Raw genomic sequence first — 57081 nt, forward strand, 5'->3', positions numbered from 1 at the left:
GTCGGCGCCACCGCCGCCGCATTACTGCTCGACCGGATCACACAAGGCAAAGGAGAGGAGCCGCGCCGTGTCATTATTCCGACGACGTTTAATCCGCAGGCGTCGTGCATGCCGCCCAGAACATTTCCAGCAAAGGTGTGAAACGCTTTTGCACCTAGCAGGGATTACGATGCCCGGCTGACGGGCCGAAGCAAGGCCAGACTATTCATTGTTGATCGCTGCTGTGCCCGGTCTCGGGCGCAGAGGAGGAGTATTGCGCGCATTTTGGCCACCGATGCGGAATGCGCGCGCAAGGGAGAGAAGACAATGCCAAAGCAAGTGCGTTTATTTTCGGAATTCAGTCTGCGCAGCCTGACGCTGAAAAACCGCGTCGTGATTTCACCGATGGGCACCTATTCGGCTGAAAACGGCCAGCTTCAGCCTTTCCATCACACCCATTATGCGAATTTCGCCATGGGCGGGGCGGGGCTGGTGATGGTCGAGCAGACCTCGATCACCCGGCGCGGGCGGGTCACGAACGGCGATCCGGGTCTTTGGGAGGATGGCCAGATCGCCGGTTTGCGGGCATTGGTCAGCCATATCAAATCCTATGGCGCAAAAGCCGGTATCCAGCTCAATCATGGCGGACGCAAGTCGAGCATGCAGCGCGCCACGCGCGGCAATGGCCCGCTGACGGATCGCGATCTGGCAATGGGCGAGGAACGCTGGACGCCGCTTGCGCCTTCGGCCTTGCCGCTGGGTGAAGGCTGGCTGACCCCTGAAGCCGCAACGCGGGACCATATTGACGGGCTGCGGCAGGCTTTCGTTGACGCAGCACGCCGGGCAATGCTCGCCGGTTTCGACCTGATCGAAATTCATATGGCGCATGGCTATCTGTTGCAGAATTTTCTCTCGCCGCTCGCCAATCATCGCGATGATGAATATGGCGGCAGTCTTGAAAACCGCATGCGACTGCCGCTCGAAGTCGTGCGCGCGGTACGCGAGGTCATTCCGCAGTCCATGCCGCTTCTGGCACGCATTTCAGCGACCGACTGGATCGAGGGCGGCTGGACCATCGATGACAGCCTCGTGCTTTCGCGCGCATTGGCGCAGGCGGGGGTCGATCTCATCGACTGTTCATCGGGCGGCAATCTGCGCATCGGCGCGACGAATTCCAGCCTTGGCCGCGGACCGGGCTATCAGGTGCCGTTCGCCGAGCAGATTCGTGCTGAAACCGGTATCCCGACCGCGGCTGTCGGCATGATCCGCACACCGGAATTTGCCGAGCGGATATTGCAGGAAGACCGTGCAGACCTGATCTGCCTTGGCCGTCAGGCATTGTTCGATCCCTTCTGGGCGCATCATGCCGCCGAAGCGCTTGGCGTCAATGAAGGCTTTTCCGACTGGCCGCCGCAATATGGCTGGTGGCTCGAAAAATGGGGCCGGGCGCTTGCCGCCAATGGCGAAAAGCCCATGGGACCGGAGGTCTTTGCGCAAACGGGAGATGAAGATCCGGCGCGCAAGCGGGCATCCGTTTGAACGTTTATGCAGCTTCGGGAGAGCCTCATGGGTATTAAATTCTGGCATCAGTCGGTCAATGAACTCAGCCGCATCGATGCCTATAAACGCGGTATCGAAGCCCATGCGAAAGCCTTGTTCGGCGGGGAGGTCGAGGTCCATGTTCAGGGGTTGCCGGAAGGCACCTATGGCGATCAAAGCCCCAGCGACGCGCTCGGCAATGCCTATCTCTATCATCGTGTGCTCGCCCCTATCGTCGAACAGGCGGTGGAGGCCGAAAAGCAGGGTTACGATGCTTTTGTCATGGGGTCTTTCAGCGAGCCTTATCTTCGCGAAATGCGCACGGCGGTCGATATTCCGGTGGTGTCGCTCACCGAAGCGGCACTGCTGACCGGCTGCTCGCTGGGCGGGCAGATCGGCCTGATCTCCAATGCACCCAATGTCGCCTACATGACCTGGCTTTCGGTCGCCAAGCATCATCTGGAGGCGCGGGTTCTCGATGTGACGGCCCTTTCGCCGGGCATGGACGAATATGAACTGATCGCAGCGCGCGACGAACCATCCGCATTGATTGCAGCCTTCACGAAAACGGCGCGCGAGCTGATCGCAAGAGGAGCCGAAGTCATCGTTCCCGCCGAAGGCGTGATGGCGGAAATTCTCGCGCGCGAGGGTTTGAAGACAATCGACAAGGCTACGGTTCTCGATGTCTTTGCCGCCGCGTGGAGCCATGCCCTGACCATGGTGCGGCTGCGCAAGGCGGGCATCGGAACCAGCCGCGCATGGCTTTATAGCCGGGGGTGATCCCGCGCAAAACCGCTACGCGATTTTGCTGGAAATGCTTGACTTTACCGCATTGTCCGGACGCAAAACCGCTGCGCAGTTTTGCTGGAAATGCTTGATGGGAGGAACAAGATGCAGACTGCAAGCCAGATTCTCGGTGATTACCTTGCCGGATTTTCGACGCGCGAACTCGACTACGGCATTCGCGAAAAAGCCCTGATCTGCCTGATCGACACGCTGGGGCTGGCGCTTTCGGCGCGCACGGAGCCAACAAGCCGCGCCGCACTGGCGCTGTCCTGTGCGCTTTCCGCCGACGCGAAGGGCGCGGCCACTGCCTGGGTGTCGGGCACGCGATTATCGGCGAGCGAAGCGGCTTTCGCCAATGGCGTGGCGGCGCATGCGCATTTTCAGGACGATACGGATCACGATTCATGGACGCATCCCGGCTCGCTGGTGCCGCCTGCAATCGTCGCTCTGGGGGAGCGCGAAGGCGCAAGTCTTGAGGAGGTGCTGCGTGCGCTGGTCGCAGGCTATAGCGCCATCAATTGGCTGGGGCGCGGCGAGGTGGTTTCGCGCAAGCTGATCGCGCGCGGTTTTCGCACCAGCCCGACGCTCGGAACCATCGCGGCGGCGGCGGGTTCTGCCGCGCTTCTTGGTCTTGATGCGGCTTGTGCGGGGTCTGCCGTGTCCATCGCGGCCTCGACCACTGGCGGCACATTGGAGCCGGTGCGCGCTGGCGCCGACGAATGGCGCGTGCAAAACGGTCGCGCGGCGCAGGGCGGGCTGATTGCCGCCTGCCTGGCACGCGACGGCGTGATCGGTGCGCCGCTGGCGCTCGATGGTCCCAAGGGCTTCCTTGCAACGCTAGCCGGCCTCGACAGCACGCCCGATGTCTGGGCCACGCCGCCCGATCCGGCCATGATGCACACGATACAGGCCAAGCCCTATGCCACGCTGGGCGACAATATGGCGGCGGCGATGGCTGCACAGAAGCTGCATCTTGACGGGGTTGATCCGACGCAGATCGCTTCCATCAGCGTTACGCTCTGGGAACCGTTCACGGCCTATCCGGGCACCAATTACAAAGGGCCTTATGAACGCATGGTGCAGACGCAGGCAAGCACCGCCTTTGCCGTCAGCGCCATGCTTTCGCGCGGCGACATTACCTATGACATGGGCAACAATCTGCGCGACGACCCGCTGATCCTCGATCTCGTTGCCAAAACGACGGTTGTACCCGATGCGGTCAATGGTCCGCTCGATTCCCAACTGACGCTTACCATGCAGGACGGCAGCGAAATTTCCGCCCATTCCACGCAAATGCCGCGCGAGATTCTCTTCCAGACCGAGGCCCGCTCGCTTGAGGTTTTCGAGCGCAGGCTGTCGGCGCTGGGGGCTGCGCCGGGAGCCGCCCATGCCTTGGGGGCGAGGCTGTTTGCCGGATTGAAAAGCGCCGACAGCCCGGCAATGGCGGATGTTCTGCGCGATATTTTCGCGCTGGTGCGATGAACGGCTGGTATCCGATATGACAACGATCCCGCTTTTGTTCCAGCCTTCCACCTTTCGCGGCGTAACGCTGAAAAACCGCATCGTGGTGTCGCCCATGGGCACTTATTCCGCTGAGGATGGACGCCTTACCCCGTTTCAGTTCGCCCATTACGAGCGCATGGCGATGGGCGGCGCGGGGCTGGTCATCATGGAGCAGACCTTTGTGACCCGCGCTGGCCGCGTCAGCAACGGCGATCCCGGAATCTGGTCCGACAGCCATATCGAACCGATGGCGCGGCTGGTCAGCGAAATGAAGCGCTATGGCGCCAGAACCGCGATCCAGATCAGCCATGGCGGGCGCAAGGGCGGCCAGCAGCGCGCTTTTGAAGGCAATGGGCCGATCAGCGAGCGCAATCTGGCGGCGGGTGACGAGCAGCTTTACCCGATGGGAGCTTCGCCCATTCCGCTTTCGGAAAGCTGGCTCACGCCCGTCGAGATGAATGAAGAGCAGATCGAAGGCATCATCGATGCCTTCGCAGCGGGCGCAAGACGCGCGCTGCTGGCGGGGTTTGATCTGCTCGAACTGCATCTGGCGCATGGCTATCTGCTGCAAAGCTTTCTTTCGCCGCTGGCCAATCAGCGCACCGACCGATGGGGCGGTTCGCTTGAAAACCGGATGCGCCTGCCGCTTGCCGTCGTCGCGCGGCTGCGCGCCCTGATGCCCGATTCCATGCCGCTCTTTGCCCGGCTTTCCGTCACCGACTGGATCGAAGGCGGCTGGACCGAGGATGACAGCGTCATTTTTGCCGCAAGGCTGAAAGAAGCGGGCGTCGATCTGATCGACTGTTCGTCGGGCGGCAATATGCGTGCGGGTGCGACCAATTCCAATCTGGCGCGCGGGCCGGGCTATCAGGTTGCCCTGTCAGAGCGGTTGCGGCGTGAAGTGAATATTGCCACCGCGGCTGTCGGGATGATCCGCAGCCCCGACTATGCCGAGGCGATTTTGCAGGAGAAGAAGGCCGATCTGATCTGTATTGGCCGTCAGATGCTTTTCAATCCTTTCTGGGTGCGCCATGCCGCCTGGCAAATGGGTGTGGAGCGCGACTTTTCCTCATGGCCTGAACCCTATGGCTGGTGGCTCAACAAATGGGCGCAGGCGCTGGCGGTGAATGGTGAAGACCCGCTGGGGCCGGAAGTCTTCCCTGAAACCCTGTGAAAGAACGGGAGAGTGCAATGAACTGGGGTACGGAACTGGCGGCAATATATGACCGCTATGGCGAGCGGATCGGCATTATCGACGCGGAAGGAAGCCACAGCATTGCCGAGGTTATCGATCGCGCCGCAGCCATTGCCGATCGCCTGCGCGCGATGGGGATCGGTCCTGATGACTTCGTGGCGACGGTTTTTCAGAATTCGGCGCTGGCTGCATCGGCAAGTTACGCCGTGTCGCTGGCGGGTGCTGCGGAAGTGCCGATCAACCCTGTCTTGAGCAGCAGCGAGATCAAGCATGCGCTTGGATGCACCGGCGCGCGCGTGGTGCTTGTCGATGGCGCAGCCGATATGGGCCTTGACGCGGACATTCAAATGGAAGATGCGCGCGGTGCTGGCTCCCGGCCATTTGCGGCGGATGGCTGGCCGGATGTCGACCCTGACGCCCCCAGCCGGATTGTTTTTACCAGCGGAACGACAGGGCCCGCCAAGGGCGCGATCCATACGCATCGGGGCCGCTGGAGCGGTTCGCTCATGTTGCGGGCGGCGCTGCCTTTCGAACCCTATGGGCGCAATCAGATATTACTGATGACGCCCTTTTCGCATGGCAGTTCGTTGCTGACTTTCGCCTATCTCGCACAGGGCGCGAGCGTGCGGCTGATGCAGGGCGTTGATCCGGCAAAGATCTTGCCGCTGCTTGCAACCGGCGAAGTGACGGAAATCTTTGCGCCGCCGACCGTTCTGGCCAAGCTGACGGAAGCGGCCAAAAGCCCGGATATGGCGCAATTGCAGCCGCGATTGCGAACGATCCTGACGGGTACGGCACCTTTGACGCCGACGATATATCGTAACGCGGTGGCGTGTTTTGGCGATATTATCCGCGTCACCTATGGCAAGAGCGAAATTTTCAACCCGATCACCGTCCTCGACCCTGCCGAGACTTCCGCGATCTATGCGCAGATGCCGGGTGAGGGGCTTTGTGTCGGCTGGCCTGCAACGGGCGTGGAGATCGAAATCCGCGACGAAGAGGGCAGGATTCTGCCGCGCGGCGCGGTCGGCCAGATATTCCTTCGCAGTCCCCATATGTTTGGCGGCTATATGACCGTCAATGGCTTGAAAATGCTTGAGCCGGGTGAGTTCCACGATACGGGCGACCTTGGATTGCTCGACCAAAGAGGGCGGCTTTATCTCGTGGCGCGCGATTCCGACATGATGAAGAGCGGCGGATACAAGATTGCGCCGGACGAAGTCGAGCGCGCGCTCGCACCCGCTCTTGCGCAAACAGAACTGGTCGTGCTTGGTTTTCCGTCCGAATATTGGGGTGAAATCGTAACTCTCATCGCCCAGCGTCCGCCTGCAGGCTGGCGGGAAATGCTGGAACCCGCGCTGGCGGAGATGACGGCTTATAAACGCCCAAGGCTTTTCGTTGCGATGGACGAATTGCCCCGCAACGCAATCGGCAAGATTTCGCGTGCCGGGTTGCGACGCTGGCTGTCGGATAATTACGAGTTGATCGAAAAGCCCCATCCGAGTTTTTCCGCAAAAAACGGCGGCAAGGAAAGAGCGACTTCATGAGCGGATTTCAGCAGGTTCCAACCATATACCACCGTCCCTTGGGAGAAATGCTCGTAACCGCGCTCTGCGACGGCTACATGGCCTATGAGACCTTCGACATATTCCGCAATCCCGACCATGGGCGGCTTGCGGGATACCTTGCCGCCGAAACGCGTATTTCCCCGCCGGTCGTCTCCATCAACACATTTCTGGTGCGTCATGGGGGGCGGAATATTCTGGTCGATTGCGGATCGGGCGACATCATGGGGCCGACCTGCGGGCGATTGCCGGGATTGCTCGATGAACTGGGCGTTGCGCCTGAAGCGATCAGCGATGTTCTGCTGACGCATATTCACCCCGACCATTCCAACGGCCTCACCGATCCCGTGACCGGACGCAAGCTTTTCCCCAACGCCATGGTTCACGTCCACGAAGCGGAGATCACCCACTGGTTCGATGATGGTGCCAAGGCGCTGGCAACAGAGCGGCAAAAGCGGGTCTATTTCGATGCCGGTCGCATCCAGATCACGCCATATCTCGAAACTGCCGTCCGGCGCTTCGACCGCGAATGCGAGGTATTGCCCGGCATCACGGCCCTGCCGTCAATCGGCCATACGCCGGGACATAGCTGTTACATCCTTCGCTCATGCGGTGAGGCGATGATTATCTGGGGCGATACGGTTCATGTGCCCGAAGTGCAGCTTGCCGATCCCGATGTGGGGATGATCTTCGACACGGATACGCCTGCCGCTGCCGTTTCACGCCGCAGGATATTGCAGCGCTGCGTCGATGAAGACCTGCTGGTGGGCGGGATGCATATTCATTTTCCCGGCTTTGCGCGCATTCGTCCGGGCTATGAAGGCGCTTACCGTTTTGTTCAGGAACAGTGGCTGCATGGCTAAAAATCATTGGCCTGAAAATTCTGGGAACCTAATATGATCCGGGGAGAATTGTAATGCCGACAATGAGAATCTTTGATGCACCGGAACCGGGTGGTCCCGAAGTCCTGCGTTTGATGACTGCTGAGCGTCCAAGCCCCGCATCCCACGAGGTGCTGATCCGCGTCGGCGCTGCCGGGGTAAACCGGCTCGATGCGATGCAGCGCGCAGGCGTCTATCCCTTGCCTGCCGGTGCCAATCCGGTACTCGGTATCGAATGCGGCGGCGAGGTGGTCGAGGTGGGGTCTCAAGTGCGCGGCATAGAACCCGGCATGCGGGTTGCAGCGCTTCTTTCAGGCGGGGGCTATGCCGAATATGCGGTTGCCGACTGGCGGCATGTGGTCGTGGTCCCATCGCAATGGGATGATGTGCGCGCGGCTGCGGTGATCGAGACTTTTTGCACGGCCAATGAAACCCTGTTCGAACTCTCACGCCTTGAGGCGGGCGAGCGGGTATTGATCCATGCAGGCGGCAGTGCGGTCGGCAGTACGGCCATCCGCATGGCGCAGCATATAGGCGCAGAAATTATCACCACGGTCGGGCGCGAGGACAAGGCGCAGCGCCTGCGCGACTGGGGGGTGGATCACGTACTCAACTATCGCGAAGTGGATTTTGCCGAAGCGATCTGCGACATCTATCCCGACGGTATCGATGTGGTGGAGGACTTCGTTGGGCCTGCCTATCTGGCGCGTCATATTTCGCTGCTGCGCTGGCGCGGGCGGCTTGCTTTCGTGGGGCTGCTTAGTGCGGGCAGCGCGGAGATAGATGTCCCTGCCGTCCTCACCAAGATGCTGCAATTGTGCGGCTTTACGCTGCGCCCGCATTCGCCCGAGGAAAAGGCGCAAGTGGTCGAACGTTTTCGCCAGCGCTGGCTGCCGCTTCTGGCAAGCGGTGAGATCGAGCCGGTCATTCACGCGGTGCTGCCGTTTGAAGCGGCGGTGGAGGCCCATCAAATGCTGGAGGCCAGCGACAATTTCGGCAAGATTATCCTGCGGTTCTGACAGAGGGGGGCCAGCCGCGCGCCCGAAGGGCCTATTTTCCGGGTTTGCCGGACAGGTCCTGCGCTGCTTTGAACGCTGCATCCAGACCGGCCCCGACCGCTTTTTCAAAGCCGTTCTCGCGCATGGCGATAATGCCCGCTGCTGTCGTTCCTTTATAATCGACAAAGGATTTCACCGTCTCCTGCGGGGAGGCTCCGTTATGTTCCTGAAGCCGTCCGGCTCCTATCAGAACCTGCTCTGCGGCACGGCGTGCAATATCTTCCGGCACACCTTGCGCCGCCGCGTGGTCGATCATCGCCTGGGCGAGCAGAGCCGGAAATGCCGCTCCCGAGCCGGACATGGCTGTGAAATAATCTATATGTCCCTCGGCGCTTACGGCATCGACGCTGCCGCAGCTTTCGAAAAGACGGCGAACTGTGTCGGCGTCATCGGGTTCGGAGGAAACGAGGAAGTACGGCGTATAGGAAAAACCGATCTCCGCTGCTGCATTGGGCAGCGTACGCGCGACACGGGAACTGCCGGTTTTCTGGCGGATTTCTTCCGCGTCTACCCCGGCCATGACGGAGATGACGAGTTTGCCTGTCGCATCGATGTCGATGGAGTCCCAGTCGGCAGGGCGCACGGAGAGGATGATAATGTCGGAATCCTGGACCAGTTGTCTGTTGTCGGCTGTCCACGCGCAAGGCAGGGCATTTTGCGGCTTTCCGCTTCTGTAGGAGCAAATCAGCCTTTCAGCCGGAACCGTGCCTGAATCGAGCAATGCCCTGGCGATCGCCGTACCCAGCCATCCCGCGCCGCCGATGATGCCTACGCGTCCGATACTTGTCATATTTTCCAGACCTTTCTTATAACGGAATAATTGTTCACACCGGCAAACTGTTGAGGTTCCACAACTAGAGCGGTTCCAGTTAACACGGAATTGGAACCGCGTCTCAAGCCTTTGTTTTATCGCATTATCCCACGCAAAACCGTTTCACACTTTTGCTGGAAATGCTCTAGACGGTACTCGCCCCGCCTGTCGTGCGACGGCGCTGCAGAGCACCTTTCGAGAAACGGTCGAGAAGAATGGCAATCGCCACGATCGACAATCCGGCCCGCAATCCCAGTCCCATTTCCATTCGTGTCAATCCACGCGTGACTTCGGCGCCAAGACCGCCTGCGCCGACCAGTCCGGCGAGAACCACCATTGCGAGCGACAGGAGGATGCACTGGTTGAGCCCGACCAGAAGCGTCGGCGCGGCCAAGGGAATTTCGATCTTGAACAGGATCGCGCGTGGCGACGCTCCGGTGGCGCGGCCCAGTTCCTTGAATTCCTTCGGCACCTGATTGAAAGCAAGCGTCGTCAGCCGCAGCATTGGAGGAATGCCATAGATGATCGTCGCCATGATCGCCGGAACACGGCCCAGGCTGAAAATCATGACAGCGGGAATGAGATAGACCCAGGGGGGGACGGTCTGCATGATGTCCAGCAACGGCCGGAGGGCGGTTTCAAGCCCTCTGTGACGCGAGGCCAGAATGCCAAGGGGAAATGCAATCGCCACGGCGATGACAACGGCTACCGTCACGAGCGCCAATGTCTGCATCGAGGCTGTCCACAGACCGGCGAACAGGCAAAACAGCAGGGCGACCGCCGTTATCGCCGCCACCCGCCAACTGACGAAAACGGCTGCAAGAATGACCGCTGCCATGATTACCGCATAGGCTGGCGGAAACAGCAGAACACGTTCTATGGCCCCCAGCACCGTCTCTATGGATGTCGCCAGTGCATTGAAAAATGGATGGAAATTCTTGTTGAGCCAATCCACGACCGGAGCCAGATATGCGCCCGGCGAAAACCGCAACAGGTCGAAATTCATTTTCCATCTCCCCTCTTGTCGCTGGCTGCGGCCTGCGTGAGCCGGTCCAGCACCATGGTCAGGACGACAATGGCGATCGCGGCATTGATCGAAGTGGCGATGTCGAGCGTGCGAAGGGCGCCATAGATCGTTTCACCAAGCCCTCCCGAGCCGACAATGCCTGCGATAACCACCATGCCGAATGCCATCATGATGCTCTGGTTGATCCCGGCCATGATGCTCGGCATGGCGAATGGAAGCCTGATCTTGAAAAACATTTGCCAGGGGGTGAGGCCGGTGGCCTGACCCAGTTCGATGAATTCGCGCGGTGCCATGCGAAGGCCCAGCGAGGTCAGGCGGATGGCGGGCGGCATGGCGATGATGACGGTTGCCGCAAGCGCGGTCGCAGGCCCATAGCCCAGAAGCGCAATCGCCGGAAGCAGATAGATATAGGGCGGCAGGGTCTGGATCAGGTCGAGGACCGGAGCGAGGAAGCGGTCGAGCGGGCGGGAGAATCCAGCCGTAATGCCGATGGGAATGCCCAGAAGAAGCGCGAGAAGCGTTGCGGTAATCACCATGGCCAGCGTGCTCATGGTCTGCGGCCACAGCCCCATCACCGCGCAAAACAGCAATGCCAGCCCGATAAGAACGCCCGATAAGGCATTGATCAGTCGCCACCCAAGCAGGGCTGCGACAATGCCGATCACATAGCTGGGCGGAAACTGCAACAGCCAGTGCACCCCGTCATAAACCCCTTCGAGCACGCTGCGGAAGAAGTCGAACAGCCAGCCGCCATTCTCGCCAATCCAGCTAAGAGCGTCCTCTGTTCTGCTATCGAAACTATCGGTGATGGCGGCGGTGTCCATTTCACTTCCCCGAACGAATAGATGGTTCAGATATAGGCCCCCGACCGCGCTCAATGGGCGCAGGTCGGCTTATGCTGCAAGAGGTTCCTTGTCCGGCAGACCGGCCACTCCGCGCAAAAGATCATGAATGGTGACGATTCCGATCATGGCGCCGTCCTCGACCACGGCTATCGTATCGCGACCGGATTTTATCGTGAGTTCAATAAGATCACCAATATCGTCCGCAGGCGAAGCCTTGGGGAGTGTGTTTATGTCTCCATGGGGCTGCCTCGGTCTATATTCGGCGATGGGCCGCATGATCGAGCGCGCCTTGACCAGATGAATGCGTGAAATGCCCGCCACGAAATCCGCCACATAATCGTCAGCGGGTCTGGTGACGATTTCTTCGGCTGTTCCCACCTGCACGATGACGCCGTCCTTCATGATCGCGATGCGATCACCCAGCCGGATGGCTTCTTCGAGATCATGAGTGATGAAGACCGATGATTTGCCAAGCGATTTGGCAAGACGGCGGAACTCATCCTGCTGCTGGCGACGGATCAAGGGGTCCAGTGCGCTGAACGGCTCATCCATGAGAATGATTTCGGGATCGGCGGCGAGGGCCCGCGCAAGGCCGACGCGCTGCTGCATGCCGCCGGAGAGTTCGGCGGGAAGCCGCCCCGTCCAGTCGGCAAGACCGACTTTCTCAAGGGCGGCGAGCGCTGTTTTGTTGCGTTCTTCTTTTGCAATGCCCTGCACCTCAAGGCCGAAGGCGGCATTTTCCAGCACGCTCCTGTGAGGAAGGAGCGCCACATTCTGGAACACCATGCCGATATGGCGCGCCCGCATCTGGCGCAGCTCGGCGGCATTGAGCCGGGCGATGTCCTTCCCCTTGATCATGATCTTGCCGAGGCTTGGCTCGATGAGGCGGTTGAGCAGCCGGATCAGCGTAGACTTGCCGCTGCCCGAAAGTCCCATCACGCAGAAGATTTCTCCACGCCGGAGCTGGAAGCTGGCGTCCGAAACGCCGACGACGCAATTATACTCCTGCAAAATCTGCGTTTTCGTCAAACCGCGCTCCGTGACCGCCTTCACGGCGGCAGCGGAATTCGTGCCGAAAACCTTCCAGACGGACTGGCAGTCGACCAGAACCTCGTTCGTGTCGATGTTTGAGGATTTCATCTTCCCTCCACGGGTTTCGCTCGCCACTGGTGTTCCGGGCCGTCCGGCTTCCTGCCGGACGGCCCGGCCATCGGATTACTCGCTTTTGATATTGCTCCAGCGTTTCATGAGATCGCCGTGATTGCCGATCCAGTCGCTGATAGCGTCATCCATTGTCTTGCCGTCGCTGACGGCTGCATTGATGGCGGTTATGTCTGCGAGCGGCACATAGACGCTGGCGAGCAGTTCGCGCGCATGAGGATGGTCCGCGGAAAAGCCGCTCTTGCCGATCCAGTAATAGGACTGCGGTGGCGGGTAGACGCCCTTGGGATCCTTGAGGAACTTGACGTCATATTTCTGCATCATCCAGGATGGTTCCCAGAGCGTGACGGCAACCCACTCATTGCGGTCTATGGCCGATTTCAGCGCGGCGGTCATCGCAGCCGTGCTGCCTTCAACGAGCGGAAGCTTGATGTCATATGCCTTGATGGCCTCGCCGGTTTCCCGCATCAAGCCCGCACCGGGTTCGATGCCGACAATCTTGTTGCCAAACTTGTCGGCATTCTCGTTCAATTGCTCGATAGAATCGATCTCGACATATTTCGGTACGGCGATGCCGTCGAACAGGCCGTGCGAGACAGGCGAGATTTTTTCGAGCTTGTCCTTGTTCTTGTCCCAGTAATCATGGGCGACATAATCGGTCTGCGAGGTGAGGATCTGAATGTCGCCCTTGGAGAGTGCGGCATAGGCGATACCCCATTCCGAGAACGGAACCACCTTCACGGTATAACCGGAATCCTCAAGGACTTTCTTGGTGATGCCGGTGATGGGAAGAAGGTCTTCCCACGACATCGTTCCCATGGTGATCGTCTTTTCCTCCGCCTGGGCAGACAGCATGCTCATGCTGACCACCGCTGCCGTGCAGAAGGTTTTCCAGAAATTCTTCATTGCGCTTCCTCCTCGTGTTGTTCCCTGTATCTAAAGCCTGCACCTATCCCCCGGTTAAGGCTTCATATTGCGCGAGCGATCATCCTTCCCGACCGGCGCGCAATTCCTGCAAACGGATCATCGAATTGATGCCGAGCCATGCGAGAGGCTTCGGCGGAAGCCGCGAAGGCTCCGCATGATCCATATATTCATCGAGCTGGCTGGAGACAGTTCCTGTTGCAAGCTCCGCCGCCATCTTTCCTGCGAGCGTGCTTTTGACCGTGCCAAGACCGTTTTCACAGCAGGCGGAATAAAGTCCTTCTTCCACCTCGCCAAAGGCAGGCACATGGTTAAGGCTGAGACACAGCCTTCCCGCCCAATTATAATCGAACCCTATGCCGGCCAGTCCCGGAAACCGTGCTTCCAGCGAACGGCGTTGTATTTGCGCCATTCTGCCCATGCGCTGGGCCGGGACTGTCAGGGCCGTATCGTAAGTATATCTTGTGCGGATGATGATGCGTGACTGGTCGCCGATGGTGATCTTGCGAAGGGTTGCTCCCATTGCATCGGCGGGAAGCAGCGCCCATTTTTGCTGACCTGAAATCTGGCGCCCGAAATCATCAGCCGGAAAAGGCGCGGTCATCGAGGCGTAGGCGAAGATATGCATCAGGCGCCCGGTATAATGTCCGAAATCCTCGATATGGCCGTTTACGCAAACAATGACCCTGGGCGCGCTGACCGCACCGCGCGGGGTATGAGCCGTCCAGTTTGCTCCTTCGCGTTTGAGCGAAGTGACGGGCGAGCGCTCGAACAGGTCTATCCGGCGTGCCAGACCGGCAGCGAAGTCGCGGATATAATCGGCGGGCTGGATCAGGGCCGCTCCGGGCGTGTAAAGCCCGCCCAGATAATAATCCGAGCCGGTGATGTCGCGCATTTCGGCGGCATCGAGAAAACGATGCGCTTCGCCCGCGCTGCTCAGGGAGTGGCCGAATTTCCGGTTGAGCTGCATGCCGCGCGGTGTGGCGGCTGCGTTGATCTTTCCTGCCGGATCAAAAGTCGCGCGCGACATGCCATATTCTGCGGCGGCGTCGGCTGCAAAGGCGATGGCGGTGCGGTTTTGCGCCATTTCCAGCCGGGTGGCGTCCACGCCCCCGCTTGAATATTCGCTGGAAGAAAGATTGTGCGGGACATCGATCATGAAGCCCGAATTGCGTCCCGACGTGCCTTTGGCGACTTCGCTCGCCTCCAGCATGACAATCCTGTCATCGGGCCTGAGTTGAAGCAGGCGGCGCGCGGCGGAAAGGCCTGCAAAACCCGCGCCGATCACCAGCCAGTCGGCAGTCATGTCGCCCTCAAGGCTCCGGGCGGGAAATGATCGCTCGCTGAGCGCTTCCCAACCCGAAATGCCATTTTCCATGGGCAAACGTTTGACGGCCCCTGAGATCATCGCACGGTCTCATCTACGGAACGTTCGGAGACATCGATCCAGATCGTTTTGAGTTCGCAATAATTGTCGTGGGCGAAGATGGATTTGTCGCGACCGCCAAAGCCGGATTCCTTGTAGCCGCCAAACGGGGCGGTTGCATCGCCTTCGCCAAAACAGTTGACGGTCACGATACCGGCGCGGATTTCACGCGACAGCCTGATCGCGTTGCGCAGGTTTCCGGTATAGACGGATGCTGCCAGGCCGTAATTGGTATCGTTGGCCAGCGCTATCGCTTCCGAGATGGAATTGAAGGTCGTCACTGAAAGGACCGGCCCGAAAATCTCTTCCTGAAACAAGCGGCTTTCAGGCGTAACACCGTCCACCACGGTCGGCTCGATATAGATGTCCTCATGCGTGCCGCCGCCATTGACGATGGAGAGATTTTCGGTCTTCGCCTCATCGAGAAAGGATTTGACCTTCTCGAAATGAGCCTTGCTGACGAGCGCCCCGATGCGGTTTTCCGGGTCGAGCGGGTCGCCGGTCTTCCATTCGCGCATATAGGCGCTGATCCGTTCAAGCAGTGCGTCCTTCACCTTCGCATGCACGACAAGCCGTGACGTCGCCGAACAGTTCTCGCCCATGTTCCAGAATGCGCCATTGACCACCTGCTCGGCGACAAGGTCCAGATCTTCCGCATCATCGAGAACCACCGCCGGATTCTTGCCGCCGCATTCGAGGACGACGCGCTTGAGATTGGAATCGGCTGCATAGCGCAGGAAGTGACGACCGGTCGGCGTCGAGCCGGTAAACGCCACCATATCGACATCCATATGCCGCCCGATCGGCTCGCCGACCTCCTTGCCGCCGCCGGTGACGACGTTGAAGACGCCAGCCGGAATCCCGGCTTCATGCGCCAGTTCAGCGGCGCGCAGCGTGGTCAGCGATGTTTCGAGAGCCGGCTTCACGATGACCGAGCAGCCCGAGGCGAGCGCCGGACCGATTTTCCAGGCGAGCATGAGAAGCGGAAAATTCCACGGCAGCACACAGCCCACGACGCCGACCGGTTCGCGCACGATCATGGTCAGGGCGTCGATGCCGACAGGGGCGGTATGATCATAAAGCTTGTCGATGAGTTCGGCGTGCCAGCGAATGGTGTTAATGGTGTCGGGTATATCGACGGTCTGGCATTCGCGGATCGGCTTGCCGCTATCGAGGCTCTCCATAACGGCAAGCTCATGCCGGTTGCGCTCCAGAAGCCTGGCAAATTTCAGCAGAACGGCCTTGCGTTCGGCGGGCGACTGGTTGCGCCAGCGACCATCCTCGAAGGCGTCACGGGCTTTGATCACTGCGAAATCGACGTCGGAGGAATCACAGGCGGCAATTTCTGCCAGCACTTTCCCGGTCGCCGGATTGATCGTCTTGAAGGTCTTGCCGGAACCGGCAGGGCGGAAAGCGCCGTCGATGAAGGCATTGGCGGGGAGCTGGATATTCGCAGCAAGGGCGCTGTATTCGGCGGCGGTCAAAGGCTCATGCATGATTGGCTCCCGATGTGATCTGGGCGACGGTCCGCTTCAAGGTGGTGATGACAGTCTGGAGGGTCCGCTTTTCCTGCGTGTCGAGCGGGCGCAGCGGCGGGCGCAGTGATCCCGCCTTCAGGCCGGTCAGTTCGCATCCATGCTTGATGGACTGCACGAATTTTCCGCATTCGAGAAAATCCATCAGCGGCAGCATGGCTGTCATGATCGCGCGGCCCTTGTCGAAATTCTTTTCGATCACGCAGGCTTCATAAAGCGCGACATGCTCGCGCGGGACGAAATTGGACCCCGCGCATACCCAGCTGCGCGCACCCCAGGCGAAAAACTCCAGAGCCTGATCGTCCCAGCCGCAGGAGAGCGCGATATGGGGAAACTTTCGCGCCAGCAGATGGAGATTGGCCATATCGCCGGTGCTTTCCTTGATGGCGATAAAGTTCTTCGACTTGCCGACGCGTGCGAAATATTCCTCGCCCATGGCCACGCCCATCCGGGCGGGATAATTATAAAGCATGATCGGAAGATTGGCCGCGCGATCGATCGTCAGCGCATGCACTGCATTTTCTCGTTCCGTGGGCAATGCATAGGGCGGCGATGAGACCAGAAGCGCATCGGCGCCAATCTCTTTTGCATGTCTTGCATATTCGACCGAATCTTCGGTCCGAATAGCGCCGGTTCCGATAATGAGGGGCAGCCGGGTGCCGATCACGTCCTTTGCATAGGCCGCCAGATCGACCCGTTCCTGCGCGCTCTGCGCATAATATTCGCCCGTCGAGCCGCCGACCACGATGCCATGGACCCCCGCTTCGATCAGCGATTCCAGCACGGCTGCATATGCCTCGCGATCAATCTGCCCGTCTGGATGAAACGGTGTGATTGCCGGTGTATAAATACCTTCAAACTTCAAGATTGCTTCTCCATTGATGCGGCGGGCAATTCATTACGTGTGTCTGCCTTTATTCCTTCCGGGGCGATGTAGAGCTCCATGTTCTCGCGCGAGAGTTCCCAGTGCTCGAATACGAGATCAACGACCATATCTTCGTCACGGGAGGCGAGAGCCGCTATGAAACCATCGTGATGATCGACGGCCAGTTGCAGGCGCTGGCGCATGTCGTCGTTGCGGGGGCGGAAGAAAGTATGTCCTATGCGGGCATGGTCGATCAGGAGTCGGCCAAGACTGGGCTGTAAATAGGGGTTGCCGGTCATTTCGCCGAAGATTTCGTGAAAACGATTATTCTCAAGAACCATGGCAAGCCCGTCGCCGACCATGCTCGCCGCGCGAAAGCGTTCCTGCGTGTTCTTGAGGTCCGTAAGGTGCTGGGGCTTGTAATTCTGCACTGCAAGCCTGCCGATTGCGGCATAAATCATCGGCGCCACCAGGAAGAAGTGCCGCAGCGTCTGATGGTTCATCGGGCTGACGCGCGCGCCGCGATTGGCGCGAATTTCGACATAGCCTTCGCCTTCCAGACGGCGAAAAATCTCGCGGACCGGCGTGCGGGACAAGCCGTAATTTTCCCCGAGGCCGACCTCGTCAAGATCCTGATCCGGATCAAGCTCCATGGTCAGGATCTGACGTTTCAAATCGTCGTAAAGGTTATGCTTTCCATTCTTCATCGAGATCCTCCTGCGCGAAACCGTGGCAATAGCCAATCCCGGCGCATCATCGACGCTGGGAACTGTGCAATGCCGGAAACGACGTGTCAATCAAATTGTATAATCTGCGTATAATTTAATTCATGATACGTGTATAATATGGCATATTGGAGCTGCCCTGAAAGCAAAAACCGGAGCGGCAAGCCGCTCCGGCTGGTTGGTGAAGGTGCGTCTGGATCGGATCGAGCCGCATTGCAGGCATTCCGGGCAGGCATTCCGGCCTGCGCCGCTCGAAAGTTAAATCGTTACTGCGACCTACGGTAAATATCGTTGCGTGTTTGCGGCACCGGCGAAAGGCCGCGCCTGCGTTTTGAGGCGAGTGTCTGGTTGATCTGTACGGTGCCGCGTTCAAAAGCCAGCGCACAGCCGGAGAGATAAAGCAGCCAGAGGCGTGCTTTCTGATACCCCACTTCTGCGACGGCCCGGTCGAAATTGGCATTGAGACGCTCTGCCCACAAGCGGCAGGTCTGGCCATAATGCTCGCGCAGATTTTCGACGTCATGCACTTCGAAACCGTGACCTTCGAGATTTTCGATGGTCATTCCGAGGTGATCAAGCTCGCCGCCGGGAAAAATATACTTCACAAGCGCAAGATGTTCGGCGCTTTTGCGCTTGAAAGCTTTTTTGTTTTTCTTCATCCGGCGCGTGATGGCATGATGCATATAAAGGCCGCCCGGCCGCAGCAATCGCCTGACGGATTCGAAATAAATATCGTAATTGGCGTTGCCGACATGTTCGAACATGCCGATGGATGAGATCTTGTCGAATTCCCCTTCAAGCTCCGTATAGGATTTGACATGTATGGTGATCTTGTCTTCCAGCCCGGCGTCCTTGATGCGTTGCCTTGCCAGCTCGGTTTGCGCTTCCGATAATGAGACGCCCGTTCCGGTGACGCCATAATTCTGTGCGGCATAGATGAGGAAAGCGCCCCAGCCGCAGCCAATGTCGAGCAGCCGGTCTCCCGGCTCAAGGCGTAATTTCCGGCAAATCAGTTCAAGCTTGTCTTTCTGCGCCTGATCGATGCTGTTGGCCCAGTCGGTGAAATAGCCGCAGGTGTAAACCATGCGTTCGTCCAGAAAGAGCTGATAAAACGCATTGGAAACATCGTAATGGTGGGTGATCGCTTCCTTGTTTGATCCGCTTGCGAAAGGGGATTTGCCCGCGCCATCGAAATCCGCTTGTCGCTTTCTGGAAAAAAGCAGCGATGGAACATCCTTCAAAAGCTGCCACTTGGGCAAAGCCCTGATCCGCTCCTTGAGATGACCATCGATCTTCCGGCTGGCAAGATCGAAGATAGTGCCATTTTTGATGTCGATTCGGCCTGATGCCCATATGTCGATGAGAGAATCGTAATTGGGCTTTAACAGCAATTGCCGCACGACCGATGGATCATTGATCAGAAGGACCGGGCCGTCAAAACTCCCGATCCGCGTGCCGTCCCACAGTTCTACGGTAAATTGCGGTCTGATGGTTTCGACCACCATGCGCAGGATGCGTATTACTGCCGGATTCTCTATCGTCATTTGATACCTTTTGAGCAATGATCATCCACGCAGCCTTCTCCCGCAAGGGATAGTTCAGTATGGCCGTGACACTTCCTAATGTGCAAGTGAATTCAGTAATTGCATATATTTCAGCGCGAGAGGGTTCGATGCTCGATTTCAAACGCAGTCTGCGCATCGGTTCAATGATGTTGATTGCGGCCATGACTTTTTCTCGCGCAAGCTTTGCGGGCGTTTGCAATCAGGAGAATGTCGCGGGCGTAAAATATAATTTATGCACTGTCGAACCCGGAAAAGCAGATTTGCGGCTGTTCTGGAAAAATGCCGACGGCAAAGCCTATCGCCATTTTTCAAAGCTCGCCAAGGCTATCGAAGGAGAAGGCGGAAAGCTCGTCTTCGCGCTCAATGCCGGAATGTATCAAACCGACTTCTCGCCCATGGGACTATATATCGAAGATGGGCAGCAGCTTCACGCCGCAGACCTGACGCAGTTTCGAGTGCCATCCGGGCAAGTGCCAAATTTTTACAAGAAGCCGAATGCCGTTTTCTATCTTCATGGCGAACAAGCGGGAATTCTGCCGACAAGCGAATTTATCAAGCGCCGTCTCAAGGCGCGTTACGCGACGCAGTCGGGACCGATGCTGGTCATCGACAACAAGATTAACCCGATCTTTATTGCAGGATCGAAATACCGCACCCGCCGTAGCGGTGTCGGCATTTGCCGCGATGGAAATATTCGTTTCGCCGTCAGCGAGGACAGCGTGAATTTTTATGATTTCGCGCGCTTGTTCCGCGATCATCTGAAATGCCCGGTCGCGCTCTTTCTGGATGGCGGGAGAGGGGCGGGGGTCTTTAGTCCGGAACTGGGGCGTAATGATATATCCTGGCATGGTGGTTATGGCCCGCTCATCGGCCTGATCCAATAGGCGGGCAGGGCCGTTTACATGCAATGCCGGCCCGATCCGGGAAAATTGCAGGGTGGATGTGCGGTCGGCAGGCCGCAAGGGAGCTGGATTGCCGCAATTATCGTGATGACCGGATGCATATGCATGCGGTGTTGGATGCGAGCGGCTCCTCGGCGCAGCCTGACATGTGTTTTAAGCGCCATTTTGTATTTATTGTGCTTGACGTGGGCGGGCAATTGATCCCAAATATGTTAACGTTATCATCAGTCGCATGAAGGTTAAGTTGTTTTCGCAGGAAAGGTTTGCGAATTGGCCGGGAAAAACCTGCTGCCTGCATTCTCGAAATACCGGCTCGAAATACCGGCTCGAAATACCGGCTCGACATACCGGCTCGACATACCGGGCGCTGAATACATGGAATGGTTGCCGGGAGCTCATCCTGCCATCTTTTGGCGATGGGCATTGCAAAGTTGGATGGTAAAAATACACTCGACCCGATTCATCAAGTCTGAGACCGAACTCGTATCGGCATGAAAGCCTGAAATGCAGAAGATGACGATCCCCACCGTGACTCAGGATCCCGTTGCCCGTGTTCCGAGCAGCGAGAGCGAAAAAGCCTCGCTGAGTGGTCCTGAGGTGCGGATCGAAGCGGTCGCAAAGCGCGCCGGTGTCTCGACGATCACCGTCTCGCGCGCGTTGCGCAAGCCGGAGATCGTGGCGGAGGAAACCCGCGCCAGAGTGGAAGAGGCGGTCCGGGTGACGGGGTTCAGCCTTAATCCGCACGCCAGCGCCCTGCGGACGGGGCGCTCAAATATGGTTGCCGTTTTTGTGTCCTCGACGGCCAGCGAACAGTTCCTGTTGGCCGCCGATGCATTTGCCGACGTCATCGAGCCTCTGGGATATGAAGTCGTGGTGGCGCGCACCTCATATTCCTATGAGCGCGAAATCCGCTTGACGCGCAGCCTGTCGCAAATTCGACCGGCAGGCGCCTTCATTACCGGCATGATCGAGCAGGAACTCAATCGTGATCTATTCCGCCGCCTCAACGTGCCAATCGTGGAAAGCTGGGCCTATTGCGACACGCCTATCGATATGCTGGTGGGGGTTTCAAATACGGATGGCGTGGCATCGATGGTGCAATATCTGGCGCAGCGCGGCTATCGCCGCCCGGCCTTTATCGGGCGCGCCTATGGGCGGGGACTTATCCGGCATACGGCCTTCAAGAAGGAATGCGCAAGGCTTGGCCTTCAAACGGCAGGAGATATTCTTGTGCCGACAGTCCGCTCAAAGGAAGACGGCCGCGTCGCCTTCGCGGAGCTTCTGCGCGAAGGGAAGTCCCCCGATGTGGTTTTCTGTGTCAATGACCTTCTTGCCTGCGGTGCTTTGCTCGAAGCGACCGCGCGCGGCTTGAGGGTGCCCGAAGATATAGCCATTACGGGGTTTGGAAACAGCTCATTGATGCAGGAGCTGCCGCCGGGCATCACCACGGTGTCGGTCGATGCGACGGAGTTGGGCCGTCAGGCCGGTAAGATGCTTGCTGCCCGGTTGACCGGAGCCGGTCCTGAAAATGACAGGGTGCTCATGCCCCTTACCTTGATTCAGCGGGGATCGTCCTGAGCATCCGATTTCAAACTGCCCTGTTGGGCTGCCCATCGTTCTTTTCCAAAACCGCTTTTCGCTTCCCGGCTGATGCCGGAGCGAGGCCTTCTTCAAGCAAGGATCGCTGAAAGATAAAACCGAGTTCTCATCTGGCGTTAGAATGTTAACGTTATCACAATCGAAAGATGCAAATCATGAATAAATATGCCGGGATCAATCGGGAAGAAGCAATTTCCCTGTTGTCGAGCTTTATCAGGGTGCCTTCAATCAACCCTGCATTCCGCACCGAAAATGACACTGAATCGACCTATTTCGGCGAAGAAGCGGTTGCGGAAGTGCTCTGCGAGTGGCTGGAAGCAGCCAATATCGATTGCAGCATGGAAGCAGTCGAACCGGGACGGCCAAACCTGCTCGCCCGTGTCAAAGGCCGCAGCGGTGCGAAGAAAATGCTCTGGGAAGGGCATCTGGATACGGTGCAGGTTACCGGCATGGCGGATCCTTTTACACCGCGACTGGAGGGCGACAGGCTTTATGGACGCGGTGCAGTCGATGATGGGGCAAGCGTCGTGGCTTTCATGCTGGCCATGCGTGCGCTCAAGGCTTCGCCGCCGCAGGCGGATGTCGATTTTCTCGCTGCCATGGATGAAGAATTCAGCTTTCGCGGCATAGTGCATCATCTGGCCAGGAAAGATCATTATGATCTGGGCGTGGCCGGGGAGCCGACATCGCTGCGGGTCGTGCGGGCCTGCAAGGGGACCGTGCGCTGGTGGGTGAATGTCGAGGGCAGGAATGCCCATACCGGCAAGCCGGAAGAGGGCATTAACGGCATCACCATCGCGCGCCGTATTCTTGAGCTTTATGATGCTGAAATGCAGCGCCGGGCGAACGTGCATCCGCTGCTGGGCCCGGCAACGCTGACCTGCACGGCGATTGAAGCGGGCGTCGGCCCGAATACGGTTCCCGCAGCGTGCCGTATGCGTTTTGATTACCGCTTCCTGCCATCCGAGCCGGGACTGGAAGTGCATGCCGCGTTCAAAGCCGCGGCGGAAGCCGCCGCATCGGAGTTTCCCGGCGCGACGGTTACGGTGGAAGCGCCTTTCGTGAATTCGTCGGCCATGGATAACCCGGAAACGAGCGAGATCGTGACCCGTATGGGCAGGATTTGCGCTGCTTACGGGGTCGAAGCCGAGTCGATCGGGGTTCCCTATGGCTCGGATGCGACGAAAATGGTGGATATTGGTGGAATTCCGACCATTATCTTCGGACCGGGCAGTATCGATAAGGCGCATGCCCTGGATGAATTTGCGGAAATCGAGCCTATTGTCCAAGCTGCAAAAATGCTTGTCGATCTGGCTCATGATCTGGAAGCGCCGCTATAAGGCGCGTTCCGTTGCCGATGTAAGGGGGGGGCGGTTTCTGTGTCGTTGAAATCACAGAAACCGCCCTTTAAATCATTGTTTTATCAAATTATCTTCTTGCAGGCGCTTTAAATGAAAGTGCCTTATGAGGGCAAGCCGGCGCCGCAAACGGCGACGGTGATTTTCTCTCCCTGCTGCGCCTTGTAGGCGCCCGAGAGAAGGGCTGCGACGGCGGCTGCTCCGGCGGGATCTGCCGCAATGCCCATTTCAAACCAAAGCCATTTTGCGGCTTCGCTCATATGCGCATCTTCGATCAGCACATATTCATCGATCACCTTGCGCGCCTGTGCAAAAAGGGCATCATCCGTCCGGCGACAGGACATGGTTGGAATTGCGCTCGTGATACGAGGGAGGGTGACAACTTCGCCTGCCGTAGCCGAATCATGCAATGTCGGGGAACCGAACGGCTCAACCACCACGACCTTGATATTGGGATTAAGCGCCTTGAACGCTGTTCCGGCACCGGTCACGAAGCCGCCGCCGCCTGCGGCGATGATGACGGTCTCTGTTTCGGGGCGGTCTTCGAATATTTCAAGCGCGACGGTTCCCTGACCTGCGACTACATAAGGGTCGGCAAAAGGATGCACATAGGTTGCATTGTCCTTTTCGGCCAGATCGCGGGCAAGCGCGTTGCAATGGTCGAAATCAGCGCCGCCGATAACGGTTTTCGCGCCCCATGCCTGCATTTTCACTACTTTTTCTGCGGCAACCGATTCGGGCAGAAAGATCGTTACGGGCACCTTGGCAATGTGGCCGCAGCGCGCCACGGCCAGTCCGTGATTGCCGCCTGAAGCCGCAACCAGCCCGTGCGCGCGCTGCTCGGGCGACAGCGACATGACGCGATTGGCAGCGCCCCGGGCCTTGAACGAGCCGGAAACCTGAAGGCATTCAAGTTTCAACGCCAGTTCACCACCGGTAACAGGCGATTTTAGCTGATCGGCGGCGAGAAGGGGTGTCCGCCGCACATAAGGCTTGATCCGCTGTGCCGCGGCGCGGATATCGTCCAAAGAAATCATTATGGTCTGCTCCCAACTAACAAAATTTTGCACTGCGCTCATGATTCTACTTGACGTCGTTGAGCGATTAGGCCCACATTATGTTAACGTTATCATCAGCGGTGTGAAAGCATTATTTGCGCGAAGAGCTGAATGAGACGCGGATGGAGGAGTGAGGAATGACAAACGCATGGCGAAGAATTTGATAAACGGCGAAATCCGTGGATTTCCATCTGATCATGCCGCTGTTTGCGTCGCCGATATTGCGAGCGTCGGTATCGATCCGCGTGACGGTTCCGCGCAATTGCCGCTGCTGACATTCGACCGTTCGGCGTGGGAGCAAAACTGCACGGCCATGTTCTCCTACCTGCATGCGGTTGGCGCCAGAATCGCGCCCCATGCAAAGACGCCGATGTCGCCCGAGCTGGCGCGTGATCTGCTGGAGCGTGGCGCCGTGGCGTTGACGGTTGCCGATATTCGTCAGGCGGCAGTCATGCTGGGGCATGGTTTCGACCGCCTCATTCTGGCCAATCAGATTGGCGGTCGGGCAAGCGGCGCCCGGTTGGGGCGGCTTCTCGCGCAGCACCCTGCGGCGCAGGTCATTCTTTATGTCGACAGCCTCGCTGCACTGGCGACGGCAGCCGAGGTTGCCGCGACCGCTGGACGGCGGATCGATTTTCTCATCGAAGTCGGCGGAGGCCGTGCGGGCGCGCGCGATCGCGCCACAGTTTTGGCCATCTTGGAAAAGCTTGCGGATTATCCTGATCTGCGTGCCGTCGGCATTGCTGCCTATGAAGGCGCGTCGGCGAGCGGCGATCTGGTGATGACGCGAAAGGCGATTGCTGAACTTCATGCTTTCGCTGCTGAGGCTTTCGCGCAATTGCGCGCATTGCAGCCGGAAGATCGCCTTATGCTTTCTTCGGGCGGGTCGAGCTTTTTCGATCTGGTGATCGAAGATCTCGGGCCAACGGTGAGTGCGGACGGCAATGCCGATCTGGTCCTGCGTTCGGGCGCAATCTTTTTCTACGATCACGGCGTTTATGCGCGAGGGCTTGCAAATCTTGATCAACGCGGCGGCTTTGCGCCTGCGGGGATAGGGCCGGCGCGCGAGGCGTTCAGGCCGGCTCTGCTTGCCTATGCCGAGGTTCTCTCAAGGCCGGAACCGGGTCTTGCCATTTGCGGCATGGGCATGAGGGACGTTTCCTTTGACCAGGGCCTGCCCGTGCCCGTGTCGCGTTATCGTGACGGCAACGCCCTGCCGGTTCCCGAAGGGGCCGAGGTGGTCAAGCTCAACGATCAACATGCCTTCCTCAGGCTTTCTGCGGATGCAGATGTCGAGGTTGGCGATATTTTTGGTTTTGGCATATCGCATCCATGCACTGCTCTTGACCGCTGGTCCTGGTTGTTCGTGACCGGGCCCGGGGGCAAGGTGGTCGATGCTTTGCCGATGCATTTCGGATAGGCTTATGGCTTCTTTGAATTTCCGCCCCTTATGGCGCTATGAGGACACCTTCATCGAAGGCATCTTCGTGACATTGAAGCTTGCGCTCATGGCGGGTGCGGCAGGGCTGCTGATCGGCCTTGTTTGCGCGCTTTTGCTGGGGCGCGGCAATCGCTATGTCACTTTTCTGATCCGGGCCTATATTGAGGTGATCCGCAATACGCCCCCGGTCCTGCAGATATTCATCATCTTCTTCATCATGCCGCAGATCGGGCTGCGCCTGCCGCCCTTCGAGGCATCGGTGGTGGCGCTGACGCTTTATTTTGCGGCTTTTGTCGCGGAAATTGTGCGCTCGGGTCTCAATTCGATTCCCAAGGCGCAGATAGAAGCGGGCCATTGCCTCGGGTTGACGAGCCTGCAGGTGTTCGTCCACGTCGTGCTCCTGCCTGCCTTGCGCAATATCTATCCCTCGCTCACCAGCCAGTTCATCCTGCTGCTGCTGGGAACATCGATCGCGTCGTTCATTTCGACCGAGGAATTGTTCCACACTGCCGCTTATGTCGACAGCCGTACCTTCCGGAGCTTCGAAGTCTATGCCTTGATTTCGGGCATCTACGTCGCGATGGTCATGGCTTTTCGTCTGCTCTTTTTCGTCATCGGAAAGCTGGCTTTCCGCTGGCCCATAGCACGCTGAGGAGAGAACAATGCGTCCTCTGGGTTTAATCGATCTCATCTCTCTGGCAGTCGCCTTCCAGTATACCGTTCTGCTGGTCATATTGGCCCTGATAATCGGCGGGCCGCTTGCGCTGGGCTTTGCCATGATGCGCGTGTCGCGATTTGCGCCGCTGCGCTGGTTCTCGGCTCTGGTGCTTCAGGTCATGCAGGGCGTGCCACTGCTGGCGCTGCTCATGTTCGTCTATTTCGGATTGCCGGTCTTTCTGGGCGTGCGCCTTCCGCCGCTTCTTGCGGTAACGGCGGCCTTCACGGTCTATACGGCGGTGTTCCTCGGCGAAATCTGGCGCGGCGGTATCGAAGCCGTCAAAAAGACCCAATGGGAAGCCGCAGCCTGTCTGGGGCTGAGCTCGTGGCAGCAATTCGCCTATATTATCGCACCACAGGCGCTCAAGGTCGCACTTCCGGCCAGTGTCGGTTTTCTGGTGCAGCTGATCAAGGGAACGTCGCTTGCAGCCGTCGTCGGCTTCATCGAGCTGACGCGCGCCGGGCAGTTGTCCGCCGCAGCCACGCTGCAACCGCTTCCTGTCTATATCACCATCGCAGCGATTTATTTCGCTATCTGTTCCCCGCTGACGTTTTTGTCGCGTAAACTGGAGACACGTCTGCATGGCGCTCGTTGAGATCAAGAACCTGCGCAAATCCTTTGGCACTCTCGAAGTGCTCAAGGATGTATCGCTCATCGTCGAAAAGGGCGATATAGTCGCCCTCATAGGCCGCTCAGGCTCAGGTAAATCCACATTGCTGCGCTGCATCAACGGGCTTGAAGAAACCCAGGGCGGTACGATTACCGTCGCCGGGCAGCCAATCAGCGCCAAGATGTCGGGCCTGCGCGAATATCGCCAGCGCGTCGGCATCGTGTTCCAGCAGTTCAACCTGTTTCCGCATATGAACGTGCTGAAGAATGTGACGCTGGCGCCGATCCTGACGGGCAAGGTGTCCAAGCCGGAGGCACGCGCGCTGGCCGAAGCCTGTCTGGCCAAGGTCGGGCTTCTTGAAAAGATCGAGGCCTGGCCGGAGCAGCTTTCCGGCGGGCAGCAGCAGCGTGTGGCTATCGCCCGCTGCCTCGCAATGGCGCCCGAGCTGATGCTCTTTGACGAGGTCACTTCGGCGCTCGATCCCGAGCTGGTGGGTGAAGTGCTCAAGGTCATGGAGGACATGGCGCGTCAGGGCATGACCATGGTGCTCGTCACGCATGAAATGGCCTTCGCCCGCAATGTGGCAAACAAGGTGGTGTTCATGCATCAGGGCCGGATTTGGGAGGAGGGCCATCCCGATCAGGTTTTCGGCAATCCGCAGACGCCGGAATTGCAGGCCTTCATCCGCACTTCGCAAAAGTAACCGTTTAATCTAAAAAGGGAGAACACAATGGGAATTAAAGCTTTCTTGGCTTCAATGGCCGTCGCGGCCACCCTGCTTGTGCCGGCAGCGGCACAGGCGGATAAGTTGCAGGATATTCTCGGCAATGGGAAAATCCGCGTGGGAATTCTGCTCGACGTACCCCCATGGGGCATGACCGATGCGGAAGGCAAGCCTACGGGTCTTGATGTGGAAGTCGCAGAACTTCTGGCGCAGGAACTTTCCGTCGATCTCGAAATCGTTCAGGTTACGGGTACGAACAGAATTCCCAATCTTCTGTCCGACCAGACCGATATTATCATCGCTGCCATGGGAGCGACCTCCGAGCGCGCCCAGCAGATCATGTTTTCCCAGCCCTATACCGCCGTGCAGCTCGGCGTTTTCGGATCGCCCGATATAGGATTCTCGGAAGACGTTTCGGTTCTCGACGGCCATACGATTGCGGTTGCGCGCGGAACCACGCTGGATCTGTGGCTGACCGATAATGTTCCGTCGGGCACCAAGCTTGCACGTTTTGACGACGTGCCGGGGGCGATGGCTGCTTATGTTGCGGGACAGGCAGATATGTTTGCTGAAAACAGCGCCATCATCTCCAACCTGCGCAAGGACCGGCCCGAGATTCAGGTTGCTCCGGTCTTTGAAATCCGTCAGTCGCCAGCGCATGTCGGCGTGACGATGGGCGAGCATAACCTGCTGCAATGGGTGAATACATTCATCTTCGCAAATGTGATGAACGGCAAATTGCCCGCCTTGCAGGAAAAATGGTTTGGAACCAAACGCGGTGCGTTCCCCGCGCTCTAAGCCAGAAGATCGGGCGCTCATTTTGTAAATGGGCGCCCGGTTATCCCGGTCTTGATACGATGTGATCATCGATTCACGGTTCATGCGATTCCGTATATACAAGAACCGCTCCACAGACATATAATCGGACAAGCGACTGTCGGCTTTCACGCCGTGTTCTCTTTTTCGTATGAATTGCTGCGCCAGACATGATAGAATGGCTGCGGCTTCCGCGGCATTTTATACATCACATTCATTTCATTAAAGTTTGGCTTGACGCTTCCGGCTGGAGAGTTGTTATTAGGTCCAATGATCGTTCTTTTACGATCGCCATCAAATTTGAGCATTGGCAAGCAAAGCTCATTTGCGACGGACACGGAATGTCTGTCGCATCAGCGATGCTTCATGTGTCCTAAGGAGATACCTATGTCAGACCAAACCAAGCCTCAACTCGCCGCTTCCACGACGGGAGCCGGTGCTCCGGCTCCAAGTGATCGCAATTCCCTGACGATCGGTTCCGACGGCCCCATCGTGCTGCACGACGTTCATTTCCTTGAGCAGATGGCGCATTTTAACCGCGAGAAAGTTCCTGAGCGCCAGCCTCACGCAAAGGGCGCGGGCGCATTCGGCGTCTTCGAAACCACTGAGGATGTCTCGGCCTATACCAAGGCAGCACTGTTCCAGAAGGGCGCTTCCACGGAAATGCTGGCGCGTTTCTCGACGGTTGCCGGTGAAATGGGCAGCCCCGATACCTGGCGCGACGTGCGCGGCTTCTCGCTTAAATTCTATACCAGCGAAGGCAATTACGATCTGGTCGGCAACAATACGCCGATCTTCTTCGTGCGCGATCCGATGAAGTTCCCGCATTTCATCCGCAGCCAGAAGCGTCTGCCCGATTCAGGTCTGCGCGACAACCATATGCAGTGGGATTTCTGGACGAACAATCCTGAAAGCGCGCATCAGGTCACCTATCTGATGGGCGAACGCGGTTTGCCCCGCACCTGGCGCCACATGAACGGCTATGGTTCGCATACCTATATGTGGATCAATGAAGCCGGCGAGAAATTCTGGGTCAAGTATCACTTCCATACCGAACAGGGCATGAAATTCTTCAGCAATGAAGAAGCTGCCAACATGGCCGGTGCGGATGCGGATTTCCATCGCCGTGATCTGTTCGACGCCATCGAGCGTGGCGAGCATCCAAGCTGGATACTTTCGGTGCAGATCATGCCTTATGCGGAAGCCAAGGCTTACCGTTTCAATCCGTTCGATCTCACCAAGACCTGGCCGCACAAGGATTATCCGCTGATCCGGGTTGGCAAGATGACGCTCAACCGTAATCCGGAGAACTTCTTCGCGCAGATCGAACAGGCGGCCTTCTCGCCCGGCAATACGGTCCCCGGCATCGGCTTGTCGCCTGACAAGATGCTGCTTGGCCGTGCTTTTGCCTATAATGACGCCCAGCGCAACCGCATCGGCACCAACTTCCATCAATTGCCGGTGAACCAGCCCAAGGTGCCTGTAAACACCTATATGTTCGATGGTCATATGACCTATCACCATACCGGCAATGCTCCGGTCTATGCGCCAAACAGCCATGGCCGCCCGTGGGCGGATGAAACCGGGCCGGTTGCGGATGGATGGGAAGCGGATGGCGAGATGGTCCGCAGCGCCTATGTATTGCGCAGCGATGACGACGATTTTGGTCAGCCCGGCGCTCTGGTGCGCGAAGTATTCAACGATGCGCAGCGTGCGGCATTGGTTGATACGGTCGCAGGCAGCCTGCTTGGCGGTGTGCGTGAGCCGGTATTGAGCAACGCCATTCAATATTGGAAGAATGTCGACGCCGACGTTGGCCAGCGCATTGAAGACAAGGTCCGTGCGGGCAGCGCACCCAAGCCTGCCGAAGGCATGGGCGAAGGCTGATAACAGGGTTTCCCGCGCAGGCGCTTATAGCGGCTGCTTGCGCGGGAGCGCGTTTCTATCTTGAATGGGGCGATGTAGTCCCGTTAAAGCGGTTCCTGTTTAAACGGGAACCGCTTTTAATTTTTATTTTATGCATTTTTTGCACAATGATCTTATGGCTTTCTGAGAGTCTTCAGAAAGGTTCGCACCGCTTTTTTTCCTTCCGTTGGAAGATCGAAAGCATGCATGGAAAGCAGCCATTCCCAGGACATGCCTTTCATCAACCAGCGAAATGCCGTTGCGGCAGAGTGAACCGACCAGGCAGGATCGAGGATTCTTTGTGCCTCGGCGCGTTCCAGGACAGCGGTCAGAATGCCGATCTGCTCGTCTTCGAGGGCAGCTTTGGCGGCCTGTATTTCTGCGAAATCATCCGCAAGATTGTTACGAAGCAGGATTGTCAGCAAACGCTGGTGCTGCTCGTCGGCAACAAGCGCATCCAGCCAGTTGCATGAGATTTTTTCGAGAAAGGATAGCGCGTCTGCTTCCGCGCTATCCAATGCGTCCAGATCGATAATGGTTTGTTGAGGCTGGCGGACCTTGTCGAACAATTCCAGAAAAATATCGGTCTTGTTCTGGAAGTGCCAGTAAATGGCACCTCTGGTCACGCCTGCGGCTTTTGCGATCTCCTCAAGGGTGGTATGAGCCAGCCCCTTTTTGAAGAAAATCAGTTCCGCGCAGCAAAGAATGGCCTCCCGCGTTTCCGCAGCTTCAGCTTTCGTTCGCCGCATTGCTCACTTCCTCTTTATGATTCACCGCCACGGATTCTTCCTTTCCGCGTACAAGCTTCATTATAAAGACAAAGAATACCGGAACGAAATAAACCGCAAAGACCGTTGCCGAAATCATCCCACCCAGAACACCGGTGCCGATGGCGTTCTGGCTTGCGGCGCTTGCGCCGCTTGCGATGGCAAGCGGAACGACACCGAGGCTGAAAGCAAGCGATGTCATCAGGATGGGGCGGAAGCGCAGTTTGCAGGCTTCGACCGTGGCATCGAGAAGCGACATTCCGTCGGCATAGAGATCCTTGGCGAATTCGACGATCAGGATCGCATTTTTCGCCGATAGCCCGATAATCGTGATCATGCCGACCTTGAAATAGACGTCGTTGGGCATGTCGCGCATCATGACGGCGAGAACCGCGCCGATGATGCCGAGCGGAACCACGAGCATGACCGAAAGCGGGATGGACCAGCTTTCATAAAGGGCTGCCAGCAAAAGGAAAATGAACAGGACCGTCAGGCCCATGAGGAAGGGCGCCTGATTGCCGGACTGGATTTCCTGCAGGGACTGGCCGGACCATTCATAGCCGAAGCCGTCCGGCAAGTTGGCGGCGAGCCGTTCCATTTCTGCAATCGCCGCGCCGGAAGAATAACCCGGAGCCGAGTTGCCGCTGATACGGACAGCCGGATAGCCGTTGTAACCGACGACCTGCAATGGCCCCTTGGTCCACTCCACATTGGCAAAGGCGCGCAGCGGCACCATGCCGTTATTTGCATTGGGCACATTGAGTTCGAGAATATCGTCCGCAGACATACGATTGTTCTCATCGGCCTGAATGGTCACGCGCTGCATGCGTCCCGCATTGGGGAAGTCGTTGATATAGGCCGAGCCGAGATTGCCGGAAATCGTCGAATTGATGCTGGCGAAAGTCACGCCGAACGTATTCGCCTTTTCACGGTCGATATTGATAATCAGCTGCGCGCCAGCGGGCATGCCTTCGATGCGCATGCCCGTCAGGACAGGGCTTTGTGCCGCAGCCGCCATGAACTGGTCGGTTGCCAGTGCAAGGGCGGTTTGTCCCGCGCCTGAGCGGTCCTGAAGACGGAAGCTGAAGCCGCCGGCATTGCCAAGGCCCTGAATAGGCGGAGGCGAAAGCGCGAAGGCTATGGCATCGCGGATTTGAAAGAGCTTTCCATTTACCCGCTGCGCCAGCGCCTGCGCCGAATTGTCGGCGTCACGTTCGCTCCAGTCCTTCAGGGTAATGAAGGCGAGGCCCGCATTGTCACCGAAACCGGAGAAGCTGAACCCATTGATAAGGGTGCGGTTGTCGACGGCGGGTTCCTCAGCGAAGATTTGATCCACTTCTTCCATGACCGCGTCGGTCCGGTTCGTGCTCGATTCCGCCGGGGTTTGCATATCGACGATGATAAAGCCCTGATCTTCGTTCGGCAGGAAGGAGGAGGGCAAGCCCATGAAGAGATAGGCCAGACCGCCGACGAGCACGACATAGATCAACATGAAGCGGCCTGCGCGACGTACAACCCAGTCGACGCCATTGGAGTATTTTCTGGTGCCTGCCTCGAAACGGCGGTTGAACCAGCCGAAGAACCCCTTCTTCTCGTGGTGTCCGGGAGCGATCGGCTTGAGGAAGCTTGCGCATAGCGCCGGGGTAAGCGACAGCGCCAGAAAACCGGAGAACAGGATGGAGACGACCATCGTCAGGCTGAACTGCTGATAGATAATGCCAACAGCGCCGGGGAAGAAGGCCATGGGGATGAAGACGGCGGTCAGCACCAGAGTGATGCCGACGATCGCACCGGAAATCTGCCCCATCGCCTTGCGGGTCGCGTCGCGCGGCGAGAGACCTTCCTCGGCCATGATGCGCTCGACATTTTCCACCACGACAATCGCGTCGTCGACCAGAATGCCGATGGCGAGCACCATGGCAAACATCGTGAGCACGTTGATGGAGAAGCCGCTGGCATACATGACCGCGCAGGTTCCCAGCAAGGCGACCGGAACCACCAGCGACGGGATGATCGTGTAGCGGAAATTCTGAAGGAAGATGAACATCACCACGAACACGAGAAGCATGGCTTCGATGAGCGTGTGAATGACCTTCTCGATGGAAACCGCGACGAAAGGCGAGGTGTCATAAGGAATCTGATATTCCAGACCGGCGGGGAAGAATGTCGCCAGTTCCGCCATTTTCGCGCGCACGGCAGAAGCAGTTTCCATTGCATTGCCCGATGGGGAAAGCTGGATACCGATGGCGGCGGCGGGCTTGCCGTTGATTCTTGTCGAGAAGTTGTAGGTTTCCGCACCCACTTCGATGCGCGCTACGTCGCGCAGGCGCACGGAAGAACCATCCGGGTTGGCGCGCAGCACGATCGCTCCGAATTCCTCGGGCGATGTGAGCTGGCCCTTCACCAGTACGGTTGCCGATATTTGCTGGTTGATCGGGTTGGGGCGCGCGCCGATACGGCCAGCCGCCACCTGCGCGTTCTGCGAGGCAATCGCGTTGCTGATGTCGGCGGCAGAAAGATTAAGCCCCACCATCTTGTCGGGGTCGATCCAGATGCGCATGGCGCGCTGGCTTGCGAAAACCTGCGCGCGGCCGACGCCGTCAATACGCTGGATTTCGCCCAGAACGTTACGATTGAGATAGTCGCCCAGCCCAACGGCGTCGAGATTGCCGTCCTCGGAGATCAGCGCGACCATCATCAGGAAGCTGCTGCCGGCCTCCTGAACCTGAACGCCCTGCTGCTTGACGACTTGCGGCAGGCGCGCTTCCACGCGGCGCACGGCATTCTGCACGTCAATGGATGCCTTGGCGGAATCCGTCCCCGGTTCGAAGGTTGCGTTGATCTGGACCAGACCGGTGGCATTTGAAGTCGATTCAAAATAGATCAGGCCGTCGACGCTGTTGAGTTCCTGCTCGATCGGCGAGGTGACGCTCTGATAGACATCCTCGGGAGATGCGCCCGCATAGGTCGTATAGATCGATATTTGCGGCGGCGCCACGTTTGGATATTGCGCGACAGGAAGCATCGGGATTGCGAGAACTCCGGCAATCATGATGAAAATCGCTACGACCCAGGCAAAGATCGGCCTGGTGATAAAAAACTGTGCCATGAATTATCCGCCTTACTTAGCAGTCGCAGCTTCGGTGGCCTCGGAGGCAGCGGGATCGTTTTCCGTCAGTTGATCCGGTTTCCACGGCTGGGGATCGACGGTCGCTCCGGGCGCGGTCTTCTGGAAGCCTTCGGCGACCACGCGCTCGCCCTCTTTCAACCCTTGCGTGACAACGACGCGGTCTCCAACATTGCGACCGAGAATGACCTGACGCTGCTCGACCGCGTTGTCGTCATTGACGACCAGCAGACGCGCTGCGCCGCTGGCGTCGCGCTGGACCGCCTGTTGCGGAATGGCGATGGCTGCGGTTTCGATGCCCTGTTCGATGAGAACGCGAACATACATGCCCGGCAGCAGATCGCCGTCAGGGTTGGGGAATTCGCCGCGCAATGTCACCTGTCCGGTGCTGGCATCCACAGCCGCCTCGGAAAACAGCAAACGGCCAATATGCGGATATGCGCTGCCATCATCGAACAACAATTGCACTTCCGCCTCATTGGGACCGGTCATCAACTGGCCGTCCTGCAACGCCTTGCGAAGGCGGATCAGTTCATTGACCGGCTGGGTGAAGTCGGCATAAATCGGATCGAGCTGCTGGATGGTGGCGAGGTTTTCGGAACTGCTGGAACTAACCAGTGCGCCCTCTGTAATCAGCGCGCGCCCGATACGTCCGCTGATTGGGGCAGTGACCTGCGAATAATCCAGATTGAGGCGCGCCTCTGCAAGACCCGCTTCGGCAGCTGCGACTTCCGCTTCCGCCATGGCCTGTTCGGCGATGGCATTATCAAAGCCCTGCTGCGAGGAAACATTCGATTTACGGAGCTGCTCCTGCCTGTGCGCATTCTGGTTGGCCTGAAGCAGTGCAGCCTGGGCGCGGCGCAAGGTTGCTTCCGCGCTATCGACCCTTACCTCAAACGGGCGGGGATCGATGCGATAGAGCACGTCGCCCTTTTCCACTTGTGAGCCTTGCTCGAATACGCGCTCGATAACGATACCGGAAACCCGTGGACGAACTTCGGCAAGGCGCGTGGGCGCTATGCGCCCGGGCAATTGATTGGTGATAGGCAAGGTGGAAGGCGTAACCGTTACGACCCCGACAGCCACTGGCGGGGGTGTTTGCGCTGCCTGGGATTGATCTTCTTTCTGGCAACCGGCAAGGAGGACGACGCCAGCAAGAAAGAGTGCGGTATATCTGAAATTCATTAGTCTTCAATCTCCACGGGAGCGGCTTTGGGTAACATACAGACGAGTATGTATATAGTCGTAAGCTGGACCGCAACTTTAAACTTGGAAGACACAGGAATGTGAAAAGCTGTCTGTGAAGAACGTTTTTATTTGGCAAGCCATTGTTTAAAAACGGAAATAAACCCTTCATACGGCGCGCTTATGCGCATTTTCTCAAACGGGGGAACAAAATTTATATCGCACCGTTTAACTGCCAAGAGCAGCGGCCGTGTCAACCGAACGCGACGGCATGGAAAACATGGGAATTTTTTCGGTTTCTTCCCGTGGCCAACGAAATGGCAGACGAGTTCTTGTCCCGTCCGACCGTTGCTCGCCATATTCGATCAGCGAAATAACCAAGACGGTTTTGGGCGCATGAGCGCCTCGTCTGGTCAATTTTCGTCGATGGATGTATAGTTGACGGATGATACGGGCCTCACCTGTCGACTTATATATCGTCAGATCATGTTGAGAGCCGCGATGCAACGGAGGAAGTTGCCATGAATCAATTTCATGTATTCGCTGGAAGTGAGCCGATAGCCGAATATCCGAATGTAAGGAGAATTCATCCTCGTGATGTACTGGCCGCACTGAGCGAAGGGTTTGAGGATTTTTGGGCAAAGCCCTCACATTACGTATTCCTGTGCCTGATCTATCCGCTGGCCGGGCTGCTTATTACCTATTGGAGTACAAATGCAAACGGGCTGCCCTTGCTGTTTCCGCTGATGTCGGGATTTGCGCTCATCGGTCCATTTGCCGCCATTGGTCTGTATGAAATCAGCCGGCGGCGCGAAATGAACGAGGACACATCCTGGAGCCATGCTTTCGAAGTGTGGCATTCACCATCGGTTCCATCCATTCTGGCAATCGGCGCTTTGCTGGTCGCCGTTTTCATCGCCTGGCTGGTCGTGGCGCAAGCCCTTTATGTCCACCTGTTCGGCCCCGTTCCGCCTGCTTCGCTGTCGGCATTGCTGGATCAGCTTGCAAACACACCGCAGGGACAGCAATTGTTCTGGACGGGCAATGCCATCGGCCTCGGCTTTGCATTGTTCACGCTTTGCACGACGATTGTCGCTTTTCCATTGTTGCTTGACCGGGACGTGGGAGCTGCCGTTGCAATCCAGACATCAGTGCGGGTGTTCTTCCGCAACCCGGTAGAGTGCCTGCTATGGGCTGCGATAGTCGTTGCCTTGCTGGTGGTGGGATTTGCGACATTTCTGGTCGGGCTGGCGATTGTGATACCTGTACTTGGCCACGCCACATGGCATTTCTATCGCAAAACTGTCGAGGCACCACAAAGGCGTTTCACGCTTTCGCAGGAAAGGCTCTAATAGAAACAAAACTGATTGATGAGAAAAAAAGCTTGGAGGCCTCGGCCGGAAGGAACTTAATAAGTGTTCTCAATTGCTTGGGGTGGGGAATTGCCACACTTCGCTTCAACAGTTATCTTTAAATATCAAAGGCCTCTGCCACACCGTGCCACACCTATTCTGGTTCACCGGAGGCCAATAATTTATGTCCTACACCATCCCAATTGATCTTTGCAACGGCGCTTCTTGCCAATCGGGCGCGCTCCGCATTTCGGGTATAGACTTTTGAGGTTTTAGCATCTCTCCAGCCGAACATAGCCTCTAGCATGTTGTCCGTTGCCTCATTGTGGGCCTGATCCGTTGCCAGCCCTTTGCGGACAGAATGAGACGTTAGGTGAGGTAATCCTGCTTGGCGAAACCAGTCTGATATTCTGTTTCCAAGGCCCTTCACCGAAAAAGGCTTTCCGAATTCAGTCTGCAAGTAGGTAAGGCCCGTGATTGTTTGCTGGTCGAGTACGGCAAGTAGGATTGGGTGGATTGGTATCACTATATCAACCGGCGTTCTGTTCCGGTTCTTAAATAAGCGCAGACGGAATTCATCGATCTTCCTGTGCTGTGGGCCAAGCAAGGCCAGATCCGATACCCGTAATCCTGTATACATGCTTATGGACAGGTAACCGGCGTACATACCTGCGTGGCGATGGATGCTACTAATGGCCGAAATGTTCTCGGCATTACTGAGGCGAGCGTCGTTCTCCCGCGTCCGGGTGACACGTACGGGCAGTACGATAATGTCGGTATCTGCGAATCCGGTATGATCGGTGTTCTTCTCGGAGCTAACGTCACCAAGGGCGCAAAGGCCCGCTTCAACACCGCAGATGGCACTTGGACCGGCGCTGCACAGTCCGCCACCGTTGTCACCATCCCCGGCGCTCAGTTCGAGGAAGATGGCACGAGCGGCGCTGTCGGCGCTGTCCGTTATCGCCGTCCGGTTCCTTCTCTCTCTGTTTCGGGGGCTTAATACGGGTCCGTGGCACATTCAGATGCTTGGCGAGTGCACCGGCGCTCATACCAAGAGGAGCTAGGTATTCTTCACGAAGGATTTCACCGGGATGGACCGGGGGGAGTATGCTGGTCATGGCTTCTTTCTTTCAGTGGTAATCGGTTAGGCGGCTATATTCCCAGCAGCTTTATCAAGGGCTTCTTCGGCCCATTGATTAAGGCTCTTGCCGGAAAGCTCAGCGGCGATTGCTGCCTTTCGATGAACGTCTGGGCTGACACGAAACATCATCTTGCCGGAATATGGCTTTTGAGGCTCTTTGCCAACTTTGGCGCAAGTTTCAAGGTAGTCTTCTACGGCTTCATGAAAGGCGGAACGAAGTTCATCGACGCTATCGGCGTGAAAGCCAACTCCATCGCGAATGCCTGCGATCTGGCCGAAAAGAATACCGTCCTCATCGTCATATTCGATACGGGCAGAATAACCCTTGTAGGTCATGACATTACTCATGGCTCAACTCCTAACCTAATCAGAAAGGCGCGGGCAGCGCGGACCTGATACCGTTTCGCTTCTTTAGCAGGGTGCGGGCGGTGAAAGCTTTCTATCTCGCCGTTCATCTCAAAACGGACGCGAGAGCCGTTGCCTTCGATGGCCTGACACCCAACCGCAAGCAGAAGGCTTTCAACAGCCGCCCATTCGATGGTGCCGGACACCGGGTCTTTGAATATGGCGGCGAGTGTCTTTTTCTGCTTGCTATTCATGCTAGCAATATAGACCGATTAAATGAAAATGCAAGCATAAAGCGATAGCACAACAGAGCGCCCTACGAGGATTAAAGCCCATGCGCATATCAGCAAACGAAAGCGATTCTGGCTACACTGAAAACGGCGGGGCTGCTGGGGATGAATGAAATGCCAGATCACGAAAACGATTTGCGCGCCCGCGTCGTCGGGCTGGAACATAGCGTACAGTCAAATAGCCAGCGTCTCACAACAATCGAAACATGGCAGAGACAACGGGAAATTGACAGCGCCCGTAATGATGAAAAGTGGGTAGCGATGGAAGCCCGGATTGATGCGCGGTTTTCAGGGCTGGAAAGCTCAAACAAGAATATTCAATCCACGCTGTCACGAATCAACTGGATGGTTATCGGCGCATTGGTGGCCGCTGTGATGACGTTTATCGTGGCAGGCGGACTGAATAAGATTTGAGGGTTGCAACAAATGGAGAACAAATTAACGCTTCATGTCGCATTCCATGTTGCGCGGATCAGCCAGAGATCATTGTAACTAGTTGTAATTGCAGAGAGTCTATCTGTAACAGACCGCGACATGAATTAGGGCCGAAATATGAGGCCCGTTCGTTACAACTATTTGTATTTGTTGGATAAATTATTGGAGGCCTCGGCCGGAATCGAACCGGCGTGCAAGGATTTGCAGTCCTCTGCGTAACCACTCCGCCACGAGGCCATCCGTCAGAGATGCGCCAAATCAATCTGGCATCTCTCTTGGGCTGTTCCTTATTGATCCCGGCACGCTTCGTCAAGACGTTACCCGTGATCAAAAGGCTTTTCTCCATTGTTTCACAGCTTTGCTGCCCATTACACAAAACTGCCTCCATTTGTGCTCTGCTCGCCATCCTGATTTAAGCATCCGGGTCGCGATCCGTAGGCGTCTGGGTTTGTGCGAGATTGCCTTTCGAGAAAGTGTAGCCCGTTTCCACCGCATGATTGCCAAATTTGCTGCGCAGCCGGTCAATTGCAATTTCAGCGACCGCCCGTTTGGTCGCATGGGCATCGACCAGATCAGGCGGGTCCGCGCGCTCGGCAGATGATAATTCGCTGACGCCGATTCCCAGCAGCCGGAACCGGGTGCCGTCGAGTTCTTTTTCCAGCAATTGAAGGCCGGTGCGAAAAATCCGGTCGGCGAGTTGCGTCGGGTCGGACAATTGACGATTTCGGGTGCGCAGTTTGAAGTCTTTCGTCTTGAGCTTGAGAACGACAGTCCGCCCGGCTATGGCGCCGGCCTTGAGCCGATGCGAAACCTTCTCGGATAAGGCGCGAAGCACCGGCACCAGATCATCTGCTTGCGACAGATCGGTGTTGAATGTGGTTTCGGCAGATATGCTTTTCATGTCGTGGTCAGGCTCGACCTTGCGGCTGTCCTGGCCGCGCGCGAGGCGATAAAGCCGCTGCCCCATCGTGCCATAGGCTTTCATCAGCGCGCCTTCATCCATGGCTTGAAGCTGCCCGATCGTGCGTATGCCGTCGCTTTCCAACCGGGCATTGAAGGACTTTCCGACGCCCCAGATCATGCCCACCGGCTTGTCGCGCAGAAAATCGAGCGCTTCCGCCTGACCAATAACCGAAAAACCGCGCGGCTTTTCCAGATCGGAGGCCATCTTGGCCAGATATTTGCAATAGGACAAGCCGATGGAGATGGTGATGCCGATCTCCTTTTCGACACGCTGCGCAAAGCGGGCCATCACGATTGCGGGCGGCGCACGATGCAGCTTTTCGGTGCCGCGCAAATCCATGAACGCCTCGTCGATGGAGACAGGCTCGACCAGAGGCGTAAGCTCGTGCATCAACTGCCTTACCTCGCGCGCCACGCGGGCATATTTTTCCATATCCGGCTTGATGACCACGGCTTGCGGGCAGGCATCGAGCGCCTTGAACATCGGCATTGCGGACCGCACACCATGGATACGGGCAAGATAGCACGCGGTGGACACGACCCCACGCTTGCCGCCGCCAATAATCAGCGGCTTGTCGCGCAATTCAGGATTATCGCGCTTTTCGACTGAGGCATAAAATGCATCGCAATCCACATGCGCGAGCGACAAGGCGTAGAGCTCCGCATGGCGCGCCAGACGCGGGCTGCCGCAGGTGCGGCAACGCCTCTGTTCCTGCGTTTTCTGCAATGCAAGACAGTCGCGACAAAAGCCCTGCTGCGAATTGTGTGCGGCGAGTTTATCGGCCATGGTAAGGGCGCCATCTTATGAACATAAACGGAACATTTCTTATAGCATCAAATCTGGATAATATTACCAGTGCGGACGCTAACTGTCCTCTGCACACTTGACATTGGCCAGGATTTCACCAAGTCTTATGATATGAACAACCGTTTCGCATCCATACTCCATCGGGTCCAACCGATCACGGGATAGAATCCCTCGAGTCCTGCCAAGCGCAGAGGACTCCGGGGGAAAGGTTGCCGTTTGTTTCAAGCGGAAGTTTAAAAAAGCGCTTTCACCTAAAATTCAATCAAGTGCTTCGGGCCGGAACGGTTGCGAAGGCTCTTATTATTAAAACAGCAGTGAGCTATCGCTATGAGCGTAAAGAATCGCAAGAAGCCGAATATCGTGGTCAGTGAGACTGATTATGAACGCCTGATGGGGCTGGCTGGCAACGTCTCCGAAAAACTGGAGGAGATTGCCGAAGAGCTGATGCTGGAGCTTGACCGTGCAAAGGTCGTGCCCGCCAGGAAATTGCCCGAAAACGTCGTGCACATGGGCTCGATCGTCGAATTTCGCTCCAATGACGGGCAGGAACGCCGCGTCACGCTCGTCTATCCGGGTGAAGCGGATATAGCCCAGGGCAAGGTCTCGATCCTCACGCCAATCGGCACCGCACTCATCGGCCTCATGCCGGGTCAGTCCATCTCATGGACGGCGCGCGATGGCAAATTGCACGAACTCAATGTGCTCAGCGTTTCGAAGGCCGATACCGTGGCGCAGGAAGCCGAAGCCGGAAACGTGGTTGCCTTTGCTGCCAAGCGACCGAGCGCTGACGATGATAAGGACAATGATCCCGGTCCAAGCGCTGCCTGAGCATAAAGTGCAGCATATTCATGAAGCCCGCCCTCTGGCGGGCTTTATTTTTTCGGGGTGCGCCCTAAAGATGATGGTCGGCCCCACCGGGCAAGAGGATGGCGGCTTTTTCAATCGCTGCCGGTTCATGCCCGGTTTCTTCGCAAAAGCGCAGCAATGTCGGCTCATGGCCGAGATAAAATTGCAGCACTCCGGCCAGAAAGCCCGGCTCGCGGGCGGCTGCACGAATCGATGATGCCTCGATGCCGGTGAGGGCAAGAAAACGCTCCAGCAGGTCCTTGTCCTGTGCAAGCCATGCCAATCCGGCAACGGCAAGGTTTTCCGCATCGGCCTGGCTCATGGATGGCTTCATGGGCTTTTCTCCGTTTTCTGCCTGAACATGACCGGTGTGTAGTGGTGCGTATCGCTCACGACAACGGAATATTTGCCTTTCGTCAATTAAATGCGCTTAAACTGAATGCAGTAATTTATAATGCGCCGGAAAGCGGAAAATACGGGCCAGGAATATTCGATGACCAAAAGAGTGATGATCGTCGAGGACAACGAACTCAATATGAAGTTGTTCCGCGATCTTATCGAAGCCAGCGGATATGAGACGATCAGGACGCGGAGCGGGCTTGAAGCGCTGGATCTCGCCCGCGAGCATCGCCCCGATCTGATCCTGATGGATATTCAGCTTCCGGAGGTTTCGGGGCTGGAAGTAACGAAATGGCTCAAGGATGACGAGGAGCTGCGTCATATTCCGGTCATCGCGGTCACGGCTTTCGCGATGAAGGGCGATGAGGAACGCATCAGGCAGGGCGGCTGCGAAGCCTATATATCCAAGCCGATTTCGGTGCCGCGCTTCATCGAAACAATAAAATCCTATCTGGGGGACGCCTGATCATACAGGCGTGGCGTGTGGGGGCAGGCAATCATGACCGCGAGAATTCTTGTCGTTGACGATGTGGATTCCAATGTAAAGCTGCTCGAAGCGCTTCTCCTGCAGGAATATTATGAGGTCGTGAAGGCCTATAATGGTGCCGAGGCCATCGAAATCTGCCTGGGCGGCCAGATCGACATCGTCATCCTCGATATATTGATGCCGGGGATGGATGGGTTCGAGGTTTGCAGCCGCCTGAAAAACGACCCGCGCACAAGCAATGTTCCGGTCGTGATCCTCACTTCGCTCCACAGGCCGGAAGACAGGATCAAGGGACTTGAGGCGGGGGCGGACGATTTCATGTCGAAGCCCGTCAACGATCTTCAGCTTCTGTCGCGCATCAAGAGCATTGCGCGGCTCAAAATGGTTTCCGACGAATTGTTCCAGCGTGCAGGCACGGTGGCCGACAGTCAGGTCGAGACGCTTCTTGCGAGAAAGCTTTCCGGCCGCTTTGGGGGCGGCGATGATGCGGCGCGCATTCTCGTTGTCAACGAGGATGAACTGGAGGCGGCACGCCTGCGCGTGCTGCTTGGCGAGGAATATTTCGTCGATGTCGCCCATGACGCCAATACGACGCTTATAAGGGCCATAGAGAATGATTATGACAGTATTGTCATATGCGCGGCTTTCAGCGACTATGATCCGCTGCGGTTGTGCTCGCAATTGCGCACGATCGAGCGCACGCGGCTTATCCCGATCATCCTGATCGTCAATGAGGATGAGGGATCGCTGGTGGTCCGGGCGCTGGAACTGGGCGTGAATGATTATGTGATGCGGCCGCTCGAAAAGCTCGAACTTTTCGCGCGTCTGCGCACCCAGATCAAGCGTAAATGCTATAATGATCTCTTGCGGCAAAGCCTGCACCAGACCATTACCATGGCGGTGACCGACAGCCTGACAGGATTGCACAATCGCCGCTATCTCGACACGCATCTGCCAATATTGTTCTCGCGCGCGACGGGACGCGAAAGGCCCTTATCGGTGGTCATGATCGATTTTGATTATTTCAAGAGGATCAATGACGAGTATGGCCATGATGCAGGTGATGATGTGCTGCGCGAATTCTCGGCAAGGCTGCGCAAGAATATCCGCAATATGGATGTCATGTGCCGCTATGGCGGAGAGGAATTTGCCCTTGTCCTGCCCGATACCGATATTCAGGCAGCAGCGGCGGTGGCGGAACGCATCCGCGAGGCCGTGGCGGAGAAGGCGTTTTCGATTTCCGGCGGAAAACAGGCCGTTCACATGACCATCAGCGTGGGCATCGCCACCCTGCGGCTGATGGGCGACAGCACGGAAGCGCTTTTTGCCCGAACGGATGCAGCCCTTTATGAAGCCAAGAAAAACGGACGCAACCGCGTGGTCCTGTCGGCGGCATAGAGCATTTCCAGCAAAAGTGTGAAACGCCTCCGCAGGGAAATCAGTTCACCGGACTGATTTCTTTTCCTGCTCCGATGCGTCCGGATAATGCGTAAAACTAAATAGATAGAGCTGTTCTTACGAAAAACGCCGCCTCGAAAGAGACGGCGCTTTATGAATTCCACCAATTGCAATTGGCGGCGGAAACGAATTACTTGATCTTCGTTTCCTTGAACTCGACGTGCTTGCGCGCAACCGGGTCGTATTTTGTCTTTGTCATTTTTTCCGTCATCGTGCGGCTGTTCTTCTTCGTAACGTAGAAGAAGCCGGTGTCAGCGGTCGACAAAAGCTTGATCTTGATCGTCGTAGCCTTGGCCATATCGAAATACCTGCTCTTTCATGATTAAACCGCTGCGAGTCCGACTGTCAGCCGGAAGCGGAAATTCGGCGCGACACTACGGATTGAGGGCGAAAAGTCAACCCTGCTTCTTCTTTTGCAGCAATCTAATCGCTGCAAAGAGCGCATATGCCGCAAAAAATATGCCGAGCGTCAGCGGAAAGCCTTCAGGCCCCATAATGTCCATGCCCACACCGACGGCCTGAGGCCCTGCCAGCATGCCGATGGCATAGCAGAAAACGAAGGCGGCATTGGCGGAGGCCAGTTCGCGCCCGGTGAGCTGTGAACCCAGATGAGCGAGGCCAACCGTATAAAGGCCCGCCACGACACCGCCCCATAAGAACAGCACGCCCGCGATCAGATACCAGTTTTCCATCAGGTGGGGCAGCACCAGCATGCCGATGAGACCGGTTACGGCGCAAAAGAGCAGCAGCTTGCGCCGGTCCGCGATGCGATCGCTGATGATTCCCAAGGGAATCTGCATCAGCACATTGCCCAGGCCGATCATGGTGAGCAGCAGGGCGGCGTCGGCCTCTGGATAATTCATCCTTGCGCCAAATACCGGAAAGAGCGCGAACCCGCCCGTTTCCACCGCCCCAAATACGAAGACGGCCATGGTCGCCGTGGGGACCGCAAAGATGAACGGCAGGAAGGGGACATGCTCGCCTTCTTCAAAGTCGGGGCTGTCGCGCCACGCCAGCAGCACCGGAATAATTGCGATCAGGATGATGGCAAAGCCGATGAAGAAAGGAAGTCCGCCTGCGCTGCCAATGCGCGAAAACAGCCATGGCCCCAGCGCGAAGCCCAGCGAAAGCGATGTGGAATAAATGCCGAGCACGAGGCCGCGTCTTTCGGGCGGCGCGGAAGCATTGATCCAGTATTCGGACAGGACGAAGAGCGCGGTCAGCGCGAAGTGCAGGACGATTCGCAAGGCGAACCAGGCCGTCAGGGATTGACAGTAATGAAAGCCCAGAAAAGCAATGCTGCCGACGAGCAGCATCAAGACGATGGCGCGCGCGACGCCCAGTCTTGCAGCTATCGGCGATGCCAGCGGAGCTGCAATAATCGAGGCAAGACCGGCTGCCGCCGTATTGGCGCCGATCAGGCTTGCCGAATATCCGCGGCCCTCAAGCAAGACGCTCAGAAGCGGAATACCAAGGCCGATGGCCACACCGACAGCGGAGATTGTTGCAATGGCGGCTGCCAGCGAGCGCCAATGCGTCTGCCCCTCTTTTGGCTCGCCTGACTGATCGAAGGGAGCCGTCTGGCCGGAGGAAATTTTATCATTCATGGGGTCAGATCACTTCGCGGACAAAGCAGCCTTGCCGCTCGACCAGATGTACCACGGGCAGGAGCGAGGGCAACTCTGCGCCGGTGAGCAGGCTTTTTGCTTCGCAAAGCACAGCCCGCGTAATGTCGGCGACTTCCAGTCGGTCCACATCATCAATTGCCACCCAGTCCAACTCCTCAAGCTCTCCGCTTGGCGCGAGCTTTTGTGTTTCAAGACCCGGCAGGCTGTCGCGAAAAGCGATGAAGAAACGCGTATCGTAACGGCGGACATGTCCGGGAGGCGTGATCGCCCGAGCGAAATAACGAAGCTCTCCAAGCGCAGGCAACATCCCATTTTCAAGAAATGCACACCAATCGTCATTATCAGGCAATATTATGGTCTTTGATGACGCTCGTGCGACGCGCAACCCGGTTTCCTCAAAAGTTTCGCGGATGGCGGAAAGCCCGATCGCCCGCGCGCGCAGCACTGATGCCTGCGTGCCCATGCCGGAGAGAAGCTTTTCTATGTCGCTGTCATGCAATTCACTTGCGGCAGCTATCTCGCCGTCTGCCGGATCGGTGCGACCGCCGGGAAAGACAAACTTGCCCGGCATGAAAACAAGGCGGGGATGACGCCTGCCCATCAGAATACGCGTTTGCGCTCCCTTGCGATCGACAAGCAGCAGGGAGGCTGCGTCGAACGGGCGCACCGCCGCGTTGCGAGCCTCGCTGGCTGAGCGGGAATGGTCGGGCATGGCTGCTACCGCTTACGTGACGTCGCCGTAATCGCCCTCGCTATGGCCTCCGAAACCATGCATGAAAAGTGCCCATTGCAGCCCGATGGTTGCGCCCTTGATGGGCTGTAGCAACAAGAGCGCCAGAATGAGCGTCAGCGGTCCCCAGATCGCCATATGCGCCCAGAGCGACAGGGTTGTCGATGCTTCCACGCCCATGAAGGCACCGATGACGATGTGACCAACGACGACGATGGTGAGATAGGCGGGAAGGTCATCGGCCCGCTGGGGCGTGTAGTCTTCCCCGCAAACCGAACAATGGGCCACGGGCTTGACGAAAGCACGAAACAGCTTGCCTTCGCCGCAGTTGGGGCAGCGGCATCTGAAGCCTCGCCGCATGGCCAGGCCCAGGGAACGGGTCGGACGGGCGGGGTTCTGGTTCTCTCCCCCGAAAACCTGAATATGACGTTCTGCGGAATTGGCTTCCAGCGTGCTCATCGGCGTTCTCGTCTTTTATGGCGGGGCGTTCCCGCCGGTTTACCCTTATAACCGCGCATTCCCCGCCTTGCCTTGTGAAACGATTGCGTCGTCATGGGCAGGGCGTGCGGTTCGGACACCATCTCGAAACGAAGCGATCCGGCAATCGGCAGTGCTTCCACAAGCCTTACCGTAACCGTATCGCCAAGGCGGAAGCCCATACCGCTCCGTTCTCCGGCGATTGCATGGTTCGCCTCATCATAGAGATAGTATTCATCGCCCAAAGTCGAAATAGGCACAAGCCCATCTGCGCTATATGTCGCAAGGGAGACGAAAAGTCCCGCTCTGGTGACGCCTGTAACGCGGCCTTCATATTCATTGCCGACATGGGCGGCAAGAAAATGCGCGATGAGACGGTCTACCGTTTCACGCTCGGCGAGCATGGCGCGGCGCTCGGCTGAAGAAATCTGCACCGAAATTTCTTCAAGCTGCGCTTCCTCGTCGCCCGTCAGCCCGTCGCTTCCCAGATCGAGCGCCTTGATCAGCGCGCGATGCACGATCAGGTCGGCATAGCGGCGGATGGGCGAGGTAAAATGCGCATAACGGCGCAGATGCAGGCCGAAATGGCCGATATTCTGCGGGTTATACTCGGCCTGGCTCTGTGTGCGCAGGACCACCTGATTGACCAGTTCCTGATGATCGGTGCCTTCGACAGCTTCCAGAATGCGGTTGAATTGCCGCGGCTGCAATTCGGCCCCTTTTGCAAGGCTGAGGTCGAGCGTGCGCAGAAACTCGCGCAAGGTTTCCTGCTTGGCGAGCGCCGGTGCATCGTGAATGCGGAAGATCAGCGGCTGGCGGCGCGATTCGAGGGTTTCGGCAGCGGACACGTTCGCCTGAATCATGAATTCCTCGATGAGCTTATGCGCATCGAGCCGTTCGGGAACGATAACCTTGTCGACCTTGCCCTCGGAATCGAGAAGGATTTTCTTCTCGGGCAGGTCAAGCTCCAGCGGCTCACGCGCATCGCGTCCCCGCTTGAGCGCGCCATAGGCATTCCAAAGGGGCCTGAGAATGCTTTCAAGGATCGGTGCGGTTTTTTCGTCGGTCGCGCCATCGATTGCCGCCTGCGCCTGACCATAGGCGAGGCGCGCCGATGATCGCATCATGATGCGATGGAATTTATGCGATTTCTTGTGGCCCTGTGCATCGAAAATCATGCGCACGGCAAGGGCAGGGCGGTCTTCCTCTTGGCGCAGCGAACATAGATCGTTGGAGATGCGTTCGGGCAGCATCGGCACGACGCGATCCGGGAAATAGACCGAATTGCCGCGCTTCAATGCTTCACGGTCGAGCGCTGAATTGGGGCGCACATAGGCTGCGACATCGGCTATGGCGACCACGACGATATGGCCATCCGGGTTTTGCGGATCGGGATCGGGCGCAGCATGGACTGCATCGTCAAAATCTTTGGCGTCAGCCGGATCGATGGTGATAAGCGGAATGTCACGCCAGTCTTCACGGCCATCCAGTGATGCAGGGGGCGCTGTTTCCGCTTCACGAAGGGCTTCTTCGGGGAAAACATGCGGGATTTCATGCTCGTGAATGGCAATCATCGACAGCGCTTTTTCACTATCGATGGAGCCTATGATCTGCTGCACTTTTCCGCTTGGCAGGCCATGGCGGCGTGCGGAGGTGAGTTCGACTTCGACCAGATCGCCGCTTTCCGCTTTCATAAGCGATGAGGGGTCAAGTTGCACTTCCGGCTGCTTGCGGTTCACAGGCTCCAGCCGCCATTCGCCATTGCCAAGCTTGCGCAAAACGCCAAGCACCAGATTGCTGGCCTGATCGAGAAGCTTGATGACGCGGGCTGAATAATCCGGCCCTTCATTATCCTTGTTGCGGAAAATCTTGGCCAGCACACGATCGCCGACGCCGACCGCCGGGCCGTTTTCGGATTTGTTAAGGCGGGTGCGGCGGATGGCGACCACAGGCGGCTTGCCATGTTCCGCTTCGTCCCATTCGGAAGGCCGCGCCACAAGGCCGCCGTCATTGTCGCGGCCCGTAACGCTCAGGACTGCGATGGGCGGCAGGGTGCCTGCGCGCGAAAGCTTGCGCGCCCGCTTTTCAACAAGGCCTTCATCGGCGAGTTCACGCAGCAGGTCCTTGAGATAGACCCGCGCGTCGCCCTTGATGTTGAAGGCCTTGGCCAGTTCCCGCTTGCCGGCACGGTCGGGATTTTCCTCGATGAATTTGAGGACTTCCTCGCGCGTGGGCAAAAAGGCGGTTGCACCGCCTCCAGATGCCTCTTTCGACTTTGCCGAGGCTGCACGCCGCTCGGTCCGTGCGGACCTTCCGGTATCGGATTTGGGAAAACGGCGTGCCAATTCTTACTCCTCTGCCGCTTTCGCCTTGCTCTTCGCCTTGGCTGCGGGCTTCTTTGCGGCGGGTTTTTTCGCTGTCGTCTTTTTTGCAGCGCTCGCGGACTTTGCAGCGGTCTTGCGCGCAGGCGATTTCTTGGCCTTTGCGCTGCCCGCTTTTTCGGTAATCAGCGCCAGCGCTTCCTCAAGCGTGACGCTGGCCGGGTCCTTGCCCTTGGGCAGCGTGGCATTCACCTTGCCCCAATTGACATAGGGACCATAGCGCCCGTCGCGCACGGTAATCGACCCGCCATCGGGATGGTCGCCAAGCGTGGCCAATGCCGCAGGCGTCGAGCGTCCGCGTCCCGGCCCCTTGGACTGCTTGTCGGCGAGCACGGCAACGGCGCGGTTGATCCCGACCGAAAATACCTCATCGACATTTTCGAGATTGGCGAAAGTGCCGTCATGGCTGACATAGGGGCCATAGCGCCCGATGGAAGCCGAAATCATCTTGCCCGTTTCAGGATGCTGGCCGACATCGCGCGGCAGCGACAGCAGCGCCATCGCCTTTTCATGGTCGAGCATGTCGGGTGTCCAGCCCTTGGGCAGGCTCGCGCGCTTGGCTTCCTTGCCTTCGCCGCGCTGGACATAGGGGCCGAAACGCCCGGTGCGCAAGGTTATGTCTTCATCGGTGAAGGGATCCTTGCCAAGCGACTTTGGCTCGTCCGAGGCGGCTACATCGCCATTGCCTTCACCGCCAAGCTGGCGCGTGAACTTGCATTCGGGGTAGTTGGAGCAGCCGACAAAGGCGCCATAGCGGCCAAGCTTCAATGATAATTGGCCGTTGCCGCAGACGGGGCAGGAGCGTGGATCGCTGCCGTCACCACGATCGGGAAAGGCCAGCGGTGCGAGTTCTTCATTGAGCGCGTCGAGAACATTGGTGACGCGCAATTCCTTGATGTCGTCGACAGAGCCGGAAAAATCGCGCCAGAAGTCGCGCAGCACGTCTTTCCATAGAAGCTTGCCATCGGAAATCAGGTCGAGCTTTTCTTCCAGATCGGCCGTGAAATCATATTCTACATAGCGCTTGAAGAAGCTTTCAAGAAATGACGTGACCAGCCGTCCCTTGGGTTCGGGAATGAGCTTACGCTTGTCGATGCTGATATAGTCGCGGTCGCGCAATGTCGCCAGCGTCGCGGCATAGGTGGAAGGACGGCCAATGCCCAGTTCTTCCATCTTCTTGATGAGCGAAGCTTCCGAATAACGCGGCGGCGGCTCGGTCGAATGCTGCGTCGCATCGATTTTTTCACGCGCAAGTTCCTCGCCGGAACGGATTTCCGGCAGCTTCGCGCTGTCCTCGTCGTCGTCTTCTTCCTCGCGATGGTCGATATAGGCGGCAAGGAAGCCGTCGAATTTCGTCACCGACCCATTGGCACGCAGCATGGCCGACTTTGCACCGTTGAGAGCTTCGATGTCTGCCGTTGTGCGCTCGACGTCGGCCGCCTGCATCTGGCTGGCGATTGCACGCTTCCAGATAAGTTCGTAAAGCCGCGCTTGATCCTCATCGAGATAGCGGCGCACTTCCTTGGGATGGCGTGAAAAATCGGTGGGGCGGATGGCTTCGTGCGCTTCCTGCGCATTCTTGGCCTTGCTCGAATAATAGCGCGGCTTTTCCGGCACATATTGCGCGCCGAAAGTCTTTGCGATGGCATCGCGCGCGGCATTGATGGCTTCGGGCGCCATCTGCACACCGTCTGTACGCATATAGGTGATGAGACCAGCCGTCTCGCCGCCGATGTCCACACCTTCATAAAGACGCTGCGCGACCTGCATGGTGCGCGAGGCGGAAAAGCCGAGCTGGCCCGATGCCGCCTGTTGCAGCGTCGAGGTGGTGAAGGGCGGGCCGGGATTGCGCTTGGTGGGCTTTGCCTCGACCGAAACGGCTTTGAAGCTCGCGCCTTCCAGCATGGTGCGGATGGCGGTCGCCTGTTCGGCGTTCTTGATGTCGAGCTTGCCGAGCTTCTTGCCGTCGAGCGCGGTCAGGCGCGCAGTGAAATTGTCATTGCGCGGTGTTTTGAGCAGCGTTGCAATATTCCAGTATTCCTCGCGGATAAAGCGCTCGATCTCCGACTCGCGGTCGCAGACGAGGCGAAGCGCCACCGATTGCACGCGCCCGGCGGAACGTGCGCCGGGCAGCTTGCGCCACAAAACCGGCGACAGGGTGAAGCCGACGAGATAGTCGAGCGCACGGCGGGCGAGATAGGCATCAACCAGCGGCTCATCGATGTCGCGCGGGTTGGCGATGGCGTCGAGGACGGCCTTCTTAGTGATGGCGTTGAAAGCCACGCGCTTGACCGTCTTGCCCTTGAGCGCCTTTTTCTGGTTGAGCACTTCCAGCACATGCCATGAAATGGCTTCACCTTCGCGATCCGGGTCGGTTGCAAGAAAAAGGCCGTCGCTGTCCTTCAGCGCCTTGATAATATCGGCAAGGCGTTTGGAAGAGTTGCCGTCTACTTCCCACGACATGGCGAAATCTTCATCGGGCCGGACAGAGCCGTCCTTGGCTGGCAAATCTCGCACGTGACCGAACGAGGCCAGAACCTTATAGTCGGGTCCGAGATATTTATTGATGGTTTTGGCCTTGGCAGGCGATTCGACAACGACGACGTTCATTCAAGCAATCCAGATTCGCGACCTGTCAGGATGAAATATCCTTTGTCGCGTACAATTAGTTGCCTTCCACATGAACAGCGGGGGGCGTTTGGTCAAGAGCGGGGCAGCAAATTTCCCGTAAATACAACTAAAGATTGATATTATGGCATAGATAACCAATGGTAGTATCGCAGCAATCTGCGTTCCAAAAGGCGGCGCAGACGGGGGAACCGGAATAGAGGCTGTTTCTAAAGATGAGGGGCCGTTAGAAATTGCGGAGTGCGACGATGGATCAGAAACAGGCAACGCAAAAGGAGACGCTCGCCTATATCGAAGAATTGCTTGAAGAACTGGTCAAGCTGGCGAAAACGACCGACAGCAATTTGCTTGTTTACATGATCGACATGGCATTGCAGGAAGCGCGGGATAGCGTCAGCGCCTGCGGCGCGCGCAATACTCATAAAATGGAGTGATGCTGTGCTTCGCTGTCGGTCGGAACGAGGGCGACCTGATTGCCGGGATAGCGCAGTAACCTGCCTGCAAGGTCCAGTTCCAGCAGGATGAGCTGCGCGGTATTGGCGTTGATACCAGTATAACGGACAAGAGAATCGACGTCGGTGGGCGTGGGGCCAAGTGCATCCACGATCAGATCGCGGTCCCGATCATCGGTATGTGCTTGGAGGGAGGCCGGTGCCTCATCGAGCTGCGCCAGCAGATCGGATTGCGACGGCTTATCAAGGATTTCTCCTGTCGGCATCAAGGGTTCAAGCGCTTCGATGACGTCACCGGCATTGGTTACGAGCGTCGCCCCCTGCTTGAGCAGGGCATTGGTTCCGCGTGCCCGCGGATCGAGCGGCGAGCCGGGAACGGCAAATACGATACGGCCCATTTCCCCCGCCATTCGCGCGCTGATGAGCGAGCCGGAGCGTTCCGCCGCCTCCACGACGATCAGGCCAAGCGACAGGCCGGCAATGATGCGGTTGCGGCGGGGAAAATCGCGGGCGCGCGGCTCGGCTCCCATGGGCATTTCAGTAATCAGCGCACCGCCATGTTCGGGAATGGCGCGATAGATCGGCAGGTTTTCTGCCGGATAGGGCCGGTCGAGACCGCCAGCGAGCACCGCCACGGTGCCGCTTGCCATGCTGGCCTTGTGGGCGGCAGCATCAATCCCGCGTGCAAGCCCCGAAACAACCGCAAGGCCCGCATCTCCCAGATCATGCGCCAGTTTCTCGGTAAAGCGCGCGCCGATTACTGAAGCATTACGCGAGCCGACGATGGCGACGGGGGGCTTGCGGAACACATTGGTATCGCCCTTGACGATAACCAGAGGCGGCGGTGCTTCGCAGTTCTTCAATTGCTGCGGATAATCCGGCTCGCCCATGCCGATCAGGCGCGCGCCCATGCGCTCGATGGCTTCCATTTCGCGTTCGGCATCTTCCAGCGGCGCTACGCGGATGGGCCGGGCGCTGCCGCCGCGAATATTGAGTTCGGGCAATCTTTCAATCGCATTGGCGGCGGAGCCACAAAAGAGAATCAGATCGCGAAAGGTGGCGGCACCAATATTCTCGGTGCGAATAAGGCGCAGCCAGTTGAGCCGCTGGTGATCGGAAAGGCGAATTCCCGTCTGTGAATTCGCACCGATCTTCATCCCTTGGCTCCGATCCTGCTTTCGGTGCCGTTGAGAAGCCGGGCAATATTGGCGCGATGCTTGATAAAGACGATCACGGTCAATACCGCAAACAGCATCGCAATCGGGTAATCTCCCCTTACATAAAGGGCAATGGGCACGATCACGCTGGCCACCAGCGCTGAAAGCGAGGAATAGCGTGTCAGAAGGGCGGTAATGATCCATGCCGCCGCGAAAACCAGCGCGCCCTGCCAGGCAAGGCCGAGCAGAATGCCAAGATAGGTTGCGACACCCTTGCCGCCCCTGAAGCCAATCCAGACCGGGAAGAGATGACCGATGAAAGCGCCGAAACCGGCGGCGATGGCAGCATTTTCGCCATAGCGCGCAGCAATCAGCACCGCGACGGTGCCTTTGAGCATATCCAGCAGCAGCGTTGCGGCGGCAAGTTTCTTGTTGCCGGTGCGCAGCACGTTGGTTGCGCCGATATTGCCCGAGCCGATTGCGCGCACATCGCCCAGACCCGCAAGCCGGGTCAGGATCAGTCCGAAGGGGATGGAGCCGAGAATATAGCCGAAAAGCAGTGAAGCGGCGGCAAGCATACTGAACAATTCCGTTCCGGCCATCTAATTCCCCTTTGACTATCCAGCCGAATAAACGGTCTTGCCCGCGACTATAGTGCGCACGACCCGTCCCTGAAAGCGTGCGCCTTCAAAGCAGCTGTTTTTTGAGCGCGAATGCAGATCTTCTTCGCGCACGACCCATGGCTCATCCATATCTACAACGGCAAGATCAGCCCTTGCGCCGGGTTTGAGTGTTCCCGCTTCAAGGCTGAAAATGCGCGCGGGCGCGGTGGAGAGCACATCCACCAGACGCAGCAGCGGAATGGTTTCGTTGTGATAAAGACGCAAGGCCGCTGCCAGCAGTGTTTCAAGACCGATCGCGCCAGCTTCCGCATCGGCGAATGGCAGGCGTTTGGTGTCGACGTCCTGCGGATCGTGTGCGGAAACGACAATATCGATGGTGCCGTTCCTGACTGCCTCGACCATGGCAAGGCGATCTTCCTCGCTGCGCAGAGGCGGCGAGAGGCGGAAGAAGGTGCGGAATTCGCCAATGTCGTTTTCGTTGAGCGAGAGGTGATTGATCGAAACACCGGCGGTAACTTTGGTTCCGCCATCTTTTGCGCGGCGCATAGCATCCGCCGACATGGCGCAGGAAAGCTGGGCTGCGTGGTAGCGGCTGTTGGTGAGGGCTGCCAGACGCAGATCGCGCTCAAGCGGGATGACTTCCGCTTCGCGCGGGCTTCCCGAAAGCCCGAGCCAGCTTGCAAACAGCCCCTCGTTCATCACGCCATTGGCGCCCAGATAAGGATCGCGGGTTTCGCAGGCGATAACCGCGTCGAAATCGCGGGCATAGGTCAATGCGCGCCGCATCAGCTGCGTATTGGCGATGGTGTTGCGGCCTTCGGTGAAGGCAACGGCCCCTGCGTCGCGCAAAAGGCCGATTTCGGTCATTTCCTCGCCATGCAGGCCCCTGGTGATGGCGGCTGCGGGGTGAACATTGACGATGGCCGTGTCGCGCGCGGTGCGCTTGACGAATTCCACCAGCGCCACATCGTCGATTACCGGATCGGTATCCGGCATCATGATGATGGAAGTGACGCCGCCTGCTGCCGCGGCACGGCTGGCGGAAGCGATGGTCTCGCGGTGTTCGGCACCCGGTTCACCAATGAAAACGCGCGAATCGACCAGTCCGGGCAGAATGGCCATGCCGTTCAGATCGACGATTTCAGCGCCTTCCGGTGCCCCCTGATTGCGGGCATCCGCGCCGCTGGCGACGATCCTGCCATCGGCAACCAGCAGGCTGCCATTTTCATCAAGACCGCGCGACGGATCGACAATGCGGGCGTTTTCAAACAGGATCGTGTTCATGCCTGTTCTCCTTCGCGACCGGGATTGCGTCGCGGATCGAGCAGCGCTTCCATGACGGCCATGCGTACGGCCACGCCCATTTCGACCTGGCTCTGGATCACGCTTTGCGGACCGTCTGCCACGTCGGAGGCGATCTCGACGCCGCGATTCATTGGTCCCGGATGCATGACAAGCGCATCGGGCCTGGCGTATTTGAGTTTTTCATTGTCGAGGCCATAGAAGTGGAAATATTCACGCACCGAAGGCACGAAAGCGCCAGCCATTCGTTCGCGCTGAAGGCGGAGCATCATGACGACATCGGCGTCCTTGAGCCCTTCCTCCATGGTGTTGTAGACTTCGACGCTCATATCGGCGATGCCCGATGGCAGCAGCGTGGAGGGGGCTACGACCCGCACACGCGCGCCAAGCGCGTTGAGCAGCAATATGTTGGAGCGCGCGACGCGGGAGTGAAGCACATCGCCGCAGATCGCAACGATCAGGTTTTCGATCTGGCCCTTGGCGCGGCGAATGGTCAAAGCGTCGAGCAAGGCCTGCGTGGGATGCTCATGCGCGCCATCACCTGCATTGACCACTGAGCAGCCGACCTTTTGTGCAAGCAGTGCAGCGGCACCGGCAGACGCATGGCGAATGACCAGAATATCGGGCTGCATAGCATTGAGCGTCATGGCCGTATCGATCAGCGTTTCGCCCTTCTTTACCGATGAATTGCCGACCGACATGTTCATCACATCCGCGCCGAGCCGTTTTCCGGCCAGTTCGAACGAAGACTGTGTTCGCGTCGATGCTTCAAAGAAAAGGTTGATCTGTGTGCGGCCGCGCAGCACGGACTTTTTCTTTTCAGACTGTCGGGAGACAGCGACTTCCTGATCGGCAAGATCGAGCAGGCAAAGAATGTCCAGAGGCGATAGCCCCTTGATGCCAAGCAGGTGGCGATGAGGAAAAAGCGGAGAGGCCGGTTGTTTTGTCATGGCAAGTCATCCGTATAAGGCCGGGAAAGCGGGACCGCAACCGCCCTTATAATGGCTTTGACCGATTCCAAAAGAAAAACCTGTGGTCTTGTGGATATAAATACCTCAATGAGGGAGAATTTTAGGAAATAAAGGGCAAAAAGCTTAAGGTAAACCGAGTCAAACCAACGGATGAGCCTGTGAAAACGCACGAAGTCACCAACCAGACCCCGCCGATGACGGGCACAAATGCTTATCTGGGCGATCCGCTTCTGATGCAGATTTCTGCGCGCTTTCCTAAGGAATTGCACGCGGATCTGGAGCAGACCGGCCGTTTCGTCTTGTCGCCTGAGGCGCAGGATCTCGCGCGGCTGGCCAATACGGAACTGCCGAAACTGCGCACCCATGACCGACAGGGCAGGCGCGCCGATCTGGTGGATTATCACCCCGCCTATCATGCCCTGATGCGCCGTTCGACCGCGCAGGGGCTGCATTCCTCGATATGGGAAGCCAATCCGGCCGAGGCAGGACGCCGCCATCAGGCGCGCGCCGCACGTTTTTATCTGATGGCCCAGCTTGAGGCGGGGCATCTTTGCCCGCTCACCATGACCAATGCCTCGCTTGCCGCGATCATGGCGGCACCTGAACTC

The 57081-nt window shown here is 57.8% G+C and carries 54 protein-coding genes, 1 tRNA gene and 1 pseudogene (2 of these 56 running past the window's edge); 25 read left to right on the forward strand and 31 right to left on the reverse strand.

The features are described from left to right. From DKP76_RS05245 to DKP76_RS05280, 8 genes are all read left to right on the forward strand, one after another. Window positions 1–141: the end of a LacI family DNA-binding transcriptional regulator gene (locus DKP76_RS05245; RefSeq protein ID WP_109705401.1), read on the forward strand. 891 nt of this gene lie to the left of the window's left edge; the window shows 141 of its 1032 coding nt (coding positions 892–1032); the start codon falls outside the window, past its left edge; its stop codon occupies window positions 139–141. A 165-nt stretch (window positions 142–306) separates the two neighbouring features. Further along, window positions 307–1518, forward strand: a complete 1212-nt coding sequence (locus DKP76_RS05250) for an NADH:flavin oxidoreductase/NADH oxidase (RefSeq protein WP_109705846.1) — start codon at window positions 307–309, stop codon at window positions 1516–1518. A 27-nt stretch (window positions 1519–1545) separates the two neighbouring features. Further along, complete coding sequence (locus DKP76_RS05255; RefSeq protein ID WP_109705402.1) at window positions 1546–2298, forward strand: aspartate/glutamate racemase family protein; 753 nt, start codon at window positions 1546–1548, stop codon at window positions 2296–2298. A gap of 111 nt (window positions 2299–2409) precedes the next feature. Beyond that, window positions 2410–3786: an MmgE/PrpD family protein gene (locus DKP76_RS05260; RefSeq protein ID WP_158279416.1), complete on the forward strand. Its 1377-nt coding sequence runs from the start codon at window positions 2410–2412 to the stop codon at window positions 3784–3786. A gap of 16 nt (window positions 3787–3802) precedes the next feature. Continuing rightward, window positions 3803–4981 carry an NADH:flavin oxidoreductase/NADH oxidase gene (locus DKP76_RS05265; protein ID WP_245410146.1) on the forward strand — a complete coding sequence of 393 codons (1179 nt, stop codon included), beginning with the start codon at window positions 3803–3805 and terminating at the stop codon, window positions 4979–4981. Between the two features lie 17 nt (window positions 4982–4998). Then, the gene (locus DKP76_RS05270) at window positions 4999–6549 is read left to right on the forward strand and encodes a class I adenylate-forming enzyme family protein (protein WP_109705404.1); all 1551 of its coding nucleotides are present in this window, start codon (window positions 4999–5001) and stop codon (window positions 6547–6549) included. Next, entirely contained in the window at window positions 6546–7430 is an 885-nt protein-coding gene (locus tag DKP76_RS05275) for an MBL fold metallo-hydrolase (protein ID WP_109705405.1), read from the forward strand. Before DKP76_RS05270 ends, DKP76_RS05275 begins: the two co-directional genes overlap by 4 nt. Window positions 7431–7483: 53 nt before the next feature. Then, the gene (locus DKP76_RS05280; RefSeq protein WP_109705406.1) at window positions 7484–8467 is read left to right on the forward strand and encodes an NAD(P)H-quinone oxidoreductase; all 984 of its coding nucleotides are present in this window, start codon (window positions 7484–7486) and stop codon (window positions 8465–8467) included. Window positions 8468–8498: 31 nt separating this feature from the next. Here the strand turns inward: DKP76_RS05280 and DKP76_RS05285 are convergent, their stop codons facing one another. From DKP76_RS05285 to DKP76_RS05330, 10 genes are all read right to left on the reverse strand, one after another. Next, on the reverse strand, window positions 8499–9296 hold the full coding sequence (locus tag DKP76_RS05285) for a pyrroline-5-carboxylate reductase family protein (protein WP_109705407.1): 798 nt from the start codon (window positions 9294–9296) through the stop codon (window positions 8499–8501). Window positions 9297–9462: 166 nt separating this feature from the next. After that, window positions 9463–10323: an ABC transporter permease gene (locus DKP76_RS05290; protein WP_109705408.1), complete on the reverse strand. Its 861-nt coding sequence runs from the start codon at window positions 10321–10323 to the stop codon at window positions 9463–9465. Beyond that, window positions 10320–11168 carry an ABC transporter permease gene (locus tag DKP76_RS05295; RefSeq protein WP_109705409.1) on the reverse strand — a complete coding sequence of 283 codons (849 nt, stop codon included), beginning with the start codon at window positions 11166–11168 and terminating at the stop codon, window positions 10320–10322. Before DKP76_RS05295 ends, DKP76_RS05290 begins: the two co-directional genes overlap by 4 nt. Window positions 11169–11237: 69 nt before the next feature. Beyond that, complete coding sequence (locus tag DKP76_RS05300) at window positions 11238–12329, reverse strand: quaternary amine ABC transporter ATP-binding protein (RefSeq protein WP_109705410.1); 1092 nt, start codon at window positions 12327–12329, stop codon at window positions 11238–11240. Between the two features lie 75 nt (window positions 12330–12404). Beyond that, window positions 12405–13256, reverse strand: coding sequence for a glycine betaine ABC transporter substrate-binding protein (locus DKP76_RS05305; protein WP_109705411.1), 852 nt, complete (start codon window positions 13254–13256; stop codon window positions 12405–12407). A 79-nt stretch (window positions 13257–13335) separates the two neighbouring features. Next, entirely contained in the window at window positions 13336–14682 is a 1347-nt protein-coding gene (locus DKP76_RS05310; RefSeq protein ID WP_109705412.1) for an NAD(P)/FAD-dependent oxidoreductase, read from the reverse strand. Beyond that, window positions 14679–16196: an aldehyde dehydrogenase gene (locus tag DKP76_RS05315; protein WP_109705413.1), complete on the reverse strand. Its 1518-nt coding sequence runs from the start codon at window positions 16194–16196 to the stop codon at window positions 14679–14681. The genes DKP76_RS05310 and DKP76_RS05315 overlap by 4 nt, the downstream gene beginning before the upstream one ends. After that, window positions 16189–17100: a dihydrodipicolinate synthase family protein gene (locus DKP76_RS05320; RefSeq protein WP_109705414.1), complete on the reverse strand. Its 912-nt coding sequence runs from the start codon at window positions 17098–17100 to the stop codon at window positions 16189–16191. The genes DKP76_RS05315 and DKP76_RS05320 overlap by 8 nt, the downstream gene beginning before the upstream one ends. After that, window positions 17097–17807, reverse strand: a complete 711-nt coding sequence (locus tag DKP76_RS05325; RefSeq protein ID WP_109705415.1) for a GntR family transcriptional regulator — start codon at window positions 17805–17807, stop codon at window positions 17097–17099. The genes DKP76_RS05320 and DKP76_RS05325 overlap by 4 nt, the downstream gene beginning before the upstream one ends. Window positions 17808–18091: 284 nt before the next feature. Beyond that, complete coding sequence (locus DKP76_RS05330; protein WP_109705416.1) at window positions 18092–19369, reverse strand: SAM-dependent methyltransferase; 1278 nt, start codon at window positions 19367–19369, stop codon at window positions 18092–18094. A gap of 128 nt (window positions 19370–19497) precedes the next feature. On the opposite strand from DKP76_RS05330, the gene DKP76_RS05335 reads away from it, so the two are divergent. The 3 genes from DKP76_RS05335 to DKP76_RS05345 all read left to right on the forward strand — a co-directional run bounded on the left by DKP76_RS05335 (window position 19498) and on the right by DKP76_RS05345 (window position 23231). Next, window positions 19498–20274 (forward strand): phosphodiester glycosidase family protein, encoded by a 777-nt coding sequence (locus DKP76_RS05335; RefSeq protein ID WP_109705848.1) that lies wholly within the window; start codon window positions 19498–19500, stop codon window positions 20272–20274. 522 nt (window positions 20275–20796) lie between these two features. Next, a complete protein-coding gene (locus tag DKP76_RS05340; protein ID WP_109705417.1) occupies window positions 20797–21870 on the forward strand; it encodes a LacI family DNA-binding transcriptional regulator in 1074 nt (357 codons plus the stop codon). A 176-nt stretch (window positions 21871–22046) separates the two neighbouring features. After that, the gene (locus DKP76_RS05345) at window positions 22047–23231 is read left to right on the forward strand and encodes a M20 family metallopeptidase (protein ID WP_158279417.1); all 1185 of its coding nucleotides are present in this window, start codon (window positions 22047–22049) and stop codon (window positions 23229–23231) included. A gap of 122 nt (window positions 23232–23353) precedes the next feature. Here DKP76_RS05345 and DKP76_RS05350 read toward each other — a convergent pair whose 3' ends face one another. Then, complete coding sequence (locus tag DKP76_RS05350) at window positions 23354–24286, reverse strand: threonine ammonia-lyase (protein WP_109705419.1); 933 nt, start codon at window positions 24284–24286, stop codon at window positions 23354–23356. 169 nt (window positions 24287–24455) lie between these two features. On the opposite strand from DKP76_RS05350, the gene DKP76_RS05355 reads away from it, so the two are divergent. The 6 genes from DKP76_RS05355 to DKP76_RS05380 all read left to right on the forward strand — a co-directional run bounded on the left by DKP76_RS05355 (window position 24456) and on the right by DKP76_RS05380 (window position 30503). Next, window positions 24456–25727, forward strand: a complete 1272-nt coding sequence (locus DKP76_RS05355; protein WP_109705420.1) for an alanine racemase — start codon at window positions 24456–24458, stop codon at window positions 25725–25727. Between the two features lie 4 nt (window positions 25728–25731). After that, entirely contained in the window at window positions 25732–26400 is a 669-nt protein-coding gene (locus DKP76_RS05360; RefSeq protein ID WP_109705421.1) for an amino acid ABC transporter permease, read from the forward strand. Between the two features lie 10 nt (window positions 26401–26410). Beyond that, entirely contained in the window at window positions 26411–27061 is a 651-nt protein-coding gene (locus tag DKP76_RS05365) for an amino acid ABC transporter permease (protein ID WP_109705422.1), read from the forward strand. Continuing rightward, entirely contained in the window at window positions 27048–27779 is a 732-nt protein-coding gene (locus DKP76_RS05370; protein ID WP_109705423.1) for an amino acid ABC transporter ATP-binding protein, read from the forward strand. Before DKP76_RS05365 ends, DKP76_RS05370 begins: the two co-directional genes overlap by 14 nt. Window positions 27780–27806: 27 nt before the next feature. Then, window positions 27807–28598 (forward strand): transporter substrate-binding domain-containing protein, encoded by a 792-nt coding sequence (locus DKP76_RS05375; RefSeq protein WP_109705424.1) that lies wholly within the window; start codon window positions 27807–27809, stop codon window positions 28596–28598. 405 nt (window positions 28599–29003) lie between these two features. Further along, entirely contained in the window at window positions 29004–30503 is a 1500-nt protein-coding gene (locus DKP76_RS05380; RefSeq protein ID WP_109705425.1) for a catalase, read from the forward strand. A 152-nt stretch (window positions 30504–30655) separates the two neighbouring features. Here DKP76_RS05380 and DKP76_RS05385 read toward each other — a convergent pair whose 3' ends face one another. The 3 genes from DKP76_RS05385 to DKP76_RS05395 are packed head-to-tail and all read right to left on the reverse strand — an operon-like array spanning window position 30656 to window position 35600. Next, a complete protein-coding gene (locus tag DKP76_RS05385; RefSeq protein ID WP_109705426.1) occupies window positions 30656–31270 on the reverse strand; it encodes a TetR family transcriptional regulator in 615 nt (204 codons plus the stop codon). Next, a complete protein-coding gene (locus tag DKP76_RS05390; protein WP_109705427.1) occupies window positions 31251–34397 on the reverse strand; it encodes an efflux RND transporter permease subunit in 3147 nt (1048 codons plus the stop codon). The genes DKP76_RS05385 and DKP76_RS05390 overlap by 20 nt, the downstream gene beginning before the upstream one ends. Before the next feature lie 12 nt (window positions 34398–34409). Further along, window positions 34410–35600 (reverse strand): efflux RND transporter periplasmic adaptor subunit, encoded by a 1191-nt coding sequence (locus tag DKP76_RS05395; protein ID WP_109705428.1) that lies wholly within the window; start codon window positions 35598–35600, stop codon window positions 34410–34412. 521 nt (window positions 35601–36121) lie between these two features. Between DKP76_RS05395 and DKP76_RS05400 the strand changes: the two genes are divergently transcribed. Beyond that, window positions 36122–36952, forward strand: coding sequence for a DUF2189 domain-containing protein (locus tag DKP76_RS05400; protein ID WP_109705429.1), 831 nt, complete (start codon window positions 36122–36124; stop codon window positions 36950–36952). 154 nt (window positions 36953–37106) lie between these two features. Here the strand turns inward: DKP76_RS05400 and DKP76_RS19805 are convergent, their stop codons facing one another. Then, window positions 37107–37619 carry a tyrosine-type recombinase/integrase gene (locus tag DKP76_RS19805; protein ID WP_158279418.1) on the reverse strand — a complete coding sequence of 171 codons (513 nt, stop codon included), beginning with the start codon at window positions 37617–37619 and terminating at the stop codon, window positions 37107–37109. Between the two features lie 12 nt (window positions 37620–37631). On the opposite strand from DKP76_RS19805, the gene DKP76_RS19810 reads away from it, so the two are divergent. After that, window positions 37632–37952: a structural cement protein Gp24 gene (locus DKP76_RS19810; RefSeq protein ID WP_199224754.1), complete on the forward strand. Its 321-nt coding sequence runs from the start codon at window positions 37632–37634 to the stop codon at window positions 37950–37952. Here DKP76_RS19810 and DKP76_RS19585 read toward each other — a convergent pair. From DKP76_RS19585 to DKP76_RS05420, 3 genes and pseudogenes are all read right to left on the reverse strand, one after another. Then, window positions 37948–38070: pseudogene (locus tag DKP76_RS19585) on the reverse strand (helix-turn-helix transcriptional regulator); the annotation flags it as partial. The gene DKP76_RS19810 and the pseudogene DKP76_RS19585 sit on opposite strands and share 5 nt — an antisense overlap. A gap of 26 nt (window positions 38071–38096) precedes the next feature. Next, complete coding sequence (locus DKP76_RS05415) at window positions 38097–38441, reverse strand: type II toxin-antitoxin system HicB family antitoxin (protein WP_109705431.1); 345 nt, start codon at window positions 38439–38441, stop codon at window positions 38097–38099. Next, entirely contained in the window at window positions 38438–38692 is a 255-nt protein-coding gene (locus tag DKP76_RS05420; protein ID WP_109705432.1) for a type II toxin-antitoxin system HicA family toxin, read from the reverse strand. The genes DKP76_RS05415 and DKP76_RS05420 overlap by 4 nt, the downstream gene beginning before the upstream one ends. A 150-nt stretch (window positions 38693–38842) precedes the next feature. Here DKP76_RS05420 and DKP76_RS05425 point away from each other — a divergent pair, with 150 nt between their 5' ends. Further along, on the forward strand, window positions 38843–39142 hold the full coding sequence (locus DKP76_RS05425) for a hypothetical protein (protein WP_146198905.1): 300 nt from the start codon (window positions 38843–38845) through the stop codon (window positions 39140–39142). Between the two features lie 184 nt (window positions 39143–39326). On the opposite strand, the gene DKP76_RS05430 is transcribed toward DKP76_RS05425, so the two are convergent. Continuing rightward, window positions 39327–39400 (reverse strand) — tRNA-Cys (locus DKP76_RS05430). 175 nt (window positions 39401–39575) lie between these two features. Continuing rightward, window positions 39576–40913, reverse strand: coding sequence for a DNA polymerase IV (locus tag DKP76_RS05435; protein WP_109705434.1), 1338 nt, complete (start codon window positions 40911–40913; stop codon window positions 39576–39578). Window positions 40914–41261: 348 nt separating this feature from the next. Here DKP76_RS05435 and rnk point away from each other — a divergent pair, with 348 nt between their 5' ends. Beyond that, window positions 41262–41762 carry a nucleoside diphosphate kinase regulator gene (gene rnk, locus DKP76_RS05440; protein ID WP_109705435.1) on the forward strand — a complete coding sequence of 167 codons (501 nt, stop codon included), beginning with the start codon at window positions 41262–41264 and terminating at the stop codon, window positions 41760–41762. Between the two features lie 64 nt (window positions 41763–41826). Here the strand turns inward: rnk and DKP76_RS05445 are convergent, their stop codons facing one another. Beyond that, window positions 41827–42114, reverse strand: a complete 288-nt coding sequence (locus DKP76_RS05445; protein WP_109705436.1) for a DUF3572 domain-containing protein — start codon at window positions 42112–42114, stop codon at window positions 41827–41829. Window positions 42115–42273: 159 nt separating this feature from the next. Between DKP76_RS05445 and DKP76_RS05450 the strand changes: the two genes are divergently transcribed. Together DKP76_RS05450 and DKP76_RS05455 are read left to right on the forward strand one after the other, a co-directional pair. Then, window positions 42274–42645 (forward strand): response regulator, encoded by a 372-nt coding sequence (locus DKP76_RS05450; protein WP_109705849.1) that lies wholly within the window; start codon window positions 42274–42276, stop codon window positions 42643–42645. A gap of 33 nt (window positions 42646–42678) precedes the next feature. Beyond that, window positions 42679–44064, forward strand: coding sequence for a PleD family two-component system response regulator (locus DKP76_RS05455; RefSeq protein ID WP_109705437.1), 1386 nt, complete (start codon window positions 42679–42681; stop codon window positions 44062–44064). 190 nt (window positions 44065–44254) lie between these two features. Here the strand turns inward: DKP76_RS05455 and rpmG are convergent, their stop codons facing one another. From rpmG to topA, 6 genes are all read right to left on the reverse strand, one after another. After that, window positions 44255–44422, reverse strand: a complete 168-nt coding sequence (gene rpmG / locus DKP76_RS05460; RefSeq protein ID WP_109705438.1) for a 50S ribosomal protein L33 — start codon at window positions 44420–44422, stop codon at window positions 44255–44257. Window positions 44423–44519: 97 nt separating this feature from the next. After that, window positions 44520–45731 carry an MFS transporter gene (locus DKP76_RS05465; RefSeq protein WP_109705439.1) on the reverse strand — a complete coding sequence of 404 codons (1212 nt, stop codon included), beginning with the start codon at window positions 45729–45731 and terminating at the stop codon, window positions 44520–44522. A gap of 4 nt (window positions 45732–45735) precedes the next feature. Further along, window positions 45736–46464 (reverse strand): NUDIX hydrolase, encoded by a 729-nt coding sequence (locus DKP76_RS05470; protein WP_109705440.1) that lies wholly within the window; start codon window positions 46462–46464, stop codon window positions 45736–45738. A gap of 12 nt (window positions 46465–46476) precedes the next feature. Beyond that, the gene (locus tag DKP76_RS05475) at window positions 46477–46941 is read right to left on the reverse strand and encodes a DUF983 domain-containing protein (protein ID WP_109705441.1); all 465 of its coding nucleotides are present in this window, start codon (window positions 46939–46941) and stop codon (window positions 46477–46479) included. After that, window positions 46938–49304: a ribonuclease R gene (rnr, locus tag DKP76_RS05480; RefSeq protein WP_109705442.1), complete on the reverse strand. Its 2367-nt coding sequence runs from the start codon at window positions 49302–49304 to the stop codon at window positions 46938–46940. The genes DKP76_RS05475 and rnr overlap by 4 nt, the downstream gene beginning before the upstream one ends. A gap of 3 nt (window positions 49305–49307) precedes the next feature. Further along, on the reverse strand, window positions 49308–51950 hold the full coding sequence (gene topA, locus DKP76_RS05485) for a type I DNA topoisomerase (RefSeq protein WP_109705443.1): 2643 nt from the start codon (window positions 51948–51950) through the stop codon (window positions 49308–49310). 266 nt (window positions 51951–52216) lie between these two features. Here topA and DKP76_RS05490 point away from each other — a divergent pair, with 266 nt between their 5' ends. Then, the gene (locus DKP76_RS05490) at window positions 52217–52402 is read left to right on the forward strand and encodes a hypothetical protein (RefSeq protein WP_109705444.1); all 186 of its coding nucleotides are present in this window, start codon (window positions 52217–52219) and stop codon (window positions 52400–52402) included. Here the strand turns inward: DKP76_RS05490 and dprA are convergent. The 4 genes from dprA to DKP76_RS05510 are packed head-to-tail and all read right to left on the reverse strand — an operon-like array spanning window position 52387 to window position 56452. Further along, a complete protein-coding gene (gene dprA / locus DKP76_RS05495) occupies window positions 52387–53577 on the reverse strand; it encodes a DNA-processing protein DprA (RefSeq protein WP_109705445.1) in 1191 nt (396 codons plus the stop codon). The two genes, DKP76_RS05490 and dprA, sit on opposite strands and share 16 nt — an antisense overlap. Then, a complete protein-coding gene (gene plsY / locus DKP76_RS05500; protein ID WP_109705446.1) occupies window positions 53574–54179 on the reverse strand; it encodes a glycerol-3-phosphate 1-O-acyltransferase PlsY in 606 nt (201 codons plus the stop codon). Before plsY ends, dprA begins: the two co-directional genes overlap by 4 nt. Window positions 54180–54194: 15 nt before the next feature. After that, window positions 54195–55484 (reverse strand): dihydroorotase, encoded by a 1290-nt coding sequence (locus DKP76_RS05505; protein ID WP_109705447.1) that lies wholly within the window; start codon window positions 55482–55484, stop codon window positions 54195–54197. Next, on the reverse strand, window positions 55481–56452 hold the full coding sequence (locus DKP76_RS05510) for an aspartate carbamoyltransferase catalytic subunit (RefSeq protein WP_109705448.1): 972 nt from the start codon (window positions 56450–56452) through the stop codon (window positions 55481–55483). Before DKP76_RS05510 ends, DKP76_RS05505 begins: the two co-directional genes overlap by 4 nt. A 179-nt stretch (window positions 56453–56631) precedes the next feature. Here DKP76_RS05510 and DKP76_RS05515 point away from each other — a divergent pair, with 179 nt between their 5' ends. After that, window positions 56632–57081 carry the start of an acyl-CoA dehydrogenase family protein gene (locus tag DKP76_RS05515; protein ID WP_109705449.1) on the forward strand. It continues 1179 nt past the right edge of the window, so the window shows 450 of its 1629 coding nt (coding positions 1–450); its start codon is at window positions 56632–56634; the stop codon falls past the right edge of the window.

Origin of the sequence: Falsochrobactrum shanghaiense (assembly GCF_003149535.1) — a bacterium.
Classification (GTDB): Bacteria; Pseudomonadota; Alphaproteobacteria; order Rhizobiales; family Rhizobiaceae; genus Brucella; species Brucella shanghaiense.

Coding starts and splice junctions, on each gene's coding strand:
- DKP76_RS05250 (WP_109705846.1), top strand. CDS start 307: ATGCCAAAGCAAGTGCGTTTATTTTCGGAATTCAGTCTGCGCAGCCTG.
- DKP76_RS05255 (WP_109705402.1), top strand. CDS start 1,546: ATGGGTATTAAATTCTGGCATCAGTCGGTCAATGAACTCAGCCGCATC.
- DKP76_RS05260 (WP_158279416.1), top strand. CDS start 2,410: ATGCAGACTGCAAGCCAGATTCTCGGTGATTACCTTGCCGGATTTTCG.
- DKP76_RS05265 (WP_245410146.1), top strand. CDS start 3,803: ATGACAACGATCCCGCTTTTGTTCCAGCCTTCCACCTTTCGCGGCGTA.
- DKP76_RS05270 (WP_109705404.1), top strand. CDS start 4,999: ATGAACTGGGGTACGGAACTGGCGGCAATATATGACCGCTATGGCGAG.
- DKP76_RS05275 (WP_109705405.1), top strand. CDS start 6,546: ATGAGCGGATTTCAGCAGGTTCCAACCATATACCACCGTCCCTTGGGA.
- DKP76_RS05280 (WP_109705406.1), top strand. CDS start 7,484: ATGCCGACAATGAGAATCTTTGATGCACCGGAACCGGGTGGTCCCGAA.
- DKP76_RS05285 (WP_109705407.1), bottom strand. CDS start 9,296: ATGACAAGTATCGGACGCGTAGGCATCATCGGCGGCGCGGGATGGCTG.
- DKP76_RS05290 (WP_109705408.1), bottom strand. CDS start 10,323: ATGAATTTCGACCTGTTGCGGTTTTCGCCGGGCGCATATCTGGCTCCG.
- DKP76_RS05295 (WP_109705409.1), bottom strand. CDS start 11,168: ATGGACACCGCCGCCATCACCGATAGTTTCGATAGCAGAACAGAGGAC.
- DKP76_RS05300 (WP_109705410.1), bottom strand. CDS start 12,329: ATGAAATCCTCAAACATCGACACGAACGAGGTTCTGGTCGACTGCCAG.
- DKP76_RS05305 (WP_109705411.1), bottom strand. CDS start 13,256: ATGAAGAATTTCTGGAAAACCTTCTGCACGGCAGCGGTGGTCAGCATG.
- DKP76_RS05310 (WP_109705412.1), bottom strand. CDS start 14,682: ATGATCTCAGGGGCCGTCAAACGTTTGCCCATGGAAAATGGCATTTCG.
- DKP76_RS05315 (WP_109705413.1), bottom strand. CDS start 16,196: ATGCATGAGCCTTTGACCGCCGCCGAATACAGCGCCCTTGCTGCGAAT.
- DKP76_RS05325 (WP_109705415.1), bottom strand. CDS start 17,807: ATGAAGAATGGAAAGCATAACCTTTACGACGATTTGAAACGTCAGATC.
- DKP76_RS05330 (WP_109705416.1), bottom strand. CDS start 19,369: ATGACGATAGAGAATCCGGCAGTAATACGCATCCTGCGCATGGTGGTC.
- DKP76_RS05335 (WP_109705848.1), top strand. CDS start 19,498: ATGCTCGATTTCAAACGCAGTCTGCGCATCGGTTCAATGATGTTGATT.
- DKP76_RS05340 (WP_109705417.1), top strand. CDS start 20,797: ATGCAGAAGATGACGATCCCCACCGTGACTCAGGATCCCGTTGCCCGT.
- DKP76_RS05345 (WP_158279417.1), top strand. CDS start 22,047: ATGAATAAATATGCCGGGATCAATCGGGAAGAAGCAATTTCCCTGTTG.
- DKP76_RS05350 (WP_109705419.1), bottom strand. CDS start 24,286: ATGATTTCTTTGGACGATATCCGCGCCGCGGCACAGCGGATCAAGCCT.
- DKP76_RS05355 (WP_109705420.1), top strand. CDS start 24,456: ATGGCGAAGAATTTGATAAACGGCGAAATCCGTGGATTTCCATCTGAT.
- DKP76_RS05360 (WP_109705421.1), top strand. CDS start 25,732: ATGGCTTCTTTGAATTTCCGCCCCTTATGGCGCTATGAGGACACCTTC.
- DKP76_RS05365 (WP_109705422.1), top strand. CDS start 26,411: ATGCGTCCTCTGGGTTTAATCGATCTCATCTCTCTGGCAGTCGCCTTC.
- DKP76_RS05370 (WP_109705423.1), top strand. CDS start 27,048: ATGGCGCTCGTTGAGATCAAGAACCTGCGCAAATCCTTTGGCACTCTC.
- DKP76_RS05375 (WP_109705424.1), top strand. CDS start 27,807: ATGGGAATTAAAGCTTTCTTGGCTTCAATGGCCGTCGCGGCCACCCTG.
- DKP76_RS05380 (WP_109705425.1), top strand. CDS start 29,004: ATGTCAGACCAAACCAAGCCTCAACTCGCCGCTTCCACGACGGGAGCC.
- DKP76_RS05385 (WP_109705426.1), bottom strand. CDS start 31,270: ATGCGGCGAACGAAAGCTGAAGCTGCGGAAACGCGGGAGGCCATTCTT.
- DKP76_RS05390 (WP_109705427.1), bottom strand. CDS start 34,397: ATGGCACAGTTTTTTATCACCAGGCCGATCTTTGCCTGGGTCGTAGCG.
- DKP76_RS05395 (WP_109705428.1), bottom strand. CDS start 35,600: ATGAATTTCAGATATACCGCACTCTTTCTTGCTGGCGTCGTCCTCCTT.
- DKP76_RS05400 (WP_109705429.1), top strand. CDS start 36,122: ATGAATCAATTTCATGTATTCGCTGGAAGTGAGCCGATAGCCGAATAT.
- DKP76_RS19805 (WP_158279418.1), bottom strand. CDS start 37,619: ATGTACGCCGGTTACCTGTCCATAAGCATGTATACAGGATTACGGGTA.
- DKP76_RS19810 (WP_199224754.1), top strand. CDS start 37,632: ATGGATGCTACTAATGGCCGAAATGTTCTCGGCATTACTGAGGCGAGC.
- DKP76_RS05415 (WP_109705431.1), bottom strand. CDS start 38,441: ATGAGTAATGTCATGACCTACAAGGGTTATTCTGCCCGTATCGAATAT.
- DKP76_RS05420 (WP_109705432.1), bottom strand. CDS start 38,692: ATGAATAGCAAGCAGAAAAAGACACTCGCCGCCATATTCAAAGACCCG.
- DKP76_RS05425 (WP_146198905.1), top strand. CDS start 38,843: ATGCCAGATCACGAAAACGATTTGCGCGCCCGCGTCGTCGGGCTGGAA.
- DKP76_RS05435 (WP_109705434.1), bottom strand. CDS start 40,913: ATGGCCGATAAACTCGCCGCACACAATTCGCAGCAGGGCTTTTGTCGC.
- rnk (WP_109705435.1), top strand. CDS start 41,262: ATGAGCGTAAAGAATCGCAAGAAGCCGAATATCGTGGTCAGTGAGACT.
- DKP76_RS05445 (WP_109705436.1), bottom strand. CDS start 42,114: ATGAAGCCATCCATGAGCCAGGCCGATGCGGAAAACCTTGCCGTTGCC.
- DKP76_RS05450 (WP_109705849.1), top strand. CDS start 42,274: ATGACCAAAAGAGTGATGATCGTCGAGGACAACGAACTCAATATGAAG.
- DKP76_RS05455 (WP_109705437.1), top strand. CDS start 42,679: ATGACCGCGAGAATTCTTGTCGTTGACGATGTGGATTCCAATGTAAAG.
- rpmG (WP_109705438.1), bottom strand. CDS start 44,422: ATGGCCAAGGCTACGACGATCAAGATCAAGCTTTTGTCGACCGCTGAC.
- DKP76_RS05465 (WP_109705439.1), bottom strand. CDS start 45,731: ATGAATGATAAAATTTCCTCCGGCCAGACGGCTCCCTTCGATCAGTCA.
- DKP76_RS05470 (WP_109705440.1), bottom strand. CDS start 46,464: ATGCCCGACCATTCCCGCTCAGCCAGCGAGGCTCGCAACGCGGCGGTG.
- DKP76_RS05475 (WP_109705441.1), bottom strand. CDS start 46,941: ATGAGCACGCTGGAAGCCAATTCCGCAGAACGTCATATTCAGGTTTTC.
- topA (WP_109705443.1), bottom strand. CDS start 51,950: ATGAACGTCGTCGTTGTCGAATCGCCTGCCAAGGCCAAAACCATCAAT.
- DKP76_RS05490 (WP_109705444.1), top strand. CDS start 52,217: ATGGATCAGAAACAGGCAACGCAAAAGGAGACGCTCGCCTATATCGAA.
- dprA (WP_109705445.1), bottom strand. CDS start 53,577: ATGAAGATCGGTGCGAATTCACAGACGGGAATTCGCCTTTCCGATCAC.
- plsY (WP_109705446.1), bottom strand. CDS start 54,179: ATGGCCGGAACGGAATTGTTCAGTATGCTTGCCGCCGCTTCACTGCTT.
- DKP76_RS05505 (WP_109705447.1), bottom strand. CDS start 55,484: ATGAACACGATCCTGTTTGAAAACGCCCGCATTGTCGATCCGTCGCGC.
- DKP76_RS05510 (WP_109705448.1), bottom strand. CDS start 56,452: ATGACAAAACAACCGGCCTCTCCGCTTTTTCCTCATCGCCACCTGCTT.